This is a genomic window from Streptomyces sp. NPDC048196, assembly GCF_040652715.1.
GTDB classification, from domain to species: Bacteria; Actinomycetota; Actinomycetes; order Streptomycetales; family Streptomycetaceae; genus Streptomyces; species Streptomyces siderophoricus.
In genome coordinates this window covers 57672-113258 of sequence record NZ_JBEZMM010000006.1, presented here as the reverse complement: position 1 = coordinate 113258, position 55587 = coordinate 57672, and the positions used below count along the sequence as shown (strand labels likewise).

Annotated in this window: 52 protein-coding genes (2 of these 52 running past the window's edge); 25 read left to right on the top strand and 27 right to left on the bottom strand. The window is 72.3% G+C overall.

Annotated elements, in window-relative coordinates; genetic code table 11:
* Both AB0E02_RS09760 and AB0E02_RS09755 read right to left on the bottom strand, forming a co-directional pair.
* Positions 1–1581: the 5' portion of a penicillin-binding transpeptidase domain-containing protein gene (locus tag AB0E02_RS09760; RefSeq protein ID WP_362137465.1), read on the bottom strand. It extends 69 nt beyond the left edge of the window; only the first 1581 of its 1650 coding nucleotides appear in the window; its start codon is at positions 1579–1581; its stop codon lies off the left edge, out of view.
* Positions 1582–1639: 58 nt separating this feature from the next.
* Positions 1640–2623 (bottom strand): PHB depolymerase family esterase, encoded by a 984-nt coding sequence (locus AB0E02_RS09755; RefSeq protein ID WP_362137464.1) that lies wholly within the window; start codon positions 2621–2623, stop codon positions 1640–1642.
* An 85-nt stretch (positions 2624–2708) separates the two neighbouring features.
* Between AB0E02_RS09755 and AB0E02_RS09750 the strand changes: the two genes are divergently transcribed.
* The 3 genes from AB0E02_RS09750 to AB0E02_RS09740 all read left to right on the top strand — a co-directional run bounded on the left by AB0E02_RS09750 (position 2709) and on the right by AB0E02_RS09740 (position 5955).
* A complete protein-coding gene (locus AB0E02_RS09750; protein WP_362137463.1) occupies positions 2709–3689 on the top strand; it encodes a LysR family transcriptional regulator in 981 nt (326 codons plus the stop codon).
* On the top strand, positions 3680–4558 hold the full coding sequence (locus AB0E02_RS09745; protein WP_362137631.1) for a serine hydrolase: 879 nt from the start codon (positions 3680–3682) through the stop codon (positions 4556–4558). The genes AB0E02_RS09750 and AB0E02_RS09745 overlap by 10 nt, the downstream gene beginning before the upstream one ends.
* A 182-nt stretch (positions 4559–4740) precedes the next feature.
* The gene (locus tag AB0E02_RS09740) at positions 4741–5955 is read left to right on the top strand and encodes a beta-ketoacyl-[acyl-carrier-protein] synthase family protein (RefSeq protein WP_362137462.1); all 1215 of its coding nucleotides are present in this window, start codon (positions 4741–4743) and stop codon (positions 5953–5955) included.
* Positions 5956–6004: 49 nt separating this feature from the next.
* On the opposite strand, the gene AB0E02_RS09735 is transcribed toward AB0E02_RS09740, so the two are convergent.
* From AB0E02_RS09735 to AB0E02_RS09725, 3 genes are all read right to left on the bottom strand, one after another.
* Positions 6005–7087, bottom strand: coding sequence for a PP2C family protein-serine/threonine phosphatase (locus AB0E02_RS09735; RefSeq protein WP_362137630.1), 1083 nt, complete (start codon positions 7085–7087; stop codon positions 6005–6007).
* 120 nt (positions 7088–7207) lie between these two features.
* Positions 7208–7405, bottom strand: coding sequence for a hypothetical protein (locus AB0E02_RS09730; protein ID WP_362137629.1), 198 nt, complete (start codon positions 7403–7405; stop codon positions 7208–7210).
* Between the two features lie 108 nt (positions 7406–7513).
* Positions 7514–10288, bottom strand: a complete 2775-nt coding sequence (locus AB0E02_RS09725; RefSeq protein ID WP_362137460.1) for a LuxR C-terminal-related transcriptional regulator — start codon at positions 10286–10288, stop codon at positions 7514–7516.
* Positions 10289–10582: 294 nt separating this feature from the next.
* Here AB0E02_RS09725 and AB0E02_RS09720 point away from each other — a divergent pair, with 294 nt between their 5' ends.
* Positions 10583–12181 carry an MFS transporter gene (locus tag AB0E02_RS09720; RefSeq protein ID WP_362137459.1) on the top strand — a complete coding sequence of 533 codons (1599 nt, stop codon included), beginning with the start codon at positions 10583–10585 and terminating at the stop codon, positions 12179–12181.
* Here the strand turns inward: AB0E02_RS09720 and AB0E02_RS09715 are convergent.
* Positions 12167–13498 carry a diacylglycerol kinase family protein gene (locus AB0E02_RS09715; protein WP_362137458.1) on the bottom strand — a complete coding sequence of 444 codons (1332 nt, stop codon included), beginning with the start codon at positions 13496–13498 and terminating at the stop codon, positions 12167–12169. The two genes, AB0E02_RS09720 and AB0E02_RS09715, sit on opposite strands and share 15 nt — an antisense overlap.
* Positions 13499–13774: 276 nt before the next feature.
* Here AB0E02_RS09715 and AB0E02_RS09710 point away from each other — a divergent pair, with 276 nt between their 5' ends.
* Both AB0E02_RS09710 and AB0E02_RS09705 read left to right on the top strand, forming a co-directional pair.
* Positions 13775–14767 (top strand): hypothetical protein, encoded by a 993-nt coding sequence (locus AB0E02_RS09710; RefSeq protein WP_362137457.1) that lies wholly within the window; start codon positions 13775–13777, stop codon positions 14765–14767.
* On the top strand, positions 14764–16164 hold the full coding sequence (locus AB0E02_RS09705; protein WP_362137456.1) for a DUF2252 domain-containing protein: 1401 nt from the start codon (positions 14764–14766) through the stop codon (positions 16162–16164). Before AB0E02_RS09710 ends, AB0E02_RS09705 begins: the two co-directional genes overlap by 4 nt.
* A gap of 27 nt (positions 16165–16191) precedes the next feature.
* On the opposite strand, the gene AB0E02_RS09700 is transcribed toward AB0E02_RS09705, so the two are convergent.
* Positions 16192–17502, bottom strand: a complete 1311-nt coding sequence (locus tag AB0E02_RS09700; protein ID WP_362137455.1) for a cation:proton antiporter — start codon at positions 17500–17502, stop codon at positions 16192–16194.
* A gap of 350 nt (positions 17503–17852) precedes the next feature.
* On the opposite strand from AB0E02_RS09700, the gene AB0E02_RS09695 reads away from it, so the two are divergent.
* On the top strand, positions 17853–19409 hold the full coding sequence (locus AB0E02_RS09695; RefSeq protein ID WP_362137454.1) for a hypothetical protein: 1557 nt from the start codon (positions 17853–17855) through the stop codon (positions 19407–19409).
* A 79-nt stretch (positions 19410–19488) separates the two neighbouring features.
* Positions 19489–19890, top strand: coding sequence for an SHOCT domain-containing protein (locus AB0E02_RS09690; protein WP_362137453.1), 402 nt, complete (start codon positions 19489–19491; stop codon positions 19888–19890).
* A gap of 35 nt (positions 19891–19925) precedes the next feature.
* Here AB0E02_RS09690 and AB0E02_RS09685 read toward each other — a convergent pair whose 3' ends face one another.
* The 4 genes from AB0E02_RS09685 to AB0E02_RS09670 form a co-directional block, all read right to left on the bottom strand.
* On the bottom strand, positions 19926–20798 hold the full coding sequence (locus AB0E02_RS09685) for a DUF4231 domain-containing protein (RefSeq protein ID WP_362137452.1): 873 nt from the start codon (positions 20796–20798) through the stop codon (positions 19926–19928).
* Between the two features lie 215 nt (positions 20799–21013).
* Positions 21014–21625 carry a hypothetical protein gene (locus tag AB0E02_RS09680; protein WP_362137451.1) on the bottom strand — a complete coding sequence of 204 codons (612 nt, stop codon included), beginning with the start codon at positions 21623–21625 and terminating at the stop codon, positions 21014–21016.
* A 66-nt stretch (positions 21626–21691) separates the two neighbouring features.
* Positions 21692–22156: an SRPBCC family protein gene (locus tag AB0E02_RS09675; RefSeq protein ID WP_362137450.1), complete on the bottom strand. Its 465-nt coding sequence runs from the start codon at positions 22154–22156 to the stop codon at positions 21692–21694.
* Positions 22137–23039 (bottom strand): RNA polymerase sigma-70 factor, encoded by a 903-nt coding sequence (locus tag AB0E02_RS09670; RefSeq protein ID WP_362137449.1) that lies wholly within the window; start codon positions 23037–23039, stop codon positions 22137–22139. Before AB0E02_RS09670 ends, AB0E02_RS09675 begins: the two co-directional genes overlap by 20 nt.
* A 232-nt stretch (positions 23040–23271) precedes the next feature.
* Here AB0E02_RS09670 and AB0E02_RS09665 point away from each other — a divergent pair, with 232 nt between their 5' ends.
* Entirely contained in the window at positions 23272–24009 is a 738-nt protein-coding gene (locus AB0E02_RS09665; RefSeq protein WP_362137448.1) for a DUF6333 family protein, read from the top strand.
* Here the strand turns inward: AB0E02_RS09665 and AB0E02_RS09660 are convergent.
* From AB0E02_RS09660 to AB0E02_RS09650, 3 genes are all read right to left on the bottom strand, one after another.
* Positions 24006–26909: a BTAD domain-containing putative transcriptional regulator gene (locus AB0E02_RS09660; RefSeq protein WP_362137447.1), complete on the bottom strand. Its 2904-nt coding sequence runs from the start codon at positions 26907–26909 to the stop codon at positions 24006–24008. The genes AB0E02_RS09665 and AB0E02_RS09660 overlap by 4 nt on opposite strands.
* 48 nt (positions 26910–26957) lie before the next feature.
* Positions 26958–27746 carry an SDR family oxidoreductase gene (locus AB0E02_RS09655; RefSeq protein ID WP_362137446.1) on the bottom strand — a complete coding sequence of 263 codons (789 nt, stop codon included), beginning with the start codon at positions 27744–27746 and terminating at the stop codon, positions 26958–26960.
* A 354-nt stretch (positions 27747–28100) separates the two neighbouring features.
* The gene (locus AB0E02_RS09650; RefSeq protein ID WP_362137445.1) at positions 28101–28451 is read right to left on the bottom strand and encodes a chaplin; all 351 of its coding nucleotides are present in this window, start codon (positions 28449–28451) and stop codon (positions 28101–28103) included.
* Positions 28452–28873: 422 nt separating this feature from the next.
* Here AB0E02_RS09650 and AB0E02_RS09645 point away from each other — a divergent pair, with 422 nt between their 5' ends.
* The gene (locus tag AB0E02_RS09645; protein ID WP_362137444.1) at positions 28874–29860 is read left to right on the top strand and encodes an MsnO8 family LLM class oxidoreductase; all 987 of its coding nucleotides are present in this window, start codon (positions 28874–28876) and stop codon (positions 29858–29860) included.
* Between the two features lie 133 nt (positions 29861–29993).
* Here AB0E02_RS09645 and AB0E02_RS09640 read toward each other — a convergent pair whose 3' ends face one another.
* The 3 genes from AB0E02_RS09640 to AB0E02_RS09630 are packed head-to-tail and all read right to left on the bottom strand — an operon-like array spanning position 29994 to position 33266.
* Positions 29994–31121, bottom strand: a complete 1128-nt coding sequence (locus AB0E02_RS09640) for a tetratricopeptide repeat protein (protein ID WP_362137443.1) — start codon at positions 31119–31121, stop codon at positions 29994–29996.
* On the bottom strand, positions 31118–32494 hold the full coding sequence (locus AB0E02_RS09635; RefSeq protein WP_362137442.1) for an AAA family ATPase: 1377 nt from the start codon (positions 32492–32494) through the stop codon (positions 31118–31120). Before AB0E02_RS09635 ends, AB0E02_RS09640 begins: the two co-directional genes overlap by 4 nt.
* Before the next feature lie 58 nt (positions 32495–32552).
* Positions 32553–33266 carry a hypothetical protein gene (locus AB0E02_RS09630; protein WP_362137441.1) on the bottom strand — a complete coding sequence of 238 codons (714 nt, stop codon included), beginning with the start codon at positions 33264–33266 and terminating at the stop codon, positions 32553–32555.
* 91 nt (positions 33267–33357) lie between these two features.
* Between AB0E02_RS09630 and AB0E02_RS09625 the strand changes: the two genes are divergently transcribed.
* Genes AB0E02_RS09625 through AB0E02_RS09615 form a run of 3 tightly spaced genes read left to right on the top strand, consistent with a single transcriptional unit; the run spans position 33358 to position 35900 of the window.
* Positions 33358–34146: a TetR/AcrR family transcriptional regulator gene (locus tag AB0E02_RS09625; protein ID WP_362137440.1), complete on the top strand. Its 789-nt coding sequence runs from the start codon at positions 33358–33360 to the stop codon at positions 34144–34146.
* Positions 34143–35381 carry a cytochrome P450 gene (locus AB0E02_RS09620; protein ID WP_362137438.1) on the top strand — a complete coding sequence of 413 codons (1239 nt, stop codon included), beginning with the start codon at positions 34143–34145 and terminating at the stop codon, positions 35379–35381. Before AB0E02_RS09625 ends, AB0E02_RS09620 begins: the two co-directional genes overlap by 4 nt.
* Positions 35382–35402: 21 nt before the next feature.
* Complete coding sequence (locus tag AB0E02_RS09615) at positions 35403–35900, top strand: hypothetical protein (RefSeq protein WP_362137437.1); 498 nt, start codon at positions 35403–35405, stop codon at positions 35898–35900.
* Between the two features lie 489 nt (positions 35901–36389).
* Here AB0E02_RS09615 and AB0E02_RS09610 read toward each other — a convergent pair whose 3' ends face one another.
* Entirely contained in the window at positions 36390–36926 is a 537-nt protein-coding gene (locus tag AB0E02_RS09610; RefSeq protein ID WP_362137436.1) for a MarR family winged helix-turn-helix transcriptional regulator, read from the bottom strand.
* A gap of 77 nt (positions 36927–37003) precedes the next feature.
* Between AB0E02_RS09610 and AB0E02_RS09605 the strand changes: the two genes are divergently transcribed.
* The 3 genes from AB0E02_RS09605 (at position 37004) to AB0E02_RS09595 (ending at position 39796) form a co-directional block, all read left to right on the top strand.
* On the top strand, positions 37004–37696 hold the full coding sequence (locus AB0E02_RS09605; protein WP_362137435.1) for a DUF4386 domain-containing protein: 693 nt from the start codon (positions 37004–37006) through the stop codon (positions 37694–37696).
* Between the two features lie 64 nt (positions 37697–37760).
* Positions 37761–38525 carry an SDR family NAD(P)-dependent oxidoreductase gene (locus AB0E02_RS09600; RefSeq protein WP_362137434.1) on the top strand — a complete coding sequence of 255 codons (765 nt, stop codon included), beginning with the start codon at positions 37761–37763 and terminating at the stop codon, positions 38523–38525.
* 206 nt (positions 38526–38731) lie between these two features.
* On the top strand, positions 38732–39796 hold the full coding sequence (locus tag AB0E02_RS09595; protein ID WP_362137433.1) for an NAD(+)/NADH kinase: 1065 nt from the start codon (positions 38732–38734) through the stop codon (positions 39794–39796).
* 57 nt (positions 39797–39853) lie between these two features.
* On the opposite strand, the gene AB0E02_RS09590 is transcribed toward AB0E02_RS09595, so the two are convergent.
* From AB0E02_RS09590 to AB0E02_RS09580, 3 genes are all read right to left on the bottom strand, one after another.
* Positions 39854–41242 carry a PQQ-binding-like beta-propeller repeat protein gene (locus AB0E02_RS09590; protein ID WP_362137432.1) on the bottom strand — a complete coding sequence of 463 codons (1389 nt, stop codon included), beginning with the start codon at positions 41240–41242 and terminating at the stop codon, positions 39854–39856.
* A gap of 28 nt (positions 41243–41270) precedes the next feature.
* Positions 41271–42344 (bottom strand): hypothetical protein, encoded by a 1074-nt coding sequence (locus AB0E02_RS09585; RefSeq protein ID WP_362137431.1) that lies wholly within the window; start codon positions 42342–42344, stop codon positions 41271–41273.
* A 232-nt stretch (positions 42345–42576) separates the two neighbouring features.
* On the bottom strand, positions 42577–43038 hold the full coding sequence (locus AB0E02_RS09580; RefSeq protein WP_362137628.1) for a GNAT family N-acetyltransferase: 462 nt from the start codon (positions 43036–43038) through the stop codon (positions 42577–42579).
* A gap of 316 nt (positions 43039–43354) precedes the next feature.
* On the opposite strand from AB0E02_RS09580, the gene AB0E02_RS09575 reads away from it, so the two are divergent.
* Positions 43355–43936, top strand: coding sequence for a WHG domain-containing protein (locus AB0E02_RS09575; RefSeq protein ID WP_362137430.1), 582 nt, complete (start codon positions 43355–43357; stop codon positions 43934–43936).
* 97 nt (positions 43937–44033) lie between these two features.
* Positions 44034–44861, top strand: a complete 828-nt coding sequence (locus AB0E02_RS09570) for an alpha/beta hydrolase (protein ID WP_362137429.1) — start codon at positions 44034–44036, stop codon at positions 44859–44861.
* 187 nt (positions 44862–45048) lie between these two features.
* On the opposite strand, the gene AB0E02_RS09565 is transcribed toward AB0E02_RS09570, so the two are convergent.
* Positions 45049–45390, bottom strand: a complete 342-nt coding sequence (locus AB0E02_RS09565; protein WP_362137428.1) for a chaplin — start codon at positions 45388–45390, stop codon at positions 45049–45051.
* Positions 45391–45646: 256 nt separating this feature from the next.
* Between AB0E02_RS09565 and AB0E02_RS09560 the strand changes: the two genes are divergently transcribed.
* Together AB0E02_RS09560 and AB0E02_RS09555 are read left to right on the top strand one after the other, a co-directional pair.
* Positions 45647–46732 (top strand): bifunctional class I SAM-dependent methyltransferase/NUDIX hydrolase, encoded by a 1086-nt coding sequence (locus tag AB0E02_RS09560; protein ID WP_362137427.1) that lies wholly within the window; start codon positions 45647–45649, stop codon positions 46730–46732.
* Positions 46729–47862, top strand: a complete 1134-nt coding sequence (locus tag AB0E02_RS09555) for a hypothetical protein (RefSeq protein ID WP_362137426.1) — start codon at positions 46729–46731, stop codon at positions 47860–47862. The genes AB0E02_RS09560 and AB0E02_RS09555 overlap by 4 nt, the downstream gene beginning before the upstream one ends.
* Before the next feature lie 34 nt (positions 47863–47896).
* Here the strand turns inward: AB0E02_RS09555 and AB0E02_RS09550 are convergent, their stop codons facing one another.
* Positions 47897–49063 carry a PP2C family protein-serine/threonine phosphatase gene (locus AB0E02_RS09550; protein ID WP_362137425.1) on the bottom strand — a complete coding sequence of 389 codons (1167 nt, stop codon included), beginning with the start codon at positions 49061–49063 and terminating at the stop codon, positions 47897–47899.
* Positions 49064–49239: 176 nt separating this feature from the next.
* Positions 49240–49986 (bottom strand): helix-turn-helix transcriptional regulator, encoded by a 747-nt coding sequence (locus AB0E02_RS09545; protein ID WP_362137424.1) that lies wholly within the window; start codon positions 49984–49986, stop codon positions 49240–49242.
* A gap of 54 nt (positions 49987–50040) precedes the next feature.
* Here AB0E02_RS09545 and AB0E02_RS09540 point away from each other — a divergent pair, with 54 nt between their 5' ends.
* The 4 genes from AB0E02_RS09540 (at position 50041) to AB0E02_RS09525 (ending at position 53437) form a co-directional block, all read left to right on the top strand.
* Positions 50041–51360, top strand: coding sequence for an MFS transporter (locus tag AB0E02_RS09540; protein ID WP_362137423.1), 1320 nt, complete (start codon positions 50041–50043; stop codon positions 51358–51360).
* Between the two features lie 29 nt (positions 51361–51389).
* Positions 51390–52151: a methyltransferase domain-containing protein gene (locus AB0E02_RS09535; protein WP_362137421.1), complete on the top strand. Its 762-nt coding sequence runs from the start codon at positions 51390–51392 to the stop codon at positions 52149–52151.
* Between the two features lie 196 nt (positions 52152–52347).
* Positions 52348–52905, top strand: a complete 558-nt coding sequence (locus tag AB0E02_RS09530) for a hypothetical protein (protein WP_362137420.1) — start codon at positions 52348–52350, stop codon at positions 52903–52905.
* A gap of 19 nt (positions 52906–52924) precedes the next feature.
* Entirely contained in the window at positions 52925–53437 is a 513-nt protein-coding gene (locus tag AB0E02_RS09525; RefSeq protein ID WP_362137419.1) for a hypothetical protein, read from the top strand.
* A gap of 106 nt (positions 53438–53543) precedes the next feature.
* On the opposite strand, the gene AB0E02_RS09520 is transcribed toward AB0E02_RS09525, so the two are convergent.
* Positions 53544–54137 (bottom strand): TetR/AcrR family transcriptional regulator, encoded by a 594-nt coding sequence (locus AB0E02_RS09520; RefSeq protein ID WP_362137418.1) that lies wholly within the window; start codon positions 54135–54137, stop codon positions 53544–53546.
* Between the two features lie 152 nt (positions 54138–54289).
* On the opposite strand from AB0E02_RS09520, the gene AB0E02_RS09515 reads away from it, so the two are divergent.
* Positions 54290–55132, top strand: a complete 843-nt coding sequence (locus AB0E02_RS09515) for a class I SAM-dependent methyltransferase (protein WP_362137417.1) — start codon at positions 54290–54292, stop codon at positions 55130–55132.
* Positions 55133–55166: 34 nt separating this feature from the next.
* Here the strand turns inward: AB0E02_RS09515 and crcB are convergent, their stop codons facing one another.
* Together crcB and AB0E02_RS09505 are read right to left on the bottom strand one after the other, a co-directional pair.
* Positions 55167–55541, bottom strand: a complete 375-nt coding sequence (gene crcB / locus AB0E02_RS09510; RefSeq protein WP_362137416.1) for a fluoride efflux transporter CrcB — start codon at positions 55539–55541, stop codon at positions 55167–55169.
* A protein-coding gene (locus tag AB0E02_RS09505) for a DUF190 domain-containing protein (protein ID WP_362137415.1) crosses the window boundary here: on the bottom strand, positions 55538–55587 show its end. It continues 304 nt past the right edge of the window; 50 of the gene's 354 nt are visible here — the last part of the coding sequence; its start codon lies off the right edge, out of view — the gene reads right to left on this strand; its stop codon occupies positions 55538–55540. The genes crcB and AB0E02_RS09505 overlap by 4 nt, the downstream gene beginning before the upstream one ends.

Here is a 55587-nt window from a genome sequence, read left to right as displayed (position 1 = left end):
CACACCCTGTTCGACGACACAGGCAACGGCGACGTTGCCGCGGTGCGCCGCGAGCCAGCCGTTGTTGGGTTCGTCGTCGGAGACCTCGGCGGTGCCGGTCTTCGCGCCGATGTCGCCGGGCAGACCGGCCAGGACCCGCGCGGTGCCGTCCGTGACGGTGGTGCGCAGCATCGTGCGGAGTTGGGTGACGACCTTGCGGGGCAGCGGTGTGGTGGTCGTCGTGTCCTGGTTCCCGTGGGTGATCGAGGGCTGGTGGAAGCTGCCGGAGACCGCGGTGGCGGTGACCGAGGCCATGATCAGCGGGTTGGCCTGGATCCTGCCCTGCCCGATCATCGAGGCGGCCTGCTCGGTCTCGTCGCGCGGCGCCGGCACCGACCCGTCGTACGAGGCGATGCCCACATGCCACTTCTGGCCGACGCCGAAGTACTTGCCGGCGACGTCGCCCAGTTCCCGGGCGCCGAGCTTGCCGCGCAGGCTGATGAAGGCGGTGTTGCAGGACTCGGTGAAGTCCTTCAGGAAGGTCGCGTTGCGGTGTTCGGAGGTCTCCACGTTGTGGAACTCCTTGCCCACCGTGAGGTACTTGGGGCAGTCGACGACGTCGGAGGGTGCGACGGCGCCCTTGAGCAGCAGGGCGCTGCTGGTGACGATCTTCCACGTGGAGCCGGGCGCATAGGTGCCGGAGACGGCGCGGTTGAAGCCGGACGACGGGGAGTTGGCCATCGCCAGGATCTCGCCGTTGTCGATCCGGAGGGCGACGAGCGAGGCGTTCCTGCCGTGGGCACCGGAGGCGAGGGCCTTCTCCGCGGCGGCCTGCCAGGTGGCGTCGAGCGTCGTCCGGACGGGCCGGCGGGCCGGCCGGTCGGGCTTCTTCGCGAAGGTGGCTTCCGTGCGTTCGACCTTCCCGGTGGCCCGGTCGACGAGCTGGATCGCCCCGCGCGCGCCGCCGTCGTCGTCCGTCCCGGCGTCGAGCTGGTGCAGGACGGTGCCGAGCGAGGGGAACTTGGCCGCCGACAGGGACGCGCCCGTGCGGTCGGTGACGTCCGGGGTGGCTTCGGTGTCCTCGCGTTCGAGGTGGAACTTCTTGGTGCCGCTCAGCCGTGGATGGACGATCGACAGTGACCAGTCCACCTTCCAGCTGCCGTCGGACTGTTCACGGAGCGGAAGCTTCGACCGGTACGTCCAGGTGCCCAGGCCGGCTATGGGCATCGTGGCGGTGAAGGGCACGTCGACGGTGTCGTCCGCGGCCTGGGTGGGCGCCGCCGCGACGGTGAGCGTGGGACGGCGGATGTCGAGGCCGGCGGTGAAATTGCGCAGCACTTCCTGCGCCGTGGCGGGTCTGGTGGTGCGGCCGGCCGCGTTCGGCAGGCGCCCGGCGGCCCAGTCGGCGAGGAACGCCCGCGCCTGGGCCAGGGCCGCGGGCTCGGGGCCGGTGGCGCCCCGGGCGAAGGGGCCGAGCCCGGCCGCGTAGGCCCCGCCCACGACGACCGCGCTCACCACCGCCACCGAGGTCACGGTGCGGACCAGGGGGCGCGGTCTGCGACGGCGAGGGGTGGCGGGGGTGGTGTCGCCGGATCGGGGCATCGGAAAGTCCTTGTCTGGCAGGGAGGTCGGTCGGTCGGGCGGAGCCGGAGGCCGGTCTTCAGAGGTGGAAGAAATCGAGGATCGTGCGGGTCGCGTTCAGCGCCGTGCTGGTGCGTCCGAAGCCCGCCGGCGGCTTGATGCGCGAGCCCGGCCAGCTGTGTCCCGCGTCGTGCATGACCAGGAGTTGGACGGTCGCTCCGGGGGCCGCCAGATGCCACACGGTGCGGTCGTAACCCGTTTCGGCCTTGGTGGTCGAGGGGGCCGATGCGGTGGCCCCGCCCGCGGCCGCGAACGCCGCGGCGCTGTCGTGTGCCGACATGGTCGGGGTGACCGGTTCCTCGCCGGCGGGGGCCGGGGAGGGATGGGGCATTCCGGCGAGCGGGCGTACGGGATCGTCCGCGCCGTAAATCATCATGAGCGGCACCGCTCCGGTGGGCTTGACGGCGGCCTTCCCCGTGGGGAGTTCGCCGGACACCGCGGCCGCTCCCGCCAGCAGTCCGGGGCTCTGGGCCGCCATGCGCAGGGCCATCGAGCCGCCGTTGGAGAACCCGACGACATAGACCCGCTTGGGATCGGCCCGTTCCGTGCGCACCAGTTCGGCGATGAGCGCCTTGGTGAACCGCACGTCGAGGTCCGGATCCGGCCGCCGCGCGGTCGCTTGGGTGCCGGCGCCCCACAGCTTGCCCAGGCCCTCCGGATAGGCGATCAGCATGCCGCGGGCCCTGGCGTCCTCGTCCAGGCGGGTCTGCTCGCGCAGGTACGAGGCGGTGGAGCCGCGGCCGTGGAAGGCGATGACCAGGGGCCGGGGCCGGCCGTCGGGGGCGGTGGGACGGTGCAGTTGGTACTCCCGTGTGCGGCCGTCCACCCGCAGCTGCTGGTGGGAGGTGTCGGCCTTGGGGGCCGGGGAGCCGGTGGACTTGGCCGGTGACTGCGGCCGCTCGGTCGTACCGCATCCGGCGAGGGCCGGTCCGAGCAGCAGGGCGAGGGCGAGGTACCAGGCGCGGGCGGGGCGGCGGCGACGCGGTGTGGGGAAGGCATCCATGCCTTGAGGAGAGCAATGCCCGCCGCATCCTGTCCAAGACCGATATCGATCTCGGATCGATCAATTGCCGATATGATCGCTGGCCATGGACCTGGTTCGGCATCTGGAGTGCTTCGTGGCTGTTGCAGAACAGTCACACTTCGGCCGTGCCGCGGCCCGTCTCGGCATCGCCCAGCCGCCGCTGTCGCAGCGCATCCAGCGGCTGGAGCGGGAGCTGGGGGTCCGGCTGTTCGAGCGCACCAGCCGGCAGGTGACGATCACCGAAGCCGGCACGCTGCTGCTGGCGGAGGCACGTGAACTCCTCGCCCGCTCCGAGGCGTTCATGGCCACCGCCCGCCGCATCCGGGACGGCGAGACCGGCCTGCTGCGCGCCGCCCTGCTGCCCGACCTCGCCGGTGAGACCGTCGCCGCGGTCCTGGCGGACTTCCCCCGACGCCATGCCGGCCTGGAACTGGAACTGCACGAGCTGTCCACCGCTCAGCAACTCGCCCGGTTCGCTTCGCAGGACCTGGACGTCGGCGTCATCCACCACCCCTGCGACGTCACCGGTCTGGAGCTGGGCCCGGTGCTGCGCCGCGAGTTGGGGGTGCTGCTGCCGCACAGCGCCGCCGCTGCCGCGCTCGACGAGGTGCCGCTCGCCTCGCTCACCGGCTACGACCTGATCCTCTTCCCCCGCGGCAGCGCCCCGGCGCTGTACGACGACCTGCTCACCACGTGCGCCCGCAACGGCTTCACGCCCGCCGCCGTCCGGCACGGTCAGGGCGCGAGTTTCGTCCGCGGGCTGGTCCTGTCCGCCGGGGCGGTGGCCTTCGGCCCGTACGACACCCAGCCCGCGGACGTCCGCGACCCGGGCGCGGACACCGGGGCGGGGGTCGTGTGGCGTCCGCTCGCCGGTGCCCCGCTGGCCTGGCGGCACTCCGTGGCCTGGCCGAAGGGCCGGGGCGACGCCGCCGTCGGCGCGTTCGCGGACGCGGCCACGCAGGCGCTGCGCACGACCGCCGGCGCGCGGGCCGAGGTGCCCTCACAACCGCTGCACCTTCGCCCGGCATCGGAGTACTGGCTGTGACCGACACCCCCGCCCGCATTCAGGCGGCCTTCGCCGAAGCCGGTGTCACCGGCTGGCTGCACGCCCTCGACATCGACTCCGGCGCAGAACTCGACGTGGGCGCCGACCAGTTGGTCTGCACCGCCAGCGTCCACAAACTCTGTCTGCTCGTCACCCTGCACCACCTGGCCGCCACCGGCGCCCTGGACCTCGGCGAACACATCGAGTGCCCGTCGGCCGGCCGCACACCGGGCCCCACCGGACTGGCCGCGATGCTCGACCCCGTCCGGATGTCCGTGCGCGATGTCGCGTACCTGATGATGGCGGTGAGCGACAACGCCGCCGCCGACCTCCTGCTGGGGCGCGTCGGCCTCGATGCCGTCAACCGCACCATGCCACGCCTCGGCCTCACCGGCACGCACGCCGTCCACACCTTCGGCGAACTCTTCGCCACCATACGGGCGGACGCCGGCCCCGGCGGCGCCCGGGCGCTGACCGACCCGCACGTCATCGCCCGGCTCCGGGCCCTCGATCCGGCGCGCACCAACCACAGCACCCCGCGCGACATGACCCGCCTGCTCGGCGCCGTCTGGCGTGACGAGGCCTGCACCCCCGAGCACGGGGCCGCCGTCCGCCGCATCCTCGGCCTGCAGGTCTGGCCGCACCGGATGGCCTCCGGCTTCCCCTTCGACGACGTGCACGTGGCGGGCAAGACCGGCAGTCTGCCGACCGTGCGCAATGAGGTCGGCGTCGTCGAGTACCCCGACGGCGGCCGCTACGCCGTCGCCGTCTTCACCCGCACCGCCAACACCGCCGCCACCCTGCCCGCGGCCGACGCCGTCATCGGCACGGCCGCCCGCATCGCCGTCGACGCCTTGCGGGCGCCGTAGCCGGCCTTCCTTACGCCGCCTCTCCGCCACGGCATTTGTCTGGACCTATCTTGTGAGGTTTCCACAGTTCCGAGGTCGTCGAATCGGTCCACTTGCTGATCTTTTCGCTGGTGAATCGCTGGCATGATCGGGGGAGGTCCTTGCAGACCTTGTCAGTTTCCTATGCCTTGGGAGGAGCGGGGATGGCCGCGACGGATCAGGTGCTGGTGACCGGTGTCGGTGCGATGACGCCCTTGGGCGGTGACGCGCCGTCGACCTGGTCGAGCCTGCTGGCGGGGAAGTCCGGCGTGCGGGCCCTGAACGAGGAGTGGGCCGCGGACCTCCCGGTCCACATCGCCGCCGGGCTTTCCGACGACCCGGCGGCCGCGCTGCCCCGGGCGGAGGCGCGGAAGCTGGACCGCGTGGAGCAGATCGCCCTGGTCAGCTCGCGAGAAGCCTGGCAGGACGCCGGCGCCCCGGACGTCGACCCGGTACGGCTCGCCGTCGTCATCGGCACCGGGACCGGCGGCATGCTGACCACCCTCGGCCAGGACGACCTCTTCGAGCAGTCCGGCGCCCGCCGGCTCTCGCCGTTCGCGGTCCCCATGCTCATGTCCAACGGCCCCGCCGCCTGGGTGAGCATGGACCTCGGCGCCAAGGGCGGCGCCCGCACCCCGGTCAGCGCCTGCGCCTCGGGCGCCGAAGCACTCGCCATGGCGCTGGACCTGATACGTGCCGACCGGGCGGACGTGGTGGTCGCCGGCGGGGTGGAGGCATGCCTGCACCCCTTCCCCCTCGCCGCCTTCGCCCAGATGAAGGCCCTCTCCCCGCAGCGCGAGCACCCCGAGTCCGTCTCCCGGCCCTTCGACGAGGCCCGCAGCGGCTTCGTCATGGGCGAGGGCGGATGCGTGATGGTGCTGGAGCGCGCCGAGTTCGCCCGCGCCCGGCGGGCCCGCACCTACGGCACGCTGGCCGGGGCCGGCATCGGTTCGAGCGCGGACCACATCACCGCCTCCAACACGGAGGGCCAGGTCCACGCCATCGACGCCGCGCTACGGGACGCCGGGGTGAGCCCCCGGGACATCGGCCATGTGCATGCACACGCCACCTCCACCGAGTCCGGCGATCTGGCCGAGGCCCGCGCCATCGGCCTCGCCGTCGGGGACCACGCCCCGGTCACCGCGACCAAGTCGATGACCGGTCATATGCTCGGCGCCTCCGGCGCGGTGGGTGCCCTGTCGGCGCTGCTCACCCTCCGGGACGGCGTCGCACCGGCCGTACGCAACCTCGAACGGCTCGATCCCCGCGTGGAGTTGGACGTGGTGCGGGGCGAGAACCGCACCGGCCGGTGGCACGCCGCGCTCGCCAACTCCTTCGGCTTCGGCGGTCACAACGTCAGTCTCGTGTTCACCGACTGATCCACCGGTCGACAGCCCGGCGGATTCCTCCCCTGCCGTCCCCCCGGGATCACCGGGTGCCAGGAGGGCGGCCGCGCCGGGTGACCACCAGGATGGCCATATCGTCCGCGCGCTCGCCCTCGGTCCAGCGCCCGACGTCCTCCGTCAGGGCCTCCACCAGCTCCTCGGGGTCGTCGAACCGCCGGTGCAGACGCTCCGAGGAGACCGGGTCGTAGAACGTCCCGTGCCCGTCCCGCGCCTCGGTGACGCCGTCGGTCACCAGCAGCAGCGAGGCCCCCGGGGGCAGCCGCACCACATCGACCGGCACGGAACCGGCCGGAGCGAGCTCCCCCAGCCCCACCCCGAGGGGCAGTTGCGGGGCGGTCGGGTCGAGCCGCACGATTCGACCGCCGTGCACCAGGTACGGCGGAGGATGCCCGCGGTTCACCAGGCTCAGCGCCTCACCGTCGGCGGAGACCTCGGCCAGCACGGCCGTGGTGAAGCCCTCCGTCGAGATGACCGGGCTGCTCCGGGCCGCCTCCCTGGCCAGCGCCTCGTCCATCCGCTGCGACAGCGCGGCCAGGGTGGGGGAGTACTCGGCCTCCTGGCGGAACGCCCCGATCGCGACCGAGACCGCGGCGACGGCCGCGATCCCCTTGCCCCGCACGTCCCCGATGATCATCCGCACCCCGAACGGCGTCTCCTGCACCGCGAAGAGATCGCCGCCGATCCGCGCCTCGGCCTGCGCCGCCGTGTACCCCGCGGCCACGGCCACCGGGCCGACCTCCCGCGGCGGGTCCGGCAGCACCGCCCGCTGGGCCGCCTCCGCGACGTCCCTGGCCCGCGCCAGATCGAGCCCCTGCCGCACGATGAGCCGGTTGACCACGAGGGCCAGCACCCCGATCAGCCCGACCACCGCCAGATCGACCAGCAACGGCGTCGCCGGGCGTCCCCGTTCGACGTCCACCGCCACCGAGACCACGCAGGTGACGCACACGACGGCGAACGCGGAGCGGAAGGACAGCGTGGCGCCGGCGATGAGCGGGGCGGCGGCCAGCAGCGGAAGGCCCGTGTACGGCTCGGGCGCCAAGAGATCCAGCAGCACGCCGACCACCAGGACCAGCGCCGCGAGCATCCACGGCACCTTCGTCAGCGTGGGTTGCAGGACGTTCACCGCGTCTCTCCTGCTGCCGGGCCGCGCTCGCGAACCGGAGGGTACGGGCCCGCTGCCCCGGGTGTGGACGGCCGGCGCCCTCCTCCCGGGCAGGCTCCCTCATTCCGGCAGACGGCGCATCTCCTCGACGCGCAGGCCGAGGTCCTGGAAGCGGGCGAGGAGCCCGTACAGGTGGGCCTCGTCCGTGACCGTGCCGAAGAACAGCGTCTCCGGGCGGGCCGGTTCCGTCTGCAGTTCGGGGAACGCCTCGGACAGGAGACGCGAAACGTCGCCGGTCACACGGAATTCGTAGCGCATGGTCGTGTTGCTCCCCACCGCTGGGGCACCTTTCAGCAGCAGCGTGCGGCCGGCGGCGGCCGCCGCCACCACCCGGAACAGGTGGGACCCGGGCGGACGGTCCCGGCGTCAGAGCACGTGCAGTTCCCTGGCCCGGTCCACCGCGTCCCGGCGCCGGGAGACGCCCAGCTTGCGGTAGACGCTGCGCAGGTGGGTCTTGACGGTGTTGACGGAGAGGCGGAGCTCGTCCGCGATCTCGTCGGCGGTCATCATCCGCTGCACACACCCGAGCACCTCGCGTTCCCGGCTGCTGAGGGGAGGCACCGGGCAGGAGAGCGCCGCGCCGCCCCGTGCGGTGAGCCAGGCGGCCCGGGCCGGCGCCGCGGCGGTGCCGTCGATGCCGCCCAGCAGATGCCGCAGCCAGGGGCCGGCGTCGGTGAAGGGCCGGCGCAGCCGCTCGGGCCGGGCGGCGTCCAGCGCGTCGACGAGCAGATGCCGAGCGGTCGTCCGGTCGTCCGCCAATACGGCGGCATGGGCGCGGACGAGCTGGGCGGCCACCCGGTCCGGCAGGCTCAGCCCGGGGGAGCCGCAGGCACGGTCCAGCAGCCGTCGGGCCCGGTCCGGGCGCCCGGCGACGAGGTGGGCGCCGGCCAGGGCGATGAGGGGAGCCGGCCCGTCGGCGGGGACGTCGTGCACGGCGGCGACGGCGGCCCGGTGGTCCCCACGCGCCAGTGCCACGACCGCGCGGGTGAGGGCGAGCCGCTGGGCGGGCCACCGCTCGCCGACGGCTCCCGGACCGGGGAGCGCGCCGAGGGCCGCCTCCCAGCGCCCGCAGGACAGTTCCAGGCGGGCACGCAGCACGGCTGCCTCGGCCGCCAGGACCGGGTCGTCGGGCACGTCGGGGCAGGCCAGGGCCTGTTCGAGGCGGCGGCGGGCGGCCTCGCGGTCCTCGCGTTCGTCCCGTTCGAGCGCGACCACGGCCAGGGCGAGACAGCCGGCCCCCGAGCACTGGTCCGCCCCGGCGCCCTGACCCTCGGTGAGGGCCAGGGCCCGCAGCGCATGGTCTTCCGCGGACGTCAGGGCGCCCTCGGTGCTCTCGGCCAGCGCGAGCAGGCCCAGCGCCCGGTGGCGCAACGGCAGGGTCGCTTCGGTCGTGCAGGCGTCGACGGCCTCGGCGTAAAGGCGGCGGGCCTCGCCGAGACGACCGGCACCGAGGAACGCCCGGGCGAGCCCGTGCAGCCGTAGCGCCTCGACCTCGGGATGCGCCCGGACCAGCCCGACCGGTAGCCGCCGCTGCAGGTCCGAGACGGCCCGGGCGGCTTCCTCGGCTGCCTTGAGCCCTCGGCCGTCCCCGCCGTCGCCGTCACCGCGTCCGCCACCGCGTGGGCCGTGCCCGTCGAACTCTCCGTGCTCGTCCCGCTCGCCGTCGCCCGGCCCGCACAGCAGCCGGAGGAGCATGCGGCTGAGCGCGACCTCAGGGTCCGGCTGCGGGTCCTTACAGGGGCGCGGCCCGGCCGGGCGTCGCTCGCCCAGCTCTCGTTCGGCCACGGCGAGGTACCTACGGCAGCCGGCGCGGTCCTGTTGCGCCAGCCGGCACGCGGCGGCCACCAGGGCCGGTTCGGCTCCCGGCACGGAGGACGGCATACCGGCGAAGGCGCCCGCCACACGTTCGGCCTCCGGAGTGGCGAGCAGGGTCCCGACCAGCAGCTGACGGAGGGCGAGCGAGGCCGCGTACGGCCAGTCCCCGGCCTGCGCGGCGTGCTCCAGCGCCTCCGTGACACAGCCGGCCCCGGCGAGCCAGCGGGCGGCACGGGCATGGAGGCGAGGCGCGAGACCGGGATGCCGGATCCTCAGCTGGGTGCGGAGCACCTCCGCGAACAGGGGGTGCACCCGGCACCAGGTGGTGCCGGGCACGGGCTCGACGAAGGCGTTCTCCCGCGTGAGCCGGGCCAGGATCGCCTCCGCGTCACCGCCGCCGCCCAGGGCGTTCGCCAGGTCCGGGTGGAGGCGGTCGAGCACGCTGGTGCGCAGCAGCAGTTCCGTGGTGGCGGCGGGCTGCGCGTCGAGCACCTCCGCGAGCAGATAGCCGGAGACGGCCTGCTCGGAGCTGACCAGCGAGCGGACGAAGGCGGCCGGATCGTCGGTCCGGCCCATGGCCAGGGCACACAACCGCAGCCCGGCGGCCCATCCCTCGGTGCGCCGGGTGAGGGCCTGTACGACGTCGTCCGGTGGTCGCTGATCGTGCCGCCGCAGCAGCACGGCCACCTCGTGCGGGGTGAAGGCCAGGTCGGCACCCCGGATCTCGGTGAGCCGGTCCTCGGCCCGGTAGCGGTGGAGCGGCAGCAAGGGCTCGACACGGCTGGTGACGACCAGTCGCCACAGCGGCCCGGCGTGTTCGAGGAGGAACTCCAGACCGGCCGGGACGCGCCGGCCCGCCACCTTCTCGAAACCGTCGAGGACGAGGACCACGGGCGCGGGCAGCCGCTCCGTCGCGGCGGCGAGCCGGGTCAGCAGAGAGGTGCCGGCGTCGCCGGGCGCGGACGGCATCCCGATGCCCTCGGGCAGCCGGGGCAGGGCCCGCCGCAGCGCCTCCATGACGTAGCTCCAGAAGACGCCCGGCGTGCGGTCGTACGCGTCCAGCGTCAGCCAGGCAACCGGCCCAGGGGGTCCGTCGCCCCGCGCCCAGGCGGCGGCGAGCGTCGTCTTTCCGGTGCCGGCCGGGCCGGTGATCAGGGTCAGCGGCCCGGCCGCGCCCGCGCTCAGCGCGTCGAGCAGCCGGTGCCTGGCGACGTGGGCCCGCGGGGCGGCGGGCACCGTCAGCTTGGCGTCGAGCAGGGGATCGCCGGACCACGGCAGCGTCGTCCGCGGTCCGGCGTCCGGGAGCGCATGTCCGGTCGAAGCCATCCGATCACCACCGTGCGACGGGCCCGCGGCCCCGCCTCGGCACCCGTGCACCACACCGGGCCCGGCTGCCTCGGCGGACGCGGCCCCGTCTGGTCCCTGCCCGCCCGTCATGTCCCTGCACGTCCATCTTCGCCACCGCCGCCCGGTGATCGCACGACGGCTGCGCGGCGGCCCTGGCCGGGCGGGTGACACACCCCGTGGCCAGCCGACCGTCGGGCACCGGGCGGCTCTAGGGTGCGATCAAGAGTCGCTCGCCCCTCATCGGGGAGCACCGAAACGTGGAGAGGTGCAGGCGTGCAGCGATGGCGGGCCTTGATCGTGCTCGGGACGGCGCAGTTCCTGATGGTGCTGGACACCTCGGTGATGAACGTCTCCATCAGCAGGCTGGTCGAGGACTTCGACACCGAGGTCACCGCGATCCAGGCCGTCATCACGCTCTACACACTGGTCATGGCCGCCTTCATGATCACGGGTGGGAAGCTCGGCGACGCCTTCGGGCGCCGCCGGACCTTCACCGTGGGACTGATCGTCTACGCGGTCGGCTCCGCCCTCACCTCGCTGGCACCGTCGCTGTGGGTGCTGGCCCTGGGCTGGTCCGTGATCGAGGGACTCGGTGCCACGCTCGTCCTCCCGGCCCTCGCGGCGCTCGTCGCCGGCGCGTACCGGGGCCGGGACCGGTCGGTCGCCTACGGCGTCATCGGCGGTCTGGCCGGAGCCGGCATCGCGGTGGGGCCGCTGCTCGGCGGCTGGGTGACGACCTATCTGACCTGGCGGCTGGTGTTCGCCGGTGAGGTCGTGCTGGTCGTCGCCATGCTGTGCGTGATCCGGTGGATCCCGGACGCCCCGCCGGGGCCGCGCACCAAACTGGACGCAGCGGGCGTCGCGCTGTCCGCGGCCGGGCTCGCCCTCGTCGTCCTGGGCGTGCTGCAGAGCAGCTCCTGGGGATGGCTGAAACCGCGCAACCCGCCCTTCCTCCTGTTCGGCTTCGCCCCGACCCTGTTCGTCATCGCCGCCGGAGCCGCCGTGCTGTGGTTGTTCTGCTGCTGGGAGCGGCGGCGGGAGGACCACGGGCGGAACCCGCTGGTCAGGCTGTCCCTCTTCGGCGTCCCGCCGCTGCGCTCCGGCCTGACCATGCTGCTGTGCCAGAACCTCGTGCTGCTCGGTCTGTTCTTCGTCATCCCGCTGTACCTCCAGGTCGTCCAGGGCCTCAACGCCTTCGAGACCGGAGTCCGCCTGCTGCCGGTGTCGGTCGCCATGCTGCTGTCCGCCATGAGCGGCCCGCTCCTCGGCCGGATCGCGGCACCGCGCACGGTGGTGCGAGCCGGCCTCCTCGTGCTCGTCGTGGCGGCCGGGTGGCTCCTCGCGACGATCGAGCCCCGGATCGACAACCTCTCCTTCGGCCTGGCGATGGCCGTCCTCGGCCTCGGCATGGGACTGCTCGCTTCGCAACTCGGCAACATCGTGCAGTCCAGCGTCGGGGAGGCCGAACGCAGCGAAGCGGGCGGCCTGCAGTACACCGCGCAGAACCTCGGGTCGTCCCTCGGCACCGCGCTCATCGGATCCCTGCTGATCGGCGCCCTGGTCAGTGCCTTCACCACGCAGATCGAGAACAACCCGAAGATCTCCCAGGCGGCACGTCACCAGGCGGGCATCGCCATGGAGGCCGGGGTCAGCTTCGTGAGCACGGACCAGGTGCGCGCGGCGGCGGAACGGGCCGCGCTGCCGCCGTCCGAGACCGATGCGCTGGTCGACTCCTACGCCACGGCGCAGCTGAACAGCCTCAAGGCCGCCGTCCTGGCAGCCGCGGCCATCCCGCTCGCCGCCTTCCCGTTCACCCGCCGGCTGCCGGCCGAGCGACCGGCCGGGAAGGCCGCCCGCTCAGCCGGCGGGTGACCCACGGCCGGCAGGAAGGGCGAGGGTGCCCAGCCGCCGCCAGTCCAGCCGCGGCCGGGCCGGCGGGACGCCCGGACGGTGCCGGGGCACCCGCACCCGGAGCGCGGCCGGCTCCGAGAGGCAGCGCACGGGGGTGGGGAGCTCCAGCGACTCGCCGTCGACCCCGACGCTCACCTCCGGCCGGTCGGCGTCGACCACGAGCGCCTCGGCGGTCAGCGAGACCAGCCCCTGCGCGTGCCGGCCGCGCAGCAGACCGGCCGCCTGGACCGCACTGTCGACCGTCACGCTCAGCACGCCCAGCACACCCCCGTCGAGCCGGTCGCGACGGCCCAGCCCGGCGCGGTCACCGACCCGGTACGGGTTGTTGCTGACCAGCACGGCCTGGGGGCCGTCGACGCGGACGTCCCCGGCGCTGACCGACAGCCGCGGCCCGTGTTGGTGCGTCAGCACATCGGGCAGCAGCCGCAGCAGCGTGCCGACCTTGTCGTCGCGGTACGCCGGGCTCTGCACGACCTCCGCGTACGCACCGAAGGACGCGTTGTTGACGAAGGCCCGTCCCCCGACCCGGCCGAGGTCCACCCGGACCTCCACCCCGTCGGTCAGCGCCGCGAGACTCCGCGACGGGTCGTCCCGGTCGAGCCCCAGATCCAGCGCGAAGTGGTTGCGGGTCCCGGCCGGGATCACCACGAACGGCACGTCGTGCTCCGCCGCCACCGCCGCCACCAGCGCCTGCGTCCCGTCACCGCCCGCCACCCCGAGCAGGTCGGCACCACGGGCGAGGGCGTCGCGGGCGAGCCCGGCCACGTCCCCGTGGCGGGCGGCGTCGAGCAGCAGCACCTCCGCGCCCAGCGCCTCCGCCTTCTCGCGCAGCCCAAAACGCCCCACCTTGCCCCCACCGGAGCGCGGATTCATCAGGAGGCAGGCACGCTCGGGCGGGGGGACCGGACGACCGGGGGACGCCCGCGCGACGGCGTCCGCCCGCAGCGCGGCCCAGCCCGCGGCGGCGGCCAGCACCCACAGCGCCAACGAGACCAGTACGAGCCAGAGCAGGCGCGCCGCCACATACGACACCAGCACCGCCACCGGCGCCAGCAGGGCCAGGACCAGCGCCACACCGCGCGCCACACCCCGCCGGGACAGCGCCCACCAGCCGGCCGCCGCCGAAACCGCCAGCCCCGCCATCCCCATGGCCACCAGCACCAGGCTCCGCAGCCCCGCCACGGACAGCAGGAGCACCGTCGCGCCGACGCCCGCCACGATCGCCAGCCGCGCGCTCCAGCGCTGCCCCGCCCGCCCGGGCGTGACGACACCTCTCATGGCCTCTCCTGGGCTCGTGGCATCTCTCCACGGCGCTGACGGCCGCTTCGTAGCCCCATGGTGGCGGGCCGATGCGGCCGCCACCGTCACCCGCAACGGGTGAGGCAGGCCGGGCGGGCGGCCCGCACAGTGGCAGTGCCGCCGGATGCAGGCCGTACCAGTGGCGGCGGACCGCAGCAGCCGTCCCCCGCAGGGCCACCACACCACAGCCCGGGCCACCACCACGGCCGAGGAGAGGGCCCGGCGCCACGCAGACAGCCAAGGAACTGGAGCCGGATGAACGGCGGCAGACGGACCACCGACGGGTCGCGGCCGGCCCGGCCGGACGACTCGACGAGGGTGCAGGCCCAGGCGCTGTTGCCGATGATCTGGGCCGACCCCCGGCACATGCCCGAGCAACTGGCCTTCTTCGCGGTGCGGCGGTTCGGTCCGCGGGCCGCGGCCGCCGTGGAGCGGCGCACACAGCGCAAGCCCGAGGCCGGGGACGCCGAGCTCGCCGGGGACACCATCAGCCACGGAACGCGGCTGACCATCGCCGACGGCGCCGCGCTCGGCGGGCCGTTCGTGGTCCTCATGCCGGTCAGTTTCGTGGCGGCACTGCTGGCCCAGGCCCAGATGGTCCTCGAACTGGCCGCGCTCGCCGGCCAGGACCCCCGTAGCGAACGACGCGTGGCGGACCTGCTGGTCCTGCAGGACGTGTACCCGTCGACCGAGGCGGCCGAGGCCGCGCTGCCCGAGGTGCCGCGCCACCCGCAGGGCGGCCGGGGCCGGCTTCCCCGCCGGACGCGGTGGTCGCTGATCGTCAGGATGGCGGCGATCCTCGGCATCACCGGGGGCGGCGAGAAGCGGGGCACACTCCAGCGGGTGATGTCGACGGCCCTGATCGCGGCCCTCTTCCTCGTGGGCATGGTGCTGCCGTTGATCTGGGTGCCGGCACTCGCCTGGTTCTACCGGCAGAACAGCCTGCGGCTCGGCGCGAAAGCCGTGCAGTACTACACCCCGGGAGCCACCGGGGACCGGGTCCGGCACCGGCGCGGGCTCACCCGCGTGCCCCGGGCGGCCGGCATCGCCGCCATCCTGCGCTTCCTCGCCCTCACCGTGGTGCCGTTCCTGGCAGCCGCCGCGGTCGTGCTGGCCGGCGTGCGGGTCGTCGGCGGATTCTGGGGGACCGCCCTGCTCGTCCTCGTCGTGGTGTCCTTCCTGGCGGCGGGCGCCTGGTTCGTACGGCACCGGTCCCGGCCGGCCGACGGCAGGAGGGACGGGCCGTGAGGACGGACGCATCCCTCCTGACACCGGCCGAACGCGCCGGCCGCGGCAAGGCGGTCCGCGAACGCCTACCGCGCCCGTCCCACGCCGAGTTCGGGCCCGCACCGGACCGGCCCGACCCGGTCGAGCTCCTCGACCGGCAGAGCGCCGGACGCGTGCCGGACCTCGTGCCGCTCCGCTACGGGCGGATGCTGGAGTCGCCGTTCGCCTTCTACCGCGGCGCCGCGGCCCTCATGGCCGCGGACCTCGGCACCCGCCCGTGCACCGGGATCGTGACCCAGCTGTGCGGTGACGCCCACCTGCTGAACTTCGGGCTCTACGCCTCGCCCGAGCGCCATCTGGTCTTCGACGTCAACGACTTCGACGAGACCCTGCCCGGCCCGTGGGAGTGGGACGTCAAACGCCTGGCCGCCAGCATGGCGATCGCCGGCCGGGCCAACGGCTTCGCGGACGAACAGCGCCGGGACGTCGTCCGGGCCACCGTCCGCTCCTACCGGCAGGCGATGCGGGGCTTCGCCGGTATGCGCAACCTCGACGTGTGGTACGCCCGGTCCGGCACCGATGACCTGCGCGTGCTGTTCGCCGACCGGCTCGGCAAGCGAGGTCGCCGCCGGCTCGCCCGGACGCTGGAGACCGCGCGCAGCCGGGATCACCTGCAGTCCTTCGAGCGGCTCACCGAGGTCGTCGACGGCACCCGGCGGATAGCCGCCGACCCGCCCCTGATCGTCCCGCTGGACGACCTGATGACCGGCACCGACCGCGCCGAACTCGAAGGACACCTCCGCCTCCTCGTCGCACGCTACGGCCAGAGCCTCCCCGTCGACCGCCGGCACCTCCTCCGGCAGTTCCGGATGGTCGACGCGGCCCGTAAGGTCGTGGGTGTCGGCAGCGTGGGCACCCGCTGCTGGATCGTGCTGCTGCTCGGCAGGGACGCCGACGACCCCCTGTTCCTGCAGGCCAAGGAGGCCGGCCCGTCGATCCTGGCGCCTTATACGGACCCGTCGGCGTACGCCAACGAAGGCCAACGTGTGGTGCACGGCCAGCAGTTGATGCAGGCCGTCAGTGACATCTTCCTCGGCTGGGAACGCGTCACCGGCATCGACGGGCGTCAACGCGACTTCTACGTACGCCAGTTGCACGACTGGAAGGGCAGTGCCCGCACCGAGCGGATGCCGCCCGGCCGGATGCGGCTCTACGGCGAGCTGTGCGGCGCGACACTGGCCCGCGCCCATGCCCGGTCCGGCGACCGGATCGCCATCGCGGCCTACCTGGGCGGCAAGGACGTCTTCGACCAGGCCCTGGCCGAGTTCGCCGAAACCTACGCCGACCAGAACGAGCGCGACTTCCGGGCACTCGCCGAGGCCGTGCACCGCGGCCGGATCACCGCCCGAGGGGACTGACCGCCCGGGTGCGCCGCCGCGCCGTGGTCACTCGCTCTTCCACTCGGCCGGCCGGCGCTCGTCGAGCAGCCGGTCCGTCACGCTCTCCCGGAGCGACGGCCGGCGGGCCGCGGCTCCCTCGTACCACCGCCCGTACCGGTCCGCCAGGACGACGGACGAGAGCCCGTGCAGCAGGATGCTGAGCCCGATGGTGAGGGCGACCACGGTGCCCGTCGGCAGGGCCCCGGGGGCCGCTTCGGTCGCCACGAACAGTCCGAGCACGAGGGACGGCAGACCGCGGGAACCGAACCAGGAGGTGTAGAGCACGGTGGGCGCCCGCAGCCCGCTGCCCACGAACGCGAGGGCGGTGGGCAGCAGCCGGACGACGGTCAGGCTCAACACCGCGTAGCCGACGGCGTGCCAGCTCAGACGCGTGAGCGCGGGTCCGAGCAGTACCGCGCCGAAGACCAGGAAGCTCAGCGCGGCCAGCAGCGCGGCCAGGTGCTCGACCGCATCGAGGGTGTCGTCCGCGCCGTCCCGGTCGGTGCCGGGCCGGGCCGCCGGACGCAGCGCCGCCGAGAAGACGAAGCCCGCCACCCAGGCCGCGACGAACGGACTGCCCTCCGTGACCGCCGCGAGCGCGCCCGCTCCGGCGGCGAGGGCCAGCGGGAGGATGCGCCGCCAGTCATGGCTGATCCGGTCCGCGGCACGCGACCGGCGCAGCAGCCACCCGCCGACGCCACCGACCGCCAGCCCCAGCGCGGGACTGAGCAGAAGCACCCGCTGGAGCGTCCCCAGCACTCCCTGGTGTGCGGCCGCCGTGCCGGGCAGCCCGGCGAGGAGGACGGCGAAGAGCGGCAGGACCAGGCACTCATTCAAGCCGCACTCGGCGTTGAGCCCGTGCCGCACCACCGCGGGGATGCGCGGGGCGAACACCGCGCTCTTGCTCACGGACGCGTCGGTGGGCGCGAGGATCACGGCGACCAGCAGCACTTCCCAGCCGCTCAGCCCCGGCAGCAGCGGCCATGCCAGCAGGGCGCCGCCCGCGATCGTCAACGGCAGTCCGACGGCGAGCAGACGGGCGGGGAAGAACCAGCCGCTGCGGAACTCCTCGGAACGGACGGTGGCGGCGTCGGAGAAGAGGACCAGCGCCAGGGCCGCCTCGACGAGGGTGAGCACCGGTCCGGCGTCGTGCTTCAGATCGAGCAGCCCGAGACCGACCGGACCGATGAGCACGCCGGCCGCGGTGAACACCATCGGGGCCGATACCGAGCGTGCGGTCAGTCGCCGGGAGACCAGAGCGTATCCGCCGGTGACGGCGGCTACCGCAGCGATGGCCCACCCGCCGTTTCCGCTCACCTGTACTCCTTCGGCTGGGCGCGGCGTGCCGGGCCTCGGGCACCCTGGGCTCCGGCCCGCCTGTTCGCTCGGGTTTCGCGGTCGCACGGAGCGTAACGTCGCAAGCCCGCGCCGTGCCGCAGCACGGGCGGCGCCCGGCGGCCGAGTCCCCTGAGTGGAGGCGGCTGCCGCCCGCCCGGCAACCCGCGGGCAGCGCGCCAAGGCCACCTGGAACGGGTGATGGCCGCCCTTCCCGGACGCGGCAGCCTACGAGGGAATTCTGCTGGTCCGCGCCCCCGAGCTGCGGGCCGCGCCCGGGCGGGACCCACGCGGGCGCCTCAGGGCAACGGCCGGCCAGGGAGGAGCCGCGCATGTCCACGTCCGCCACCCCCGGCCCGAACGGCCCCGACCGCCCGAACGGCCCGAACGGCCCCGACCGCCCGAACGGCCCGAACGGCCCCGACGGCCCGGACGCAGGCCGCGAGCCCCGCCGCCCGGAGGAGGGCCGCCCGGAGGACCGCCGCCCCCTCAGCTCCGCCGAGCGCCACGAGTACGAGCGGCTCCGGCGCGCGTCCCACGTACAACACCGGAAGCTGCGCACCGCCTGCGCGGCCGTCCTCCTCGTCCTGGCCTTCCTGCTGGCCCCGCTGGGAGCCGTCGCCGCCTGGGCGCAGTCCCAGGTCTCCGACGCCCACCGATACGTACAGACCGTCGCCCCGCTGGCCCGCGAGCCGGCGATCCAGAACGCGGTCACCACGAGGCTGACCAACGACGTGGTCAAGGAGCTCGACGTCAAACGGGTCACCGACGCCCTCGCCAAGTCGCTCGCCCAGCGCAACGCGCCGCCCGTGGTCGTCAACCAGACCAGGCGACTGGGCGGCCCGCTGGAGAACGCGGTGACCGACGTGGTCCACAAAGTGGTGCACAAGGTGGTCACCAGCGACGAGTTCGCGAAGGTCTGGGACGCCGCCAACCTGCGCGCCCATGCGGCCGTGGTCAAGGTCCTCACGGGCGAGGGCAACAGCGCGATCCAGGCCCGCGGCGACACCGTCGTCCTGAACATCGGGACCGTCGTGGACAAGGTCCAGCAACGGCTGATCGACCGCGGCTTCGAGAAGGCCAAGTACATCCCCGACGTCGACCGGCAGGTCGTCCTGCTGAAGACGGACAAGCTCCAGCAGGCGCAGAACGCCATGATGGTGCTCGACATCGTCGGTGTCTGGCTGCCCGTGACGGTTCTGGTGCTGGTCGTGGTGGCGGTGTGGACGGCGCCGGCCCACCGGGCCACGCTGCTGACCGCGGGCGTCGGGCTCGCCGTGATGATGCTGCTGCTCCTGGTCGGGCTCGCGTTCGCGCGCCGCCAGTACCTGGATTCGGTGCCCCCGAGCACCCAGACCCAGCAGGCCGCGGCAGCCATCTTCGACACGCTGGTGCGCTTCCTGCGGAACAGCACCTGGACGGTGTTCGTCGTCGCCGTGATCACCGCGATCGCCGCCTACCTCTACGGGCCCGGCCGCCCTGCCCGCGCCGTACGCTCCGGCACCGCCCGCACCACGGGCGCGGCCGGCCGACGGCTCGCCCACGTCGGCGTGCGCACCGGGGGAGTGGGCCGGTGGCTGGATGCCCACCGGGCCTGGACGACCGGGATCGTCATCGCGATCGGTGCGCTGGTCCTGGTGTTGTGGAACTACCCGACCCCGGCCTCGGTCGCCCTCGTCCTCGGCATCGTCCTCGTCGTGCTGGTGCTGCTGGGCGTGCTCGCCGCGACCGGCAGTCCGCCGTCCGCCACCCCACCGACGCCGGCGCCGGCCGGCCCCCGTACGGACGTCTCCCCACCCGAACCCGGCCCCCGTGCGGACGCTTCCCCGCCCGAACCGCCGGAACCGCCCGAACCGCCCGAACCGCCGGAACCGCCGGTTCGCCCGTAGCGGGTGATGCCGTCGGCGGCCGGTGCGCGCGACGGTGAGGGCGTACCACTGCTGTTCGGCTGGTGATCAGGAGAGAGCGATGGAGTACTTGGCGTACGACTATCCGGTCCTCGGTGCCTTCTGGACCGTGATGTGGATCTTCCTCTGGATATGGTGGCTGGTCCTGCTGTTCCGCATCATCGTCGACATCTTCCGCGACCGGAAGATGAACGGCTGGGCGAAGGCCGGCTGGCTCATCTTCGTGATGCTCGTCCCGTTCCTCGGCGTGCTGGTCTACGTGATCGCGCGCGGCCGTGACATGGGTGAACGCGAGATCCACCACGCGCGGGCCCAGCAGGAGGCCATGAACGCCTACATCCGGGACGTGGCGGGAGGCCCCGCCGAAGACGTGGACCGGCTGGCCAAACTCTCCGAGCTCAAGAGCAGGGGCGACATCACCGAGGCGGAATTCCAACGGGCGAAGGAAAAGATCCTGCACTAGAAGGCCGCCGGAGGGCCGCCGCCGCGGCCGCCGGCCTACCCCGCGCCGCGGGACGCCCGCCACATGGTGTGCTCCCGGCTGATGGCCTCCTCCGCGTCGGCCACCTCTTGCGCCCACCGTGACTCGTCGTGCACCGCGGTCAGCCGCTGGTGCACGATGCTCAGTTCGGTCGCCGCGAAGGTGTAGGCCCGGCCGAGCGACTCGTACTGCCGGACCGCGAACCACGCGGCCCCGGCGCCCAGCACCGCCGCCAGTACGCCGGGCAGGTCGAACGGGATGATCTCCAGGAGGCGCAGTACGGCGGCGAGTACGCCCAGCCCCTCGATGGTGATCAGGCCGAGCCGCCAGCGGCGGGCGCGGGTGATGTTCATGGTGGCCTTGGTCCCGTACCACTGTTGTTGATCGGCGATGCGCCCGGTGAGGTAGGCCTGTTTGCGGTCCGCGAACGGGCCCCGGCGCAGCTCGCCCATGACCTCGGTGGCGGCCATCGAACCGACCGGGACGATGCTGTCGCTGGGCGCCTCCCGCAGCAGCAGCGCCAGGCGTTGGTGAAACCTGCGCTCCGCGGTGTCCGCCGGCAGATCGGCGGGGAAGGGATCGCCGGCCACCGCGTACCGCCAGGACAGCGTCTTCGCCGACTCGGCCAGGGCACGCCCGTCGTACCAGGCCCGCTCCGGCCGCTCGGTCAGCATCCAGACCTCGACGTAGACGGTCGCCAGGAACGCCAGGAGCACCATCGCCACCGCGGCGTCCGCGCTCGACACCGCGCAGCCCGCGGCGGCGATCGCCAGCAGCAGCCGCCACTTCGTGCCGGTCAGGTGACGCCGCTGCCCCGACAGGGACGCGGCATCGGCCGACCGGAACACCGCCGGGAAATCCTCGTCCCCGAGTGTGCGCACCTCGCCCATCCGCAGCCCGCCCCCCGCCCCGCAGAGTGAGTCCGACTTACCAGAGGAAGGTGAAGTCTAGAGGCGATCGGCGCCGCCCGGGAGGGAACGCGGATCGTGGCCCGCGGTGGCCGCAACTCACGGGAAAGAGCGGGCTCCCCGGCACCGCCCCCGCCGCGCGCCGGGGCAGGCCTTGTCCGTCGGTGCGCCCGTCGGCGCGTCCGTCAGTGCCTTCGTCAGTGCGCGAAGGGCGGTTCGAAGCAACCCGACTCCAGGTACGGCCCGTTGACCTGCACCTGGTAGTTGGTCTTCTGCACGAAGGCGGTGACGCAGGCGTCGTTGTGGACGCGGAGGCCGATACGGGCGCCTTCGGCCGTGACGTAATGATCACCCTTGAATCGGGGTTCCATGCCCCGCACATCGAGCGTCCCGCCGAGCTGCTCGCCCTTGGAACCGGTCCGCTGCTCCTCGTACCCGAGCGCGAGCAGCGCCGAGCGGACGCTCTTGGGGTCCCACGTCCCCTGCTTCCAGAGGCGTTTGAGGACCGGCTCGATGCGGTGGGCCTCCCTCTGCGCGTCCTTCTCGCTGGTCGGGGACATCTCGCGGGGTTGCCGGCCGGCGTTGTTCTCGTTGTAGTGCGGGGCTCCGTCATGGGCCCCTGGCTCGACGTAGGGGGAGGCGCCGGGACCGGACGGGGTGGGGCGGGTGCTGGGGCTCGCACCGGCGGACGTGCTCGGCGCACCGGCTGCGACCCGCTGCTGACCACAGGCCGTCAGGGGTATCGCGGCACCCAGGAGGAGAAGTGCGGCGGCGAGGCGTCTTCGCCGTTGCGGCGTGGAGAGGGACATGCGCTCACTCTGCCACGACCGCCGACGTCGCGGCGGTCGTGGCCTCGGTCCTGGCTCCAACGTTGGTCACACCTGGCGGCGTTGGGGCTGTGGGGTCAGTGCCGTGTTGGCGGCATTGAGGATGTTGCCGAAGGTGCGGCTGAGGATCGGTCGCAGGAGGAGCCCGGTGAGTGGACGACCGAGCAGCGGGAGGCGGATCTCGGCGCGGGTGGTCCAGCGCACCTCGGTGCCGCCGTCGACCTCGGCGAACGTCATGCGGCCGAGTTCGTGCCTCGACGGCGGCAGGCTGCGTTCGACGACGTACTCGGTGGCGTACGGCGGGTCGTAGTGCGTGATGCGCTCCCGGAACCAGCCCACCAACCAGAGGTGACTGCGCACCGCGCCGACCCCGTAGGGCGCGCCCTCGCCGTGCCGGGTCAGTCGGCACCGCACCACCAAGGGCGAGCTCGTGTAGTGGGTGGTCGTGGTGAGCCAGGCGAAGACCTCGTCGATCGGGGCGTCGATGACGCGTTCAACGGTCACGGTTTCCACGGCTGGGTACTCCTCTGTCGAGTGGGCACACCGCATCCGCGCGGTGCAGTTTGTCCGGGTTGCGCATGCCGTAGAGGCCGGTGATCCGTCCGTCGTGGATCTCGAACGCGACCAGCCAGTCGAGCGCGTCGCCGGTGACGAACCGGACCGCGGGCATGCCGTTGTACGTGGCGGGCTCCGCGCGGGACGTGGCGGCGCCGGTGCGGACCACACCGAGGACGAACCGGGCGACGTCGGCGGGGCCGACGATCGGGCGGCGGGCGGCGGACACCTTCCCGCCACCATCGGAGAGCACCACGACATCGGGTGCCAACAGGTCCATCAGCACCTGGACCTCGCCGGTCGTCGCGGCGAGCAGGAACCGCTGGGCGATCTCCTGGCCGGCGGCGGAATCGGGTGCGAAGCGGCGGCGCCGGGCGTGGACGTGCCCGCGTGCGCGGTGGGCGATCTGCCGGACGGTGACCTCGGTCTTGCCGATCGAGGCGGCGATCTCGCCATGGGTGTAGCCGAACACGTCGTGCAGCACGAACACCGCGCGCTCGGTCGGGTTCAGCGTCTCCAGGACGAGCATCATGGCCATCGACACCGACTCGGCCAGGATCGCATCGTCGCCCACCTCCGGTGCGGTGCGGATGGGCTCGGGCAGCCACGTGCCGACGTACTCCTCGCGCCGCGCCTTGACCGCGCGCAGGTGGTTCAGGGCCTGCCGGGTCACGGTACGGACCAGGTAGGCGCGCGGATGCTCGACCGTGGCGGGATCGACCGTGCGCCACCGCAGATAGCTCTCCTGCAGCACGTCCTCGGCGTCGGCCGCGCTGCCCAGCATCTCGTAGGCGATGGTGAACAGCAGCGGACGGTGGGCGGTGAAGGCGTCCTCAGTCACGGCCCGCCCCCACCCCGCGTACCCGTCGGCTCCCCGGCATCACGCCCGGCATCACCTGCTCCTCTCTTCGGCTGCCCATCGAGACACTCCGCACCGGCAAACCGTGACAGCCCACCGCTGTGATTCGCTTCACAGCACGCGGAGTCCCTGCCGCCCCCATCCCCGCGGCGCTCCTTTCCCCTGAACTCCCCTCCCAGAAGCAGTAGTTCACGGCAAAGCTAAGGTGAGGCCCATGACGGACTCCGCACTGGCCGAATCCTCCTTCTGGGACGTCCCCCCGGACACGGACGTCGTCCGGTACGGCGCATACGGTCTGACCCTCGTCCGGCCCGGAACCGGCACGGACCCGGCCGGCCTCCCGGCGCACGATCCGGCCGCGGCCCGCCGGTTCGCCGCGTCCTTCGGCACCATCGACACGGTCCTCGAAGACCTCGGCACCGTTTCCGCGACGGCTGACACATCCGCCGGCACCCGCGCGGACCTGGAACTCGTACGGGTCGGATGCTGGGGCGGCGTCACCGAGATCACCGACCCCGGACTCGTGCACTGCAACGGCATCTACCCGGTCGAGGAGGAAGCGGAATCCCTCGCCGAGCGCTTCCCCGACGCCGTGATCACCGCCTCGTGCACCATCGACTACCCCATGACCTACGGCGCCTGGAAGATCATCCACCCCGACGGGGCCCGGCTGTTCGCCGCCGGCTGGCACGGAGAAGACGTGGACCACTGGGACATCGAAGGCTCACCGGCCGACGTGGCCGCCGCCTTCGGCATCACCGCACCGGAACTGACCGAAGCGGGCGTCGACCTGCACGCCGCCGTCAACGTCTTCTCCTGGGGCAGCCTGTGCCGCCTCGCCCTCAAAAAGGTCGCACCCCTCGACCACACCGGCCGCACCGAGTCCCTCTTCCGCGTGCGGCACACCGAAGACGCCACCGGGAACATGGAAGAGATCTGGCTCGAAGACTAGCGCCGGTCAGCCCATCCTTCTCCGCCCACCGCCTCGACCAACGACTCGGGCAGTCCCAGGAAGCGCAGCGCGTCGGGCAGGGCCGCTCCGGGGACGGCGGCCGACCGGGCGGCCTGCTGGTAGTGGGCCCGGGCCTCTGCCTGATCGCCGCGGGACTCCGCCGCGCGGCCGAGTCCGGCCAGCGCACGGACCCGGTGGCCGAGCCCCTTGATCCAGTGCGGGTCGAGCTGCGCCAGGGCCTGTGCGTACAGCTCCTCCGCCCCGGTCGGATCCCCGGACAGGAGGGCGAGGTCGCCGCATGCGCGCCGGGTGGCCGCCGTGGCCGAGGCGCTGCCGGCCCGCCGGGCGAACTCGGCGGCCTGGGCGTAATCGGCACGCGCCGCGGTCGGGTCGGCGTCGATGCGGTGGTCGCCCCGGTTGACCAGCAGGTCGGCACAGTCTTCCCACGCGCCCAACTGCTCGGCGAGGGCGAGGGCTTCTTCGGTGAGCGCGAGCGCCTCCGCGCGGGCGCCGCGCGCGGCCGCGAGGCCCGCCAGCGCGTCCAGGGCCAGCGCGGCACCCCACCGCTCACCCAGCGTGCGGAATCCTGCCACCGCGGTACGGAGCGCCGACTCGGCCTTCGCCCGCTGCCCGTTGCCGAGGAAGCCGAAGGCGGAGACGTAGTGCGCGGCCGCGCGGACCCACGGCTCGGGGCGGTCGCATTGGGCGGAGACGAGGGCGAGCGCCGCGGGCCCGTCGCCGTCGCCGGCGTTGTGCATCATCCAGAGCAGCAGAGCGGCCGGGTAGCGACCCGGCTCAGGGCCCGACCACGCCGCTGCCAGGGCCTTTTCGGCCGCGATCCGGTGCCGGCGCCACACCTCGCGGCCCGCCGGGCCGGACGCCGCGAGCAGCACACAGATCGCGTACGCCTCGCCGTGCCCGGCCGGTGGAGCGTCGCCCACGGCGTCGAGCAGTGCGACCGCCGGTGGCGTCAGCGCACCGGAGACACCCCGGATCCACCCGTACGTCGAGGCCGAGGCGAGCAGCTCAGCGGCGGTCCCGACCTCCCCGGCCGCCACCGCCCACTGCACGGCCGCGAGCAGATCGGAGTGCTCGGTCGCGAGGACCGCCAGCCACTGGAGCTGCTCGTGCCGGCGCAGCCACGGTTCGGCGTCGCGGGCCAGCCTCAGCAGCGTCCGGGCGTGTGTCCGCCGCACCGCCGCCGTTTCGCCGGCGGCGTCCAGTCGTTCGGTGGCATAGGCGCGGATCGTCGCCAGCATGCGGTAGCGGCCGCCCGCCCGGTCCAGCAGCGACTTGTCGGCCAACGACTCCAGCGTTTCCTCGTCGGTCTCACACACCCGCAGCGCGGACCCGACGCTCGCCCCCTCGGCGAACACCGCGAAGCGCCGCGCGGCCCGCATCTCCGGCTCGGACAGCAGGTCCCAGCTCCAGGCGATCACCGAGCGCAACGTCCGGTGCCGCTCGTCCACCGTCCGGGTGCCGCGCGCGGCCACGGCGAGCCGGTCGGGCAGCCGGGCCGCCAGCTCGTCGAGACTGACCGTCCGCAGCCGGGCCGCCGCGAGCTCGATGGCCAGCGGCAGATTGTCCAGCGCCAGGCACACGCGCCGTACGGCCTGCGGATCGGGCACGAACCCGCCGCGCACCGCGCGCGCCCGGGCGGTGAACAGTTCCGCGGCCGCCCCGTCGTCGAGCGGCCGTACGGGATGGAGGTGCTCGCCGATGACACCCAGCGCCTCCCGGCTGGTCGCCAGCACCTTCAGCCGAGGAGACGCCGCCAGCAGGCGCGCCGCCAACGCGGCGACCTCCTCGACCAGATGCTCGCAGTTGTCCAGGACGAGAAGGAGCGCCCGCCCCGACAGTGCCGCGACCAGACGCTCCAACGGATCCCGGTCACCGGCCGCCACATGCAGCCCCCGCTCCCGCAGGCCGAGGGCGCGCAGCAGCGCCGGCGGTACGAGCGCGCCGTCGCGCAGCGCGCCCAGCTCCACGAAGCAGACCTGCTCGCTCTCCGTCGCGCAGACCTCCACCGCCAGCCGGGTCTTGCCGACGCCACCCGGCCCGGTCAGCGTCACCAGCCGTGCCTCGCCGAGGAGTTCGGCGAGCGCGGCCACCTCGCCGGCCCGGCCGACGAAGGCCGTCAGCGGGGCGGGCGGGGCGGTGGGGGAGGGGGACGGGTCGGCGCTGAGCAGTTCGTGGTGCAGTCCGACGAGTTCCGCCGACGGATCGGCGCCCAGCTCGTCGGCAAAGTGCCGCCTGGTCTCCTCGAACACCACCAGCGCCTCGGCCTGCCCGCCGTCGGCGAACAGCGCCCGCATCAGCAGCCCGGCCAGCCGTTCCCGGAGCGGATGACGGTCGTGGAGTTCCCGCAACTCCGGTACGACGGCGCGGTGTTCGCCCAGTCGCAGCGCGGCTTCGATCCGGTCCTCGTGCGCGCAGAGCCGTAGCTCGTCCAGCCGCGCGGCGGCGGCCCGGGCCGGCTCGCTGTCGGCGGCGTCGGCGAGCGCCGGTCCCCGCCACAGCTCCAACGCCTCGCACAGCAGGGAGGCCGCTCGCTCCGCCTCGCCCTCCCGCAGCGCCGTCCGGCCCTGCTCCGCCAGCCGTTCGAACCGCCCGGCGTCTACGTCGTCGGCGGGGACGACGAGCCGGTAGCCCGCTCCGGTCCGCTCGATCGCCGCCGCCTCGCCCAGGGCCGAGCGCAGCCGGGAGATCTGGGACTGCAACGCGTGCGGCGACGGGGTGCCCTGCGGCCCGGTGCCGTCGGCCAGCCGGTCGGCCGGGACGACCTCCCCGGGCCGCACGAGCAGCAGGGTGAGCAGCGCGCGCCGTGCGGGTCCGCCCAGGGAGACCTCCGCCCCGTCGTCGCCCCACATCAGCGTCCCGCCGAGGATTCCGAAGCGCATGTGGGTGATTATCCACAGCGCCCGCGGGTGGTGAGCCACCCGGACCGGTCAGACGATCGGGCCGAGGTACGTACCACCGGAGACGTCGATGGTCCGGCCGGTGATCCACCGGCCCTGCGGTCCCGCCAGGAATCCGACGACGTCGGCCACGTCCTCGGGCTCACCGAGCCGCCCCAGTGCGGTGACCGCCTCAAGCCCGGCGACCACCTCGGGCACGGACGTGTAGGCGGCGGTCAGGTCGGTCCGCACCGCACCCGGCGCGACCGTGTTCACCGTGATCCCGCGCCGGCCGAGCTCATTGGCCAGCGACGGGGCCAGGGACTCCAGCGCCGCCTTGGTGACGGTGTAGCCGATCTGCGTGGAGACGGCGAACCGGCTGGCCGTGGAGCCCATGTTGACGATGCGGCCGCCGTCGTTCAGCAGCGGCAGGGCCCGCTGGATGACGAAGAACGGTGCGGTGACGTTGACCGCGATCAGCCGGTCCCATTCCGCACTCGTCACCTGCGCCACCGAACTCCCCGAGGAAATACCTGCGTTGTTGACCAGGATGTCCAGCCCCCGCCCCGCGAGCCCGGCTGTCAACTCCTCGAACAGCCGGTCCACCGCGCCGTCGTCACCGAACCGGGCCCGCACGGCGACGGCCCGTCCGCCCGCCCCCTCGATCCGGGCCACCGTCTCCCGGGCCGCCTCCTCGTTGTCCCCGTAGTGGACCGCGACCCACGCGCCCTCGGCAGCCAGCCGCAGCGCCACCGCCCGGCCGATGCCCCGGGACCCGCCCGTCACCAACGCCGTCTTCCCCGTCAACGCACCCGTCGTCGCAGTCATCGTCGCAGCCATCGTCAGCCCCTCACTCGGCGGCCGGTCCGCTCCGTGGAACCGGCGATGCCCCCACACTGCCGACGCCGCCTCACCGCACACTCACCGTCCGCTCACCGGGCCGCGGCGAGGAAGGGGAAACGCATCTGCCGGGACCCGAAAAGTGCCGGGACCCGAAAAGTGCCCGGACACGCAAAAGTGCCCGGGCGCACAAAAATGCCCGGGCACACAAAAATGCCCGGGCCGGGCCGTCTCCTCCGGTGAAAGTGGAAGGGCTGTCGGAGGAAGCGACCCGGTCCGGGTGTTGTGGTGCGGGCTTCAGTGACCTCCCGGGTGGTCCGTGGCCGTGGGGCCACACCCGGGACGGCTCCCGTCCTAGCCGGCCAAGCCGCCGCCACCGGTGTGAATGCCACCGGACGGCTGGTGGTGGTGCTTCTTCTTGTGGTGCTTCTTCTTCTTGTGGTGCTTCTTCTCGACGGGCTTGGCGTGGTGGTGGTGGTGCTCGAAGTGACGGTGCTCGACGTCGTGACGGAGGAGCACCACGTGCCGGGACTCGTTGATGCAGGTGTTGCCGAAGGCTGGGTTCAGCAGAGCAACGATGTTGACGGTGTTGCCGCACAGGTTGATCGGAATATGGATCGGGACCTGAATGACGTTGCCCGACACCACTCCCGGGGACCCGACCGCGCCGCCGGATGCGTCACTGTCTGCGAACGCTGCCGACATGCCGCCCAGCGCAGTGCTTGCCGCCAGAGCGGCAACAGCCGTCACTCGCGTGAAGCGTGACATAAGCAAATCTCCCGATCGATCGCGGCGGCTCGCTGCCGCCTCCTGTCACTTCTCTTCGGCAGCCGTGAGCTTCTGGTGAAGGGTTTGAGATCTTTTCACTCTTTCGGTTCACTCTGAGTGCTCTGCCTGGACGCGTGCGGCCAGCAGTTCCCGCGCCCGCCGTAGATCGGGGCGCTTGCCGGTATCCGTACGGTTGACGCCCGGCGGGAGTGCAGGGCGTGCAACACCGGCTCCTCCAGGGGGACCGTCTGCTCGCGCGTGGCTTCCGCTTTTTGCCGCCTCAAGCTTCCGCGGCACTCATTGACGCCGAACCAGCAGATCGAGGCACCTCGTCGAACATTCGTCCCTATGCTGACGCCATGATCGATGTACCGCTTTCAGCGCTGGAAGTCGCGATGGTCCAAACGGGTACCCGGGCCGAGAAGACCCTGCGCGACACCGCCGCCTTCGCACGGGAAATGGAACGGCTGGGCTACCACCGGATCTGGTACGCCGAGCACCACCACTCCCCGGCCATCGGCGCGTTCCCGCCCGTCGTGCTGACCGCGCACGCCGCCGCCTCGACCTCGGCCATCCATCTCGGTTCGGGCGGAGTGCTGGCACCCAACCACGCACCCCTCATGCTGGCCGAGCAGTTCGGGGCGCTGGCCGCCCTCCACCCGGACCGCATCGACCTGGGCATCGGCCGCGGCCCCGGCACCTTCGACGAGGGCACCGCCCGGGCACTGCGCCGCGGAGCCGGGCCGACGACGGACGCCGAGTACCACGACGACGTGGCCGCGATCCTGTCCTTCCTCGTCGACGAGGTCGCCCTCGACCCGCTGCCGGAACCCTGGCTGCTGTCGTCCAGCACCGCGGGTGCCGCCCTCGCCGCAGGCCTCGGCCTGCCGATCGCCCTCGCCCACCACATCCGGCCGGACAACACCCGGGCGGCGGTGGAACGTTACCGGGCGGAGTTCACCCCCTCCCGCTGGAGCGAGCGCCCCCGCGTGCTGGTGTGCGTGGAGACGGTTTGCGCCGAAACGGAAGAGGAAGCCGCGTGGCGCATCGGGCCGATGAGCGTCGTCAAGGCCGGCCTCCTCAAGGGCCTGAGCGAGATCCCCTTCCCCACGCCCGAGGAAGCGGCCACCCATCCCTTCACGGCGCAGGAGCAGCAGGCGCTGGCCGGCTTCCGCGCCCAGCAAGCCGTCGGAACACCCGAGACCGTCCTGCGCCGGCTCGCCCAACTGGCCGAGGAGACCGGAGCGGACGAACTGATGCTGACCACACCGGTCTACGACCTCCGCGACCGCTTCCGTTCCTACGAACTCATCAAGAAGTACACCGGGGCCACCACAGCACCGTAGGAACCAAACGGGGCCTGCGCGACCGGACGCAGGCCGCGGTCTTCGCGTACGAGACGGGGCTGGTGCGGCCGGCGGGCTATTGAGCCGTAGCGACCGGAGCGCCTGGGGCCCGAGGACGAACGACGCCGTTGTATCAGCGGGTCCTGGGCCGGTCGAACCAGACCGTGGCGAGCGTCGGTACGAGCCCCGCCCAGAACAGCACCTGCGGCAACGGCCGTTCCGCCCAGGGGACTTCGGCGATCAGCAGGGCGCACAGCATGGCCCAGGCCGCCTGGGCCACCACGACGCGGGACCAGCCGTGGCGACGGATCAGTGAGCGCACGTTGAGCCGGACGCCGGCGCGCCGACGCCGGTAGCGCAGCAGTCCGCCGACCAGCCAGATGGCGGTCATCGGCACGAGATACCACAGGCGCTGGCCCAGCGGCAGCGGCAACTCCCGCTGCACCTCACCGTCGACGGCGAACAGGTCCATCATCGCCCCGGCGAGGCCGACGCAGAGCAGGGCGAGCCACCGCACCCCACGCAGCATGCGGTACGTCGCCCGGTCCAGACCGTGTTGCAGCTCGGCGGAGTCCGGTACGGCGGCCAGCCCGCCGGCGTACAGATCGGCCGCCTGGGCCGCCGGGACGCCAGGGGCCTCGGCGGCCTGCCGGGTCTGCCGGGCCAGGGCCTCGGCGTGGGTGGGGTCGATCCGGAGGATGGCGCGGTTGAGCTGCTCGGCGAGCGTCCGGTCGCCCGAGAAGTCGGCGATCTGCTGGGCGACTTCGTGGGCGTAGACCTCCTCCGGACCCAGTCGCAGTGCCTCCCTGGCCAGGTCGGCCGCCTCGCGCAGAACCTCGGCCATGTCCTCGTGCCGGAGTTCCTTGGCGCCGGTCGCCCGGACGTGGCGGACCATGGACATCCGGCACACGGCGTTGGCGAGCATCGCGTAACCGAACCAGTGGTGCGGGGCGGCCCGGACCGCCTCGCGCAGTACGGGCTCCGCCTCGCGCCATGCCCGGTCGGGTATCCGGGTCAGTGCCCGGGCGCGCAGGATGAGCCCGCCGAAGTCCCCGGGAGCCAGTTTGAGCGCCTCGTCAGCCGCGTCGAGGGCTCGTTCCGGCTGGTCGGTGTTCAGCCGGCAGTAGCCGATCTTGATCCAGGCGCCGGTGTCGTCGGGGTTTTCGGCGAGGTGCTGCGCGAGCAGGGCCAGGGCCTGGTCGTAGCGGTCGAAATCGATGAGGGCCTGGGCCTTCTCGACGGCCGGATGCACGGTGGTCACAGCTTGCGCCTCTTCTTCAGATAGGCCACGAGGTCGTCGTACATCCCGCCGTCGTTCGCGTACATCGCCACATTGCGGGCGGCCGCGAACCACGGCTCCGTCGAAGGCGCGACCTGCCCCGCCGCGGCCAGCAGGTCCGTCATCCCGATCAGGCGTACGGTCCCGGTACGCGCGGAGTCCAGCAGCGCATGCTCGGCCGCCGCCTCGCACACATGGGCCAGATCGGCGCCGGACAGCCCGTCCGTGGCCTTGACGAGCTTGCCGAGGTCGACGTTCTCGATCGGCCGCTCCCGGAGGTGGTAGCGGAGGATCGCCTCCCGGGCCGGCGCGTCGGGCGGCAGCACCAGCAAGGTCCGGTCCAGCCGGCCGGGCCGGCGCAGGGCGATGTCCACGTCCCAGGGCACGTTGGTGGCGGCGAGCACGAAGACGCCCTCGTTCGCCTCCGCCTCGACACCGTCCAGCTCGGTGAGCAACTGGTTGACGGTGTTGCGCATACCGGCGCTCTGGGTGCGGCTGCGCTTGCCGCCGAGCGCGTCGAGTTCGTCGAGGAAGACCACGCACGGGGCCTGGCGGCGCGCCGTCTGGAAGAGCTCGTGCATATTGCGCTCGGAGTTGCCGATCCACATGTCCAGCACATCGTTGACCGATACGGACAGGAAGCTCGCCCCGAGCTCACCGGCGACGGCCCGCGCGATGAAGGTCTTGCCGCAGCCGGGCGGCCCGTACAGCAGAAGCCCGCCGCGCAGACTCTTGCCGTACAGGCGGCGCAGCTCCGGATTGCGCAACGGCGCCAGGAAGGCCGCCTCCAGCCGCTCCTTGACCTCCTGCATGCCGCCCACATCGGCGAGCCGGACGGCTCCCGGCCGCTCCACGTCCCAGGCGGCCGCGCCCCCGGGATCACCGCCGCCGTCGACGGCGAGCGGCGCCTCCACGAACCGGGGCGGCACGGCATCGCCGACCTGGTCCTCGGCGGCTTTCCAGTCGAAGTTGGGAGGCTGCGCGGGCGTGGACGCGGGCGCGGACCCCTGCTGCGGCGCGGGTGCGGAACTCTGCTCCGGCGCGGGTGCGGGGCTCTGCGCTGTCGGGGCCGGCGGGCCGGCGGGGTGGCCGGGTGCCGGGGCCTGCGAGATCGACGGAAGCGCGGCCTCACCGGGCTCGGGTGCCGAAGTACCCGTGAGGGCACGGACCATCAACTCCCGTGCCTGGCCGTCACCGGGAGCGTGCTGCAGTGCCACCGCAACCTCGCTCACCGCGGCATCGCCGAGCCCCGCGGTCAGCAGCAACTCGGCCAGGTGCAGCCGCAGGGGGACGTCATCGGGCGCCGCGGAAACGGCCGCACGCATGCTCTTGATCAGGGGGGATTCCGCCGACATGCCCCACACTTTACGAAGCCCACGCGCGCGACCTGCGAGTGCCCTGGCTGAACCGGTGTCAGTGCTTCTGCGGGGCCGGCAGAGCCCCCGTCACGAACTGATGGGTTTTCGCGGCGGCTTCGTCGAGGGGGACGTGCTTGCCGTGGGGCGGGAAGAAGTCAACGACGCCGATCGCTCCGTAATTCGCCCAGAAACAGGTCGTCATGGGAAAGGTGTCGGCGACGTTCTGCTGGCACTTCAGCACCACGTCCTTGGTGGTGAAGGACTGTGGCGAGCCGACCGGGTTGCGGCCGTAGTCCTTCTCCAGGTGCATGGTGTGGTCGAAGACCTTGTGCAGTGCGGCGGCGGGATCCGCGACCTTGTCGTACAGGGTCGTGCGTGTGGTGAGGTTCGGGACGGTCGCGCTCAGGCCGCCCTTGCTCAAGGTGATGCGCGAGGCGCCGAAACAGGAGATTTTGTCGTCCCCGGCGTCCTTGATCTCCGAAAGACCGTCGTCGCCGGCGACCAGCATGTCCAGGTCGCTGCCGAAGTGGAACCCGCCATCGCCCTTGTCGCACGTCATGCCGTCCATCGAGGGCACGCCGACTTCCTTGTAGCGCGCCCCGGAGTCGGCGGCGAGCTTCTCCGCCTTGGGCAGGCCGCCGTTCTTGTCGCCGCCACTGCCCTCGTCGGAGCCACACCCCGCGGCCAGTACCCCGACGGCTATGACGGCGGCCAGAGTCCCCCACTTGTTCCGCATGGCCCGCTTTCCCTGGTAGGTGCTGATGATCATCAAGGGATGTTACGGCCCGGAGGACGGGCGCGGGAAACGTGAGATAGCTGTTGCTATTGACATAGTGGTGGCTATCCGTAGTGTGGAAGACATGAGCGCGGATGCCGATCACACCCCGAAGCGCCGGCCGACCAGGGCGGAGGCCAAGGCCCGCACCAGACGGCTGCTGCTCGACGCGGCGGCCCGCACGTACGCGCGGAAGGGATTCGCCGCAGCATCCGTGGAGGAGATCGCCGAGGCGGCGGGCTTCTCCATCGGCGCGGTCTACTCCAATTTCGGCAGCAAGGAGCGGCTCTTCGTCGAGCTGCTGAAGGAGCGTGCCAGTCAGCAGGTGTCCCGGGCGACCGAGATCGTGTCCGAGGCACAGCACGGCGATGATCCGGTCCCGGCACTCGGCCGGCTGCTGGCGAACGCCGCCGACAAGGATCCCGACTTTGCGCCGCTCCAGGCCGAGTTCTGGCTCTACGCGGTGCGCAATCCGCCGCTGCTGGAGACCCTTGCGGAGGAGCTGCGCGGGCCCCGGTCCGAGTTGGCGAGCCTCATGGCCAAAGCGCTGAGCCACATCGGGGCGCCCGAGACCGTCTCCGCCGATGCGGTGGCCACCATCGCCATGGCGCTCTTCCAGGGACTGCTGCGCCAGCGCCGGATCGACGCCGCCAGCGTGCCGGACGAGCTGCTGGGCCAGGCGATGCGGTGGCTGTTCGCCGGCATCGCGGCCACCGGCACCCCGGGCCCCGCCCCGGCTGCCCCGTCCGCCCCGGCTCCCGCCCCGACGAACGACACCGCGCCCGCCACCACGAACGACACCGCGCCCGCCGGGACACCGGCCGCCGGCCCGCCACCCGCTGGCCGGCCCGAGGACGACGAGGAGAAGCCATGACCCACGTCGACGCCACGGCCGCACTGCCGTCGCTGCAGGATCTGCTCGACCCGCGTAACCAAGCCGACCCCTACCCGCTCTACTCCCGCTGGCGCACGCAGGCGCCGCTCGCGCGTCTCGACGAGCAGCTGCTGGTGCTCACCCGGTACGAGGACTGCGCCGCGGTCCTGCGCGACGGGCGGTTCGGGCACGCGGACACCGACGACCCCCGCTTCACCGGACGGGCCCGCCCGGCCCTCGAAGTCCTGGTCGATGACGACGGCCGCCCCGTGCGCGGCTTCCTGGGACTGAATCCGCCCAGCCACACCCGGCTGCGCTCCCTGGTCTCCCAGGCGTTCACCAGGCGGCGCGTGGAGCTTCTGGCACCGCGGATCGAGGAGCTCACCGCCGAGTTGTTCACCGCCATGGAGAGCGCGCCGGGACCGGTCGACCTCATCGAGGGCCTGGCCACGCCGCTGCCCGTAGCGGTGATCAGCGAACTGCTCGGCGTGCCCGATGCCGACCGTCACCGGATGCTGATGTGGTCGCACGCGGTGGCGCGTGCCCTCGTCCCCGACTTCCTGCTCCCGCCCGGCGCCGCCGAACAGGAGGCGCAGGCCCGCCGGGAGTTCACCGACTACCTGCGCGAACTCGTCGTCGAACGTCGTCACACACCCGGTGACGACCTCCTCTCGGCGCTGGTCGGCGTGCACGACGGCGGCGACACCCTCACCGAGAACGAGCTGCTGGCCACCTGCACGCTGCTGCTGATCGCCGGTCATGAAACCACCGTCAACCTGATCGGCAACGGCACCCTCGCCCTGCTCCGCCACCCCGACCAACTGGAGCGGCTGCGCAGCGACCCGGACCTGACCGACAACGCGGTCGAGGAGCTGCTGCGCTACGACTCGCCGGTCCAGCTCACCGTCCGTTTCGCCCTGCAGGACGCCGAGGTCGCCGGGGCCCCGGTTCCGGCGGGCACCACGCTGCTGCTGCTCATCGGCGCGGCGAACCGTGACCCCGCGGCGTACGAGCACCCCGAGCGGCTGGACATCGGCCGCACGCCCGTACGGCACCTCTCGTTCGGCCAGGGCATCCACTTCTGCCTCGGTGCTCCGCTCGCCCGCCTCGAAACGCGGATCGCCCTGCGCATGCTGCTCCGGCGCGCCCCACAGGTCCGGCTGACCGGCGAACCCGAATGGAAGGACCACATCACCCTCCGCGGCCTGCGCCGCCTTCCCCTCTCGCTCGGCTGACGCCCCTTCCAGGAGGCAGCCATGCCCACCCCCACGCGTCACCCTCCGCCCGGCCCCCTCAACAGCCCTCCGGCATCCGCGTCGCCGGCAACGGGCCCCCGTAGGCGGTATCCGACCAAGCCCTCCCTGGCCTACCTCACCGCCGGACTCGTCATAGGCGTCACCTGGGCGCTCAACGAGGGAACGCCGCCGTGGGAGCACGCCGCGAAGCTGCTGGTCCTCCTGTTCGTCGCCGCCCCGCTGTTGCACCTGGCCCGCCGACGCCGCGCGGCCCGACGTACAGATCACCGGCCGCAGCCTCACCGGTCTCCGCACCACCGGCCCCACCTGTCGTTCGTCCGGCTGGCCGTCGCCAAAATCGCCCTGCTCGTCCTCGCGTGCGCCGCCGGCTGGCTACTGGACGACTCGCTCGCCCACCCCGACCGGGCCGTCGCAGTCGGATTGGCCGCCGTCGTCAGCATCCTCGGACCGCTCCTCCACCGCTTCCTGCTGATACGTGCGCCGGACGCCCACCCATAGGGCCGGAGTCCGGCCCCCGCCTCAGGACCGCACCCATATCGGTGCCCTCCGCGGGCGGCTGAGCTCGACACCTCCCGCAGGCAACTGGACGGGAGGAACGGGGAGTTGGTGTGACACAGGACCGCACAGGGGACGTCGGCAACGTCGGCAATGTCGACAACACGGTGTCAGGTGCGACGGCCGGGGCGATCTTCCAGGCCCACACGCTGCACCTCAACGTCCATCTCGGCGCGGCGCGGCCCGCTCCTCCGCGTCAGGCCGAACCCGAGCCCGAGCTCTCCCGGTCCGGTCCCACGTCACCCGTTCTCACCTCAGCCGAGCTCACGCGTTGCCTCGCGAAGCTCGGGGTCACGAGCTCCGACCGATCGCCCTGCAGACGGTGAACCACCGGTGAGACAGCCCACCGGCGGCTGACGCACCCGTCCGCCCCCACCTCGCCCGCGGCACGGCAGGGCGCCGGCGTCACTGCCACCGGCTGACGGCCACGACCTACTCCCTGCCGCTTCTGCGTGCGGGCCGGTCCGGCCGGATCGACCGGTAGCCGGGGTGTACTCCCGGGCTGAGCCCGTGCTGCTCGGCCATCCGCCGGAGCAGCGTGCTCAGTTGCCGGTGCTCCTCCGGGGAGAGCGCCTCGCAGACGTGCTGCTCGTGAGCCGCGCCCGCCTGGTGGAGCTCGGCCAGCAGCCGTTCGCCCTGCTCGGTCAGGTGCAGTGCGTGCAAGCGCCGGTCGTTGGGGTTCTTACGGCGCTCGATCAATCCGCGCTCCTCCAACTCGTCGGCGAGCGGAACGAAACGACTGGGCGGCATCCCGAGGTCGGCCGCGAGTTGCCGCTGGCTGCGACCGGGAGTCCTGGCCATCAGGCGCAACAGCCCCGCCTGTGGGGGAGTCAGGTCGAGCCCCGCGATGCGCTCCGCGAACAGGCCGGCCGCATGCGCTCCCAGCTGAGCCAGCAGGAAGGCGGCGCCACCCTGCTGCCCGCGATTCCCGACCTCGCTGTTCGCGCCGTTCTCGCGATTCATTCCCATGGCGACATCGTAACGGCTTGACAATCGTTCCGCACTGTAATCATTATTTTTTGTACTCACTGAGAGAGGAAAGAGTCATGGCCACAGCCACCACCTCGCCCCGCTCCGCCGGCACCGCGCGCCGCCCGCAGGCCGGTCCACCGCTCCTGGCCCCCGTCCTGGCCTTCGCCGCACTGACCGTCGCCTACGTCGTCGTCAACCGGTCCACCCCGCACCCCGACGCCTCGGGCCTCGCGGTCCTGCGGTACGCCCGGGCGCACGGGACCACGATCGCCGTGGGGTCCTTCCTCCTGTTCGTCTCCGCAGTGCCCCTGGCGCTCACGGCGGCGGTGCTCTACCGACGGCTGCGGGCGCTGGGCATCACCGCGCCGGGCTCCGCGATCACGCTGGTCGGGGGAGTGCTGGCGGCCACCGCCCTGACCGTCAGTGCGATGTTCAGCTGGACCGGCGGCCGTCTGCCGTCCGGCGCGGGTCCCGCATTGCCCCGTGCGCTGGCCGATCTGTCGTTCCTGTCCGGCGGCCCTGCCTACGCGGTGACGTTCGCCCTGCTCATCGCCGGCATATCCGTGACGGGCCTGCTGGCCGGGCTGCTTCCGCGCGCCGTGACCTGGACCGGCCTGGTGCTCGCCGCCGTCGGGATGCTCTCCACCCTCACCCTGCTGGTGTCCGGCTTCGGTTACCTGCTGCCGGTCGTCCGCTTCGGCGGCACCGTCTGGCTGGTCTTCGTGGCCGCCCTGCTGCCCCGCACCCGCCCCTCACGTCATGAGTAGGGCCGTCGTACCGCCACAACCCTCCCAAGTCGACCCCGCTCCGGCAGCCCAGGAGGCACGTCAGATGTCCAGCAGCTACCCGGACCTGGCCGACAAGGTCGTCCTCATCACCGGTGGATCGCGCGGCATCGGCGCGCAGACCGCACGGGCCTTCGCCGCCCAGCGGGCCGGGGTCTGCGTGGTCGGACGCGACCAGGGCGCCCTGGATGCGGTCGTCGCGGACATCACCGCCGAGGGCGGTAGCGCGATGGGCGCGGTCGCCGACGTCACCGATTCGGCTTCGTTGGCACGCGTGCGCCGGGAGGCCGAATCCCGACTCGGCCCGGTCGACGTCCTCGCTGCCTTCGCCGGCGGCCAGGGTTTCCCCGTCCCTTCCGCGGACCTGACCGAAGAACGCTGGCGTCAGGTCCTCGACTCCGACCTGACCTCGGCATTCCTGACCATCCAGGCGTTCCTGCCGGGCCTGCTCGAACGGGGCCGCGGCTCGATTCTCACCATGTCCTCGGCGGCCGGTCGTCGGCCCAGCCAGGCCAACCTCGCCTACGGGGTCGCCAACGCCGGCCTGGTGCTGCTCACCCGCCAACTGGCCACCGAGCTCGGGCCCCGCGGCATCCGCGTCAACTGCATCGCGCCGTCGTCCATCCGCACCGAAAAGGTACTGGCCCGCATGCCCCCAGAGGTGCAGGAGCAGGTCGCCGCCCTGCATCCGCTGAGACGCATGGGAACCCCCCAAGACGTCGCCCACACGGCCCTGTTCCTCGCCTCCGACGCCGCCGCCTGGCTGACCGGACTCACCATCGACGTCGCCGGCGGCCGCATCACCCAGTAATCGGCGCCGCCGCGGTCCATGGGCGGCGGCGGGCAGAGAGGCCCTTAGGATGCCGAGAAGATGCATAAACGGCGCCATATACGGCGTTATCGATCCATGGGTGTCGGCCGGTGTTCGGCAGCGTTTTCAAGGCCAGGCCAGGCCAGGCCAGGCCAGGCCAGGCGCAGGCGCAGCCGGACAGGGCACCCGGAGGGAAAGGACGCTGGGTGAGCGTGCAACGGGTGGGCGTCGTCGTCCACGGTGGGCGTCCTGGCGCCGTGGCGGCCGCCGATGTCGTCCGACGATGGTGTGAGCGTCAGGAAGTCGGCTGTGTCGCCATCGACGTGTGGGGGGAGGGCGAACAACGGCGGGACGCCGGGGAGGAGGTCGACGCGGCCGGTCGCCCCGATCTGATCGTCACGCTCGGAGGAGACGGCACCTTTCTGCGCGGAGCCCGCCTGGCCGCCCAGAACGACGCGCTCGTCCTCGGCGTCGACCTGGGCACCCTCGGCTTTCTGACCGAGGTCCCGGCCGACGACGTCGCATGCGCGCTGGACACCATCCACCGCGGCCAAGCGGACGTCGAGACCCGCCTCATGCTGACGATGCGGGCGTCCTGTCCGCTGGAACTCCCCGAGGGAATGGAGACGCTCCTGCGCTACGGGCGGGGCCCTGCGCTGCCGCCTCCACCCGTGCGCCCCGATTGTGCCGTCGCCCTGGACTGGGGGGTGGCCCTGAACGTGACGGCCCTCAACGACATCGTCCTGGAGAAACTGGCACGCGACCGGCAGGTCGCCCTCGGCGTGTACCTCGCGGGCCGACTGCTCGCCTCCTACTCCGCCGACGCCGTCCTGGTCGCCACCCCCACCGGTTCCACCGCCTACAGTTTCGCCGCCGGCGGCCCCGTCATCTCTCCCCGCGCCGACGCGATCATCTTCACCCCCGTCGCCCCGCACATGACCTTCAACCGCTCGGTGGTCGCCGCCCCCGACGAGGCCGTCGCCCTCCGCGTCCTGAGACACTCCGGCCGCGCGGCGGTGAGTGTCGACGGCCAGTTGCGCGGTGTGCTGGATCCGGGGGACTGGATCGGTGTCTACGCGGCTCCGCAGCGCCTGCGGGTCGTACGGCTGGGGCCCACCGACTTCTACGGGAGGCTGCGCGAGCGGATGCGCCTGACCGACGCCCCCGCGGCCGTCGACGCCGACGTCACCCCCATGTGGCCGCACACCACACCGGCCCCCGACGACCTCGCCCACCTGCGCCTTCCACCCCTGCCCGCGGACATCGACTGATCCGCCGAGCTCCCCAGTTGCCCAGCTGCTGAGCTGCCGATCCGCGGATCCACGGCGTCAGCCGGTGGCCGCGGGCGGCTCGGGGACGGCCAGGCCGGCGAGGAACCACGCGTCGATGGCCTCGTTGACGGTCACCACCGCCTGCCCATCGGGCGTGAAGGACACGGTCTGCTGGTTCGGGTCCGCCCAGAGCGTCCGTGCGGTCGAATCGAAGAGCACCGAGCCGTTGCCGGTCCGGACGAAGGCGTACGGGCCGCGGCCGGTCCACACGGCACGGGTGCCGGAACCGGCGAGGACCGAGTGTCTGCCGATCTTGACCGGGAACTCCGTCGGCCGGATCAACTCACCGACCGTGGGCGCGGGATCCAGGCTCAACAGCTGGGCGGCGGGTGCGGCATCCTCGGCCACCGCGCCCACCACGAACACGGCAGTACCCTCTGGGGACATGGCCAGGGCGTGCACCGCGCTGAGCCGGGTCGGGGTGATGGCCAGTACGGCACCGCTGTCGACCTCGCGGACCACCACACGGCCCTCCGGCGACGTGTGCGCCAGCAGCCGGCCGCTCGTGTCCAGAGCGACGGGGCCGAACGCCTTCTCCTCGGCCGGAACGGTGAGCACCACCCGGCCGGTATCCGCCTCCATAACGGCGACCCGGCCCGACACACAGGTGCCGGTGGCCACCCGACGGCCGTCGCCACTGAAACCGATCCGGACGGGGTCATCCATACCGAGGCTCACCTCGCCCTCGAAGTCGTCTTCGAAGTCGTCCTCGAAGTCGTTCTCGTCGTCGAAGTCATCCGCGTCGTCGAAGTCATGCGCGTCCGCGTCCTCGTCCTCGCCGTCCCGGTCGGAGGGCCCGGAGGACGCCGGAAGGGTCCACAACTGCTCCCCGGTCGCGGCGGACCAGGCGTGCAGGTGGCCTTCGACAGCTGTCACCACCGTCCGACCGTCCGGGCTGACCTGCATGTCGTGGGGCTCGTCGTGATAGTTGGCGCCGTGGAGGAACCAGGTCAGCCGGTCCTTCTCCACGGTGTCCCAGCGGACGATGTCGCCGCCGTTGTGATGCCACTCGGCCGCCGCGCCCAACGCCACCCAGGACAGGTCGGAGGGCGCCGCCACCGCGGTCGCCCCGTGGTAGAAGTACGCCTCGTCGAGCCCCGTCTCCTCTGCCCCCTCCGCGTCCTCGCCCACCTCACCCTCGCCCTCCGCAACACCAAGGCGTCCGAGGTGGCGCACTCCGGCGAGGGAGTGGTACGGGCGCACGTCGCCCGCCGTCCACTGGGCCCACCAGTCGTCGGGCATCGGGCGCTGCTGCGCGGGCCAGGCCAGCACCCGTGGCACGACGGCGGCCAGTCCCTCCTCGTCCAACTCGGCCAGGAGCAGGCAGACTTGATGCCATACCTGCTTGGTGGGGCGCGCCTTCAGCAGTTCGTCAAGGGAGCTCATCGCAACGGCGTCCTACGTGGTGCGGAGGTCAGGGGAGGGGGTGGGCGTGCACACCGTCGTCGGGCGACGCAATCACCAGGGTGCGGCCGTCGGGCGTGAGCGTGGCGGCGATCCGCGGGCCGGGAACGTCCACCGAGAGGACGGGGGAGCCGCTGGTGAGGTTCCAGACGGTGACGCGGTTCCGGTCCACGATCGGCACGCGCGGTTCGGCGCCGCACCATACGGGGCGCAGATTGATCCGGCCGACGCGTTGACCGGTCGGCAGAACGACCGGTTCCGGGTCGTCGGCCGGGTCGTTCAGGTCGATGACCGTGGCCACCGTTTGATCCGGGCGGGCGCCCACGACGGCGAGCGCGGCACCGTCCGGACGGAACGCCAGGCCGTTCACCCACGAGATGCCGGTACGGTGCTCGGCGTACGTGCCGCCGCAGATTTCCTGGCCGCCGCCGGTTGCCTGGCCGCGGCCGATTTCTTGCCCGTTGCCGATCTCCTGGACGACGACAACACCCTCGTCCTCCGTCATGAACGAGCGGCGGGGGCGGCTGAAGGCCAGGCGTGATCCCTCGGCACTCAGGGCGACCGTGCCCTCGCCCACCACCCGGTCGTCATACGCGAGGTCCTTGAACGTTTCGTGGATGTCCTGGCGGACGCTCCGGGTCTGCGCGTCCCACACGACGACGTTCTGGGTGAACGCATTGGCGGTGGCGAACGACCGGCCGCCGACCGAGACTTGGGCGAGCGGCAGGTCGTGCGATCCACCGCTCCCGAGCATGCCCAGCGGCCACCGCCCGCCGGTGCCGTCGAGCGCCCAGCGGTGGATGGCATTGCCGCTGACCATGGCGGTCAGCGCCGATCCCTCGGGGTCGAAGAGGAGATCGTGGACGCGTCGGCGATCGGGCACGGACAGACGGGTCACGGCCCCGTCCGCCACCACCAGGACCTCGGTCAACTCGCGGACCCACGGCGCGGCCGTTGCGATCGCCGTCCGGCTCAGGTCCGCGGTGACCGCGACCGCGGTGATCCGCTGGGGGACGGGCGAACGCGCGGGGAGGGGGTGCGGCGTCTCCAGGTCTTCGGGCGCGGCGAGCCGTCGGACCGACATGGCATCTCCCCTCGGCCGTTGATCAACAAGTCGCCGAAAGTATAGGGACCACCACTGACAATCTCGGGCCGTCACGGAATCCCACGGTGCAACGGACCGGCGCTCAGAAACGGACCGGGACGCCGGCCCACCGTCCCTGCTGGCCGGCGCCCGGATCCGGCTCAACAGATATGGCTGTAGCGCCCGTTGCCGAGCCCTTCCTTCACGTCCCGAGGGCTCACGTCCCAAGGGCTCACCTCGCGAGGGCGTCCGTGCCCGCACCCGGCCGGCGCACCATGGAGACGTCGATCGGGTCCTGGGCCTCCATGGTGAACCCGTGACGCTCGTACAGCCGCCGGGCGGCGCTGCCTTGCAGGACGTTCAGGCGGACGGGTACGCCGTCGGCATCGCTCCGCTCCAACAGGGTGCGCAGCACGGCCGATCCGAGGCCCCGGCCCTGCAGGCCCGGAGCGAGATAGAAATGCTCCAGCCACCGCCCGTCCTCGGCCGGTCGCACCGTGACGCAGCCCGCGAAGGCGTCATCGGCCACGATGACCGACGTGTACCGCGAGGAAAAGGAATCCCGCAGTCGCTGCCGGACCCGGTGCTCGTCGAACCGCCCCAGCCGCTCCAGATCCGGGCGCATCACCGTTGCCCGCAGCTCCGCGATCGCCTCGACGTCCGCCGGCCCGGCGGAACGCAGCGCCCACTCCATCGGACGGCCCGACTCGTTCGCCCGTCCCGGCACCGGCACCGGAACCGGCACCCGCACCGGCCGCCCCGCCCGACCTGGCCGTATCCCGTCCACCCTCGCGCTCGTATCCATGACCGGAGTATGTCAATCCACCACCCCGAGGCGGCGCGAAATATTGTCGGCAGCCTCCTTCCTAGTCATGCTAGCTTTCTTCCTAGAGGCCCTAGGAAACGCGAACCGCCTGACTTGATCACGGCCTGACGGAATCACCTCCTGAGGGAGACCAACCGGGTTTCAAGTCCCGGGCCCGGCACGGAAACTGGAAACTGGAGACTGCATGGTGCGCGCGGGGATCAATGCCGCCAGGCTGACGCGGGCGGCCGCGGAGCTGGCCGACGAGGTCGGGATGGAGAAGGTCACGGTGTCCGCGCTCGCGCGGCACTTCGGCGTCAAGGACGCCAGCCTGTACTCGCACATCAAGAACCGGCGCGACCTGTGCGTCCGGGTGGCCCTGCTGGCGTCCGAGGAGATGACGGACCGGATCGCCGCGGCGGTGGCGGGCCGCTCCGGCAAGGCCGCGCTCGTCGCCTTCGCCGACGCCTACCGGAGCTACGCGCTGGAACACCCCGGCCGTTACGCGGCGACCCAGATACAGCTGGATCCCGACGAGGTCGGCGACTCCACAGGATTGCGCCGCAGTGTCGAGCTCACCTACGGCATGCTGCGCGCCTACGACCTCACCGAGCCGGACCTGACCGACGCCGGCCGCCTGCTGCGCAGCACCTTCCACGGCTACATCCACCTGGAGTTGAGCGGCGGCTTCGGTCACCCGCGCGCCGTCCAGGAGTCCTGGTCCCGCTCCCTCGACGCACTGCATGTGCTCCTGGAGAACTGGCCGACCCGACCTGATCCGACCTGACCTGCCTGATCCGGCTGCCTGATCCGGCCCGACCTGACCTGCCTGGTCCGGACCGACCTGATCCGATCCGATCCCACCCGACCCAGGGGGAACGACGATGAACGAGCCCACCACCGGCACCCTCGACGTGCCCGGTGCCACCCTCCACTACGAACGGCGCGGCCGTGGCCCGGTGCTGCTGCTGATACCCGGCGGCGCCGCGGACGCCGGACTGTACGCGGCCATGACCGACGATCTGGCCACCCGCTACACCGTGGTCTCCTACGATCCGCGCGGTCTGTCCCGCAGCCGCCTCCACGGTCCGCTCACCGACCAACGGGTCGAGGTCTGGAGCGACGACGCCCACCGGCTGCTGGAACTGCTCTCGCCGAACGAGGAGGCGTCCGTCCTCGGCAGCAGTTCAGGCGCCATCGTCGCCCTCGACCTGCTCGCTCGGCACCCCGAGCGGCTGCACCGGGTCGTCGCCCACGAACCGCCGCTGCTGGAGCTCCTCCCGGACCCCGCCCCGCACCGGGCGCTGTTCGCCGACGTACGCGAGACGTTCCGCACCCAGGGCGTCGCCGCCGCGATGGCGCGTTTCAGCGAAGGGTTGGGAGGCCGACCGGAGGACAGGGAATCGGTGACCGAACTGCCGCCGGAGATCCAGGAGATGGCACCGCGGATGCACGCCAACCTGCCGGTCTTCCTGGAGCACATCCTGTGTCCGTTCTCGGGCTCTGTCCCCGACGTCGCCGCACTGCAGCGCGCCGCGGACCGCCTGGTGCCGGCGGTCGGCCGGGACTCGCGTACGCAGGAGGCGCTGTACGGGCCGGCCACCCGGCTCGCCGAACTGATCGGCGGAAAGGCCGTGGAATTCCCCGGCGGGCACGTCGGCTGCACCGAGCACCCGAAGGAGTTCGCCCGGCAACTGCTGGCCGTGCTCTGAGCTCTGTGCTCTGAGTTCTGAGCTCTGAAAGAACACCAGTGGACGCGACGGAAAAGCACCGTGGCCGCACCATGCTCAGCATGGTGCGGCCACGGAAACGCCGCCCGAAGGCGGGCCGACCCCGCCGGTGAAAAGTGGAAGGACTATCGGAGGAAAAACGGCCCGGGCCCGGTCGCGGCGGCGCCGGTTACTTGCTGTGGCTGTGGTGCTTGGAGCCGCTCTTGCCGTGGTGGCCCTTCTTGTGCTTCCCCTTGAAGTCGTGGTGGTGGTAGTGCTTGACGACGCGGTGAATGAGCACACGCCGCTCCGAACCGTTGAGGCAGTTGTTGCCGAAGGCCGGGTTCAACAGGCCCACGATGTCGACGGTGTTGCCACAGACGTTGATCGGAATGTGGATCGGGACCTGGATGAGGTTGCCCGACACCACCCCCGGTGAACCAACAGCACCGCCGGCCGCGTTGCTGTCGGCGAATGCAGCCGATGTACCGCACACAGCGGTGCCTGCCGCGAGAGCAGCCAGAGCGGTCATCCGCGTGATCCGTGACATACCGAACCTTCCGATTAATGCAAGCGACCCTTTGCCGCTTCCTGTTCTCCCCTTTCGGCATACACGTGCTCAAAGTGAGGCCGCTGGAGCACTTTTCACCCTTTCGGGGCGGGATGCGCACGGGGCGGTGAGAGCGATCCCGATGTCTCCAGGGGAGGTTCACTCGGACGTGCCGAGGTGAAGACTGGCGACGACGGACCGAGGAAGGGCCGAAGGCGGCCGGAAGGTGGGACGGGTAGTGGGACACACCGCACAGCATGAAGGGGACGCGCACGACGACGAGGGGATGTCCTTCCGCCCGCTCGGCGACGGGGAACGGGCCCTGCTGCACGCACTCGTGCCGGCACCGGACGGTGGCGGTCGGGCACTGGACGTCGGGTGCGGGCCGGGCGAGCTGGCCCGCCACCTGGCGGCCGACGGCTATGAGGTGGACGCGATCGACCACGCCCCTGCGACCCTCCGGCTCGCCGCGGCCCAGCCGTCCGCACGGGCGGCCACGCGCGTGCGTTTCGTCCGGTGCGACATCGAGCGCGACCCGCTGGACGAACTGCGCGCCGGGTACGACCTCATCACCCTGCGCCTGTCCCTGGCGTTCGTCCGGGACCGCACCCGCGTCCTGAATCGGCTGCGCGAACGCCTGCGTCCCGGTGGCGCCCTCGTCGTCATCACCCCCCTCGCCGGTTCCGTGCCCGAAGACAGGCGGGAAATCGCCCTCGACGAGGCGGAGATCGCGCTGCTGACCGCCGGCTGGCGCACCGTCCAACGCCGGGACGCCGAAGGGCTCGCCGTCCTCGTGCTGCGCACTCCGGTCTCCTCGCCGGTGGGGTACGGCAACAAGGGGCGTCCGTCCCCGCACGCGCTGTCGGGCGCCGGCGTGGTGGTCACGGACGCGGCCGGCCGCGTGCTCCTGGGGCACTCCGTCCGAGGGGGCTGGGAGCTTCCGGGTGGGAAGAACGACGCGGACGAGTCGTTCACCGGGGCCGCCGTCCGGGAGTTGGCGGAAGAGACCGGGCTGCGGGCCGAGCTCGGCGACGCACGGCTGCTGGCGATCCTGATGGACTCCACGCACGGCATCCCGCGCCTGACCGCCGCAGTGCGGGTCACCGCCTTCACCGGTGAGCCGGTCGTACGGGAGCCCCAGCTGATCCGCCGCTGGGAGTGGCACGAGGTCAACGACCTGCCGGCCCTGGCGTCCGGGCTGTTCACGCCGAGTGCGCACGTGCTGGACACGGTCTGGCCCGGTCTCCTGCCCGGCCTGCCGCCCGTTCACCGCCACCCACTGGTTCAGTGCTCGCCTCCGGCGTACGACAAAATCGGCGCATGACGGATCACCACCTCACCCATGCCGGCGAACCGCCGGCCGAACTCGCCCTTCGTCTCCGCGCGGCGGAGACCGGAGGCTGGACCGAGGACGGCGTGCGCGCCCTCGTCGAGGGTCTGGGGCGGCGGTGGGACGAGGTCGTGGTCCAGGCGTCGGCGGACGACGCCGGGACCCGCACCGCGAAGGCGGGTGACCTGAGGTTGCGGCCCGTCGGGCCGGATGAGGAGCGGTATGTCGAGAAGGAGACATATCTCGAACTCGTGGCGACCCTGACGACGACCGCACCCCGAGCCGTCCCCGTACCCCGAGCCGTCCCCGTACCCCAAGCCGACCCCGCACCCGAGCCCGACCCCGTGCGGCAGGCGGAGATGTTCCGTTCCGCGAAGGACGCACTCGCCGACGCGCTCGGCGAGCCGTCGGCCATCGGCTCGTACGGTTCCACGGGCCCGTATTACGCCGCCACGCCGGCCTGGGGTGCGCCGTTCCTGCGCTGGCGGGGGAGGCAGGACACCCTGGAATTGCGGGCGGGCAGCCGCGGGCCGGAACTCGTCCTCGCGCCCACCGCCCCCTTCGAGAACTGGCTGTGGAGCCTCGGCCACGGCGAAGAGCACGCGATCAGCGGCTACTTCGGCAGCCGGCCGGGCCCCGCCAACGCCGGTCTGAGCCTGCCCGGCCGCTGGTCGGTGCGGAGTTGGGAGACGCTGACCGAGGCGCTGGCGGCCTTCTTCACCACCCTGCCCGCCGAGTTCGCCGCCCTCGGCATCGCCCGGGTCATCCCGGTCTACGGCCGGGTCGGCGGCTCCGCACCGATCCTGTTCGACATCGACGCCGACCGCCGCCTGATGCTGGCCTCCTATGCGGAACGCGAGATCGACCCGGCATCGTTCGGCTGGGGCACCGTTGCCGAGCACCCCTTGAGCCGGGACACCTGGCAGGACGACTACGACCCGAGGTGGCGCTTCGACGCGGGCGGCCCGGGGGAGCCGCGGGGCCGCGCACTGGCGGAGATGGTCGTGGCGACGGCACGTGCGGAAGGCGTGGCGTCCGCACACGACCTGCTGATCGGCGGCGAGGGCGAGGACATCCGCCCGTACACGGTGCGGTTCTACGGTCTGGGGCTGGCCACCGTCTGACCCCCAGAGCGCCCTGACTCACCGCCTCACCGCCTCACCAGCGCGAGCCGTCGGTCTGGCTGAAGATTCCCAGGCGGTGGCGGGGCTGGGGGACCGGCGTGCGCTGGATGGCGATGAGGGCCGCGTCGTCGCCGAGGTGTCCGCCGCAATGGGCGAGGAGGTCGCGGCGGATGTGGTGCAGGAGTGCCTCGGGGTCGCACCTGGGCCAGCGGGCGACGCGCTGGGCGAGGGGGTAGAAGGTGCCGTGGCGGTCGCGGGCCTCGGTGACGCCGTCGGTGTACAGCAGCAGCGTGTCACCGAACTCGAAGGTGATCTCGTCCACGGGGTGGCTGCCCGCCCCCATTCCGCCCATGCCCAGTGGCGGAGCGGGGTGCGGACTCGGGACGAGGCCGACGTGGCCCTGGCTCAGGAGCAGGGGCGGCGGGTGGCCGCAGTCGGTCATCCGGGTCTCGGGGCCCGCGTCGGGGATCTCCAGCAGCAGCGCGGTGATGAAGTGCTCGGGGAGGTCGCGGTCCGACTCGATGAAGTCGGTCAGATAGCGGCAGACGCTGCGGTCGAGTGCGGCGGCGAGGGCGGGCAGCGCCAGGTCCTGGTGGGCCGTCTCGCGAAAGGCGCCGAGCAGCAGGGCGGACTCGCCGATGGCGGCCAGGCCCTTCCCTCGTACGTCACCGATGATCAGCCGGGTTCCGCTGGTGGTACGGGTCGCGGTGTACAGATCACCGCCGATCTCCGCCTCCTGCTCGGCGGCCAGGTAGAGCGAGGCGATGTGCAACGGACCGATGTGGTGGGGGAGCGGCCGGAGCAGTGCCTTCTGGGCGGCCTCGGCCACCGACCGTACCTTCGCCAGCTCCTGCCGGTGTCGTTCGCGCACCACGCAGAAGAACACGATCAGGGCCGATAGCGCGGCCAGGGCGAGCACCTGCACCATCACATTGCGTTCCGTGAGGAGCACGCCGAAGTGCAGCCCGATGTACGCCTGGGCCAGCACGGCCAGGAATCCGACGAACCCGGCGAGCCAGGGGCCGGCGAACGAGGCGGTGAGCGCGGGAGCGACGACGAGCAGCGGCCCCAGATGGACATCGGCCGGGACCATGATGTCGACGAGGGTGATCACCGCGATGAGCACAAGCGGAATCAGGACCAGCGCATGACTGGCTTGCCACGGCTGCCGCAGATCGCCGAAGCGCCGCCGAAGGCCCACGCCTTCCACTCTGCACCCTGAGCGCCCGACGGACGAGTGCGCCGCGGGGCGGCCGGGTCCGCTTGCCGGGCGGCGCGTCGAGGACGGCGGGCCGAGCGTCACTCTCGGTGATGCCGGCAGCAGGCCCGAAGGCATCGGCCGGGTGGCGCCCGGTGCTCCGCCGCAGGCGGCGGCGCTCAGGAGCGACGGTTGTGGGTGCCCGGCGTGTACCCGAAGGAGCGGCGGAAGACGTCGATGAAGGCGCTGGTGGAGGACCAGCCGCAGCGGTGGGCGACGGTGGTGACCGGGGTGTCGTCGGCCAGCATCCGCAGTGCGTGGAAGAGGCGTGACTGGGTGCGCCACTGCGGAAAGGTCATCCCGAGTTCCGTGCGGAAGAGGCGGCTGAGAGTGCGTTCGCCGCTGCCCGTCGCGGTGGCGAGGGCGGCCAGGGTGCGTGGTTCCGCGGGGTTGTCGTGGAGCAGCGCGCAGACGGCCGCGAGCCGCGGGTCGGTGGGGGAGGGCAGGTGAACGGGCTGCTGCGGCGAGGCCCGCAACTGGTCGCGCAGGACGGCGCGCAGCCGGCGGCGTTCGGGGCCGTCGTCGTCGGGAGCAGCGGTGTAGGCGCGGATCAGTTCGCGGAGCAGCGGGCTGACGGTCAGTACGGTGGGGGCGTCCAGGCCGAGCGGGTTGTCGGTGGCGGGCAGGCCGACCAGGTGCAGGTCGAGGTGGCCGTGCGCGCGGTGGGCGTGCACGATACCCGCGGGGACCCAGATGGCGCGGGTCCCGGGCGCGAACCAGGTGCCGGCGTCGGTGGTGACGGCCACGACGCCGGAGCCCGCGTAGACGATCTGGTGGTCGTCGTGGCGGTGCGCGTCGATGATCTCTCCGGCGGTCAGCGACTGGACGCGGGTGGGGGCTTCCGGCAGATGGCGGATGTTCGGCATGGGTTGGCAATTTATCGGAAGCGCGACATGCGGGGGTGTCGCGACGATCGACGAGTGACCACGACCCACCACCACACCACCGCGCCGCGCAGCAGATCCCTCACGCTCCTGGCCCTGAGCCACGCCTGCGTGGACGTCTATCAGGGAGCGGTCGCCGCACTGGTGCCGTTCTTCGTCTCCGAACGCGCCTACACCTACGCGGCGGCCTCCGGCATCGTGTTGGCCGCCTCGCTGCTGTCGTCGGTGATCCAGCCGTTGTTCGGCGCGCTCACCGACAAATGGGCCCTGCCGTGGCTGCTGCCGGTGAGCACCGTGGTGGGCGGTGTCGGCGTCGCCCTGAGCGGCATCGCCGGCTCCCACGCCCTCACCCTCGCCGTGGTCGCCGTCTCCGGTCTCGGCGTGGCCGCCTACCACCCCGAGGCGGCGCGCGTCGCGCGCCTGGCCAGTCGCGGCAGCCACACCGGGATGGGCTGGTTCTCCCTCGGCGGCAACCTCGGCTTCGCCGCCGCCCCGTTGATGGTCTCCGCCGTCATCACCACGGGCGGCCTGCACGCCTCCCCGCTGCTGGCCGTCCCCGCCGTCGCCGGCGCCGCACTGTGCACGGCCGCCCTCCGGGCCATGCGGGCCCGGGAGGCGGGGCCGACGACGGCAGCCGGTGCGTCGTCGGTTCCTGCGGCGGTGACAGCAACTGGCGCGTCCTCCACGGTAGTTGGCGAGCGGAACTCCACCGCCTGCAGTCCGGACGACGTGGTCGGCAGCCGCGACGACTGGGCGTCCTTCGTCAAACTGTCCGGGGCCATCGTCTGCCGCTCGATCGTCTTCGTCGGCCTGAGCGCCTTCATCTCGCTCTACGTGCGCCAGCGCACCGGCGGAGGCGACGTCTCCGGTACCGCCGCCCTGTTCGTGCTCTACCTCGGCGGCGCGGTCGGCACGGTGGCCGGCGGCAAGCTCGCCGGCCACTACGGACGCATCCGGGTCGTCCAGTGGTCCTACGCGCTGACCGTCCTCGCCGTGGCCGGTGTCGTCTTCGTCCCCGGCCCGCTCCTGTACGTACTGGTCGCCCTCACCTCGGCCGGCCTGTACGTGCCCTTCTCCCTGCACGTCACCCTCGGCCAGGACTACCTGCCCCGGCGCGTGGGCACGGCCGGCGGCGTCACCCTGGGCCTGACCGTCAGCATCGGCGGCCTCGCCAGCCCCCTCCTCGGCGCCCTCGCCGACGCGACCTCCCTCCGGACCGCCCTCACCCCCCTGATCGCCCTGCCCGCCCTCGGCTGGCTCCTGCTCCGCACCTTGACCGAGCCCGCGATGCCGGAGGGGATCGCTGATGCATCACCCTCCGGGACGGCATCCCCAACCGCGGCCGCGGAAAGCTGACTTCGGAGCGGCGGCGGCATGATGGGCGGATGACTGACGTTTCGCGCGCCCGAGCATTCGACAAGGCCGCCGCCGACTACGCGACGAGCCGCCCCTCGTACCCGCCGGCCCTCTTCGACGTCATCGAGGAGCTCCTGGGACGCCCGCTCGCCGGGGCCCGGGTCGCCGACGTCGGGGCGGGGACGGGTATGGCCACCGCGCTGTTGTCCGGGCGCGGCGCCGAGGTGATCGGCGTGGAGCCCGGTGAGGGGATGACGGCTCAGTTCCGCGGTGCCCTCCCCGACGTGCCGATCGTCCGGGGCGACGGCAATGTGCTGCCGCTGGCCGACGGCTCCCACGATCTGATCACGTACGCACAGGCCTGGCAGTGGACCGATACCGACCGCTCCGTACCGGAGGCACTGCGCGTGCTGTCCCCGGATGGCGCGCTCGCGGTGTGGTGGAACACCCACGCCCTCGACGTGCCGTGGATCGCGGCGCAGCACGAGCGGATCGCGCGCCACTGCGGGGTGAAGTCCCCTGCCGGCACGCGGCTGAGCGACGGCGAGGCCACCCGGCTCGCGGGCCTCGCGGGGCTGCACGTCGCGCGCCGCCAACTGCGGTGGAGCCGTACCGTTCCGCTCGACACCCACCTCGCCAATATCGGCAGTCGTTCCGCATTCCTCGTCCTCGACGAATCCCGCAACCGGGCGTTTCTCGCGGCCGAACGCGGGCGGCTGCGCGACCTCTTCCCCGAGGAGCTGGTGACGGAGACCTACGTGGTCGACCTCCTGCTGGCCCGACGTCCCTGAACCGCCCCTTTCCGGGACGCTCCGCATTCGACCCATCACGCCTGCGACGCCGATAACGCTCATCAATGGGACGGGAAAGCTCCCCTCCAGAGGCAGGAAAGACAGCGAGGGCGAGTGGAGGAAATCCGTCGCCTGACCAACCTGCGCACAGGCGCCTTAGAGTGGAAAGAGGACGCTTTCAACGGAGGTGCGTTCGATGTCGACAGGGACCCTTCTCGCGATCATTATCCCCGTCGTGGTGGTCATTGCTCTCCTTGCAGTGGCGGCCTCGCTCTTGGTCAGGCGTCGCCGGCTCCGCGAGCGTTTCGGGCCCGAATATGAGCGAACCGTCGAGAGTACCGACAGTCGCATGGCCGGTGAGCGTGAGCTCAGGGCCCGGGAGAGACGGCATGACTCGCTGGAGATCAAACCCCTGCAGAGCAGCACCCGCGAGCGCTACAGCCGTGAATGGACCGGCGTTCAGCAAGAATTCGTCGATCGGCCCGAGGACGCCGTGCACGACGCCGACCGCCTCGTGACCTCGTTGATGCATGAACGGGGCTATCCGACGGAGAACTTCGAGCAGCGCCTCAAGGACCTCTCGGTCGCACACGGCCGCACATTGGAGCACTACCGGGCCGCTCATGAAGTCGAAACGCTCAGCACCCAGCACCGGGCGACCACTGAACAACTAAGAGGAGCGATGGTGCATTACCGCGCCCTCTTCGAGGATTTGCTGTCCGACGGTGGCCAAGCGCGCCACGCCAGAGCCTGAGACCGTGAGGGAGTAGAAAATGGAACGCGATCAGGACACGAGGGCCAGGGGCCTGTCCACCGAAGACCTTGCTGCCCAGCCTCCTGCCTCCCCGCCCGAGTCGGAGTCCATGCCTCCGCCGGTGCCGGACGATGCGACGGTCCCGGCGAGCGGCGTTCCCACCGCTCCCGGCGAGAGCGTCCCCATTCCAGGGGAGACCGCGGAAACGGAGGGGGACGGGCGGGGAATGCCGGCATCGGGCGCGCCACCCGACGAGGAAGCCGCTCCGCAGCTGCTTGTACCGGACGACGCGGAAAGTTTCCGCGACCGTTGGCAGGCAATTCAGACGACCTTCGTGGACGACCCGCGCGAGGCCGTACACGCCGCCGACGCATTGGTGGCGGAGGTCATGCAAACGCTGGCCACGACGTTCGCCGAACACAAACAGACGCTGGAAGAGCAGTGGAAGCAGGGCGAGAAGGTCGATACCGAAGGTTTGCGGGTGGCCCTGCGCCAGTACCGCTCGTTCTTCCACCGCCTTCTCGCTGAATAGTCTCTCGGCGGGCGTTGCCGAACGGTACGTTTCCCGCCAGGCGTTGCCGAAGAAGCGCTTCTCGAAGAGCTTCTGGTCGCCGGGAGCTTCTGGTCTTCCGGGCGCCTCAGCTGCCGGCGCCGCCGACGAGTTGGGCGACCAGGCCCTCGACCTGTTCTCGGGGGTCCGGTGTGCCGGCCCAGCCGGTCATCAGAAGGTGGTGCACGGACCCGACGACGGCGAGCGCGACGGCCTGGCTGTCGGTGTCGTTCGCGAGACGCCCGAGCTGCCGCTCGGCGTCCAGGTATTCCGCGATCGCGTCCTGGATCGCCGCGAAACCCGGAGCGCCCGCCGCCAATTCCTGACGAACCGCCAGCGAGGCCGTGGGACGGGTCATGGCGAGACCGGCGACCGCCGGGTTCACGGACGTCAGCAGCGCGAGAGCGACCTTCCGGAGGTTCTCGGCCACGGTGGCGGTGCCCGCCTGGCCGGGGAGTTGTCCGGCCTGCCGGGCGATGCGCGCGAAGCGGTCCAGGACCAGCGCGGCGATGAACTCGTCCAGTCCCGAGAAATGCGCATGCAGCAGCCCCTTGGCGCAGCCCGCCTCGGTGGTGATCGCCCTGCTGGTCAGGGCGGACGGGCCGCTGCCGGCCAGGACCCGTTCCGCGGCGTCGAAGAGCCGGTCGCGAACGTCGGGAATCGCTACTCCACGGGGTGACATGAGCCTCTCCTGAGGGCCGGGGGAACGCCGAACTGCCCGAAAGGGATTGCCAGTATGGGCGGTTGCCCATACTGTTTGGGCGTACGCCCATACTAATCCGACGGCAGGTCCGCGCCCAGTGCACGGTGCCCGCCCGGCAGCAGGAGACACGCATGTCACACATCGTCAACGCCGACCAAGCGGCGGCCTGGAACGGTTACGAGGGCGCCTACTGGGCCGAGAACCAGGAGCGTTGGGACGCGGTGAACGGCGACTTCAACGAGCCGCTGCTGACCGCGGCCGCGGTCGGCGAGGGTGACCGCGTCCTGGACGTCGGCTGCGGAACCGGGCAGACGACGAGACTGGCCGCGCACCGGTCCCGTAGTGGCCAGGTCCTGGGCCTAGACCTGTCGGGACCGATGCTGGCGCGGGCCCGTGACACCGCCGAGCGCGAGGGGCTCGGCAACGTCGGCTTCGAAAAGGGCGACGCCCAGGCCCACGCCTTCCCACCGGAGACGTTCGACGTGGTCATCAGCCGCTTCGGGGTGATGTTCTTCGCCGACCCCGTGGCCGCCTTCACCAACCTGGGGCGGGCCGTGCGGCCCGGCGGCCGGATGGCCTTCATCTGTAGTGCGGACCCGGGGGACAACGAGTGGCTCCGGGCGATCGCCGCACTGAGCGACCTGCTCCCCGTCGGGGACTTCGGCGCGCCGGGAGCTCCGGGCATGTTCTCCCTGGCGGACCCGGACCGCACCCGGGAAGTGCTCTCCGCCGCCGGGTGGCAGCACGTCACCGCGGAGCGCGTGCGGGCGGAGGGACTGTGGGGCCGCGACGCGGAGGATGCGGCCGCCTTTCTGCTGGACTCCGGTCCGGGGCGCCACCTGACCGGCCAAGTTGCCCCAGAGGTTCGGGACCGGGCGCGGCAGAAGCTCACGGACGTCCTGCGCGCCCACGAGGCGAACGGCGCGGTACGGCTCCGCAGCGGGGCCTGGTTGGTCACCGCCACTCGGCCGTGATCCGACTCTTGAAGGCCGGGACGACCCGGGTGCCCTAAGCCCAGACGGCCTGGGCCAGCGCGGCGCCGGCGAAGGCGGCGCCGAGGCCCACCACCACGCTCGCCACGACGTTGGCCAGGGCGAAGAAGCGGGCGCCGTCCTCCGCCAGCCGCAGGGTCTCGTACGAGAACGTGGAGTACGTGGTCAGGGCGCCGCAGAAGCCGGTGGCGAGCAGCAACTGCAGCTGGGAGGAGGCCGCCCCGGCGGCGGTCGCTCCCGTGACCAGGCCCAGGATCAGCGAACCGACGACGTTCACGGTGAAGGTGCCCCAGGGGAACAGGGTGTCGTGCCGGGCCTGCACGGCACGGTCGGTGAGGTAGCGCAGCGGGGCCCCGACCACTGCTCCGGCTATCACGAGCAGCCAGTTCACCGCTTCCGTCCCTCCTTGCTGCGGCCCGTGTAACGGATGACCTCGC

Coding starts and splice junctions, on each gene's coding strand:
- AB0E02_RS09755 (WP_362137464.1), bottom strand. CDS start 2,623: ATGGATGCCTTCCCCACACCGCGTCGCCGCCGCCCCGCCCGCGCCTGG.
- AB0E02_RS09750 (WP_362137463.1), top strand. CDS start 2,709: ATGGACCTGGTTCGGCATCTGGAGTGCTTCGTGGCTGTTGCAGAACAG.
- AB0E02_RS09740 (WP_362137462.1), top strand. CDS start 4,741: ATGGCCGCGACGGATCAGGTGCTGGTGACCGGTGTCGGTGCGATGACG.
- AB0E02_RS09730 (WP_362137629.1), bottom strand. CDS start 7,405: ATGCGCTACGAATTCCGTGTGACCGGCGACGTTTCGCGTCTCCTGTCC.
- AB0E02_RS09725 (WP_362137460.1), bottom strand. CDS start 10,288: ATGGCTTCGACCGGACATGCGCTCCCGGACGCCGGACCGCGGACGACG.
- AB0E02_RS09715 (WP_362137458.1), bottom strand. CDS start 13,498: ATGAGAGGTGTCGTCACGCCCGGGCGGGCGGGGCAGCGCTGGAGCGCG.
- AB0E02_RS09710 (WP_362137457.1), top strand. CDS start 13,775: ATGAACGGCGGCAGACGGACCACCGACGGGTCGCGGCCGGCCCGGCCG.
- AB0E02_RS09695 (WP_362137454.1), top strand. CDS start 17,853: ATGTCCACGTCCGCCACCCCCGGCCCGAACGGCCCCGACCGCCCGAAC.
- AB0E02_RS09690 (WP_362137453.1), top strand. CDS start 19,489: ATGGAGTACTTGGCGTACGACTATCCGGTCCTCGGTGCCTTCTGGACC.
- AB0E02_RS09685 (WP_362137452.1), bottom strand. CDS start 20,798: ATGGGCGAGGTGCGCACACTCGGGGACGAGGATTTCCCGGCGGTGTTC.
- AB0E02_RS09680 (WP_362137451.1), bottom strand. CDS start 21,625: ATGTCCCTCTCCACGCCGCAACGGCGAAGACGCCTCGCCGCCGCACTT.
- AB0E02_RS09665 (WP_362137448.1), top strand. CDS start 23,272: ATGACGGACTCCGCACTGGCCGAATCCTCCTTCTGGGACGTCCCCCCG.
- AB0E02_RS09660 (WP_362137447.1), bottom strand. CDS start 26,909: ATGCGCTTCGGAATCCTCGGCGGGACGCTGATGTGGGGCGACGACGGG.
- AB0E02_RS09655 (WP_362137446.1), bottom strand. CDS start 27,746: ATGGCTGCGACGATGACTGCGACGACGGGTGCGTTGACGGGGAAGACG.
- AB0E02_RS09650 (WP_362137445.1), bottom strand. CDS start 28,451: ATGTCGGCAGCGTTCGCAGACAGTGACGCATCCGGCGGCGCGGTCGGG.
- AB0E02_RS09645 (WP_362137444.1), top strand. CDS start 28,874: ATGATCGATGTACCGCTTTCAGCGCTGGAAGTCGCGATGGTCCAAACG.
- AB0E02_RS09635 (WP_362137442.1), bottom strand. CDS start 32,494: ATGTCGGCGGAATCCCCCCTGATCAAGAGCATGCGTGCGGCCGTTTCC.
- AB0E02_RS09630 (WP_362137441.1), bottom strand. CDS start 33,266: ATGATCATCAGCACCTACCAGGGAAAGCGGGCCATGCGGAACAAGTGG.
- AB0E02_RS09625 (WP_362137440.1), top strand. CDS start 33,358: ATGAGCGCGGATGCCGATCACACCCCGAAGCGCCGGCCGACCAGGGCG.
- AB0E02_RS09620 (WP_362137438.1), top strand. CDS start 34,143: ATGACCCACGTCGACGCCACGGCCGCACTGCCGTCGCTGCAGGATCTG.
- AB0E02_RS09615 (WP_362137437.1), top strand. CDS start 35,403: ATGCCCACCCCCACGCGTCACCCTCCGCCCGGCCCCCTCAACAGCCCT.
- AB0E02_RS09610 (WP_362137436.1), bottom strand. CDS start 36,926: ATGGGAATGAATCGCGAGAACGGCGCGAACAGCGAGGTCGGGAATCGC.
- AB0E02_RS09605 (WP_362137435.1), top strand. CDS start 37,004: ATGGCCACAGCCACCACCTCGCCCCGCTCCGCCGGCACCGCGCGCCGC.
- AB0E02_RS09600 (WP_362137434.1), top strand. CDS start 37,761: ATGTCCAGCAGCTACCCGGACCTGGCCGACAAGGTCGTCCTCATCACC.
- AB0E02_RS09590 (WP_362137432.1), bottom strand. CDS start 41,242: ATGAGCTCCCTTGACGAACTGCTGAAGGCGCGCCCCACCAAGCAGGTA.
- AB0E02_RS09585 (WP_362137431.1), bottom strand. CDS start 42,344: ATGTCGGTCCGACGGCTCGCCGCGCCCGAAGACCTGGAGACGCCGCAC.
- AB0E02_RS09580 (WP_362137628.1), bottom strand. CDS start 43,038: ATGGAGTGGGCGCTGCGTTCCGCCGGGCCGGCGGACGTCGAGGCGATC.
- AB0E02_RS09575 (WP_362137430.1), top strand. CDS start 43,355: ATGGTGCGCGCGGGGATCAATGCCGCCAGGCTGACGCGGGCGGCCGCG.
- AB0E02_RS09570 (WP_362137429.1), top strand. CDS start 44,034: ATGAACGAGCCCACCACCGGCACCCTCGACGTGCCCGGTGCCACCCTC.
- AB0E02_RS09565 (WP_362137428.1), bottom strand. CDS start 45,390: ATGACCGCTCTGGCTGCTCTCGCGGCAGGCACCGCTGTGTGCGGTACA.
- AB0E02_RS09555 (WP_362137426.1), top strand. CDS start 46,729: ATGACGGATCACCACCTCACCCATGCCGGCGAACCGCCGGCCGAACTC.
- AB0E02_RS09545 (WP_362137424.1), bottom strand. CDS start 49,986: ATGCCGAACATCCGCCATCTGCCGGAAGCCCCCACCCGCGTCCAGTCG.
- AB0E02_RS09535 (WP_362137421.1), top strand. CDS start 51,390: ATGACTGACGTTTCGCGCGCCCGAGCATTCGACAAGGCCGCCGCCGAC.
- AB0E02_RS09530 (WP_362137420.1), top strand. CDS start 52,348: ATGTCGACAGGGACCCTTCTCGCGATCATTATCCCCGTCGTGGTGGTC.
- AB0E02_RS09525 (WP_362137419.1), top strand. CDS start 52,925: ATGGAACGCGATCAGGACACGAGGGCCAGGGGCCTGTCCACCGAAGAC.
- AB0E02_RS09520 (WP_362137418.1), bottom strand. CDS start 54,137: ATGTCACCCCGTGGAGTAGCGATTCCCGACGTTCGCGACCGGCTCTTC.
- AB0E02_RS09515 (WP_362137417.1), top strand. CDS start 54,290: ATGTCACACATCGTCAACGCCGACCAAGCGGCGGCCTGGAACGGTTAC.